The sequence below is a fragment of the Cellulomonas phragmiteti genome, assembly GCF_016862775.1.
In the GTDB taxonomy this organism is placed as follows: domain Bacteria; phylum Actinomycetota; class Actinomycetes; order Actinomycetales; family Cellulomonadaceae; genus Cellulomonas; species Cellulomonas phragmiteti.
Genome location: NZ_BONP01000014.1, coordinates 56386 through 100372 on the forward strand (window position 1 = coordinate 56386; position 43987 = coordinate 100372).

Consider the following 43987-nt stretch of genomic DNA (forward strand, 5'->3'; position numbering starts at 1 on the left):
GCCGACGGCCAGCAGCGACGTGGCGGTCACGACGCCGTCGACGTGGGCACGCCGGACCGCCTCGTTGACGCCGGGTGTCAGCCCCAGGTCGTCGGCCGTGACGACGAGCAGGCGCGTCACGCGCGCGGACGGGTGGGCAGGGTGCGCAGCTCGCGGCGCAGGGTCCACATCTCCGCGAGCATCGTGCGGATCACCCCGAGCGAGGACAGCGTCGAGACGCCGCGGGTGCGGGGGAAGTAGTCGACGCCGATCTGCAGCACGTCGAACCCGGCCTTCTGCGCCCTGACCAGCAGCTCCGCGTCGATGAACGAGCCCTCGCTGCGCAGCGTGACGTGGTCGAGCACCTCGCGCCGGACCAGCTTGAACGCGAAGTTCACGTCCCGCACGCGGGTGCCGAACATCGCGCGCACCAGCCCGTTGTAGAGGAACGAGTAGATCGCGCGCCGCGGCCCCTCGCCGGTGCGGTCCAGGCGGTACGCGCTCACGATGTCGACCTCGTACGTCTGCAGCACGCGCAGCGCGCGCACCAGCTCGCGCATCTCGAACGGCAGGTCCGCGTCCGTGTACAGCACGACGTCGCCCTTGGCGGCCTCGAACCCCGAGCGCATCGAGCCGCCCAGCTTGCGGTTGACCGGGTGCCGCACGACGCGCACGTGCGGGTCGTCGGCGGCCAGCGCGGCCGCGATCTGCGGCGTGCGGTCGGTCGACGCGTCGTCGACGACGATGACCTCGTAGTCGAGCACGTCACCCGCGTCGACCAGCTCCCGGCACGTCACCGACGCGGCCGCGACGGCCCGCTCGATGTACTCCTCCTCGTTCCACATGGGGAAGAAGACGGAGAGGCGGCCCACCGGGCCGGGACCTCGCGTGGACGTCATGAGACTGCTACCCCTCTGCCGAACAGGAACGTGAGCACGACGAGCAGGACGCCGCTGACCGCCAGGGTGACGGGTGCGACCCACCGCCGGTCGCGGGTCGCGAGGAAGTCCCCGGCGGCGGCCATCACGGGGAACGCCACCAGCACGTACCGGCCGGTCCCCATGAAGTCCTTGGTCCCGATGATGGGGATGAGGAGCACCACGGCGGCGAACGCGGCGTAGCCCCAGCCGAACAGCCGGTGCACACGGCGCATCAGCAGCACCGCGCACAGGCACGCCAGCGCCTGCAGCGTCAGCAGCAGCGCGATGCCGTAGGGCCCCTTGACCAGGGTGCCGAGGTACACGACCTTGAACCAGGTGCGCGGGCCCACCCCCTGGTCCCAGCCCGGTGCGGACTCCACCTCGACGAACGCGAGCGGGTGCCCGAACTCCAGCCACAGGTACAGGCACCACCCGGCCAGCCCCAGCCCCGACGCCAGCACCCCGAGGTGCCGCAGCCGGACCTCCCGCACCGAGCGGACCAGCTCGCGCCACCCGGGCCGGCCCGCCGCCGCGCGGTCCTCCGCCAGCATCTCCAGCGTCCGCACGACCAGGCCGACGGCCACGGCGACGCCGACGGGCCGACCCGCGGTCGCGACCGCGCCCACGAGACCCGCGGCGAGGTACCACCGGCGCTCGAGCAGCACGAACGCACCGACGGCGCTGAGCAGGAACAGCGCGTCGGCGTACATCGGGCCGTAGAGGAAGAACGCGTACGGGTACAGCAGCAGCACCGCGACCGCCAGGACGGCCGAGCGGCGCGGCAGCCGCCGGCGTGCCCACAGCGCGAACAGCACGACCGCGACCAGGCCGCACAGCACGCTGAGCAGCTGCCCGGCCACCTGGTGGTCCCCGAGGAGGTCGCCGAACCCGCGCACGCTCAGCGGGTACGCGGGGAAGAACGCGACCGACGACTGCTGGCCCGGCACGTAGGAGTAGCCCTGGCGCACGATGCCGAGGTACCAGGCCGCGTCGTACTGGTACCACCCGTCGAGCCACGACGGCCCGACGAGCTCGGGGTCCGCCCGGCGCTGGGCGCGCGTCGACAGGGCGACCACCATGGAGAGCGCGACCACGAGGCCGGTGAAGACGCCCGCCACCGCCGCCCCGTACCGCCACCCCGACCGCCGGCCGTCCACGGGCGCCGGCGGTGCCCCCTGCTCGGTCATGACCGTTCCCACGTGCCCCCCTGCGCTCCAGCCCCGTCGCGTCCGGTGGCGGGCACGGCCCGCATAGGGTAAGACGCGCCAGCGGCCCGGAAGGTTGTCGCCCGACCGGGTGACGTCCGCGCCGCGCAGGGCGACGGAGGTGGCGTGTGACGGGTCTGCTGGCCGTCGCGGGAGCCGCGCTGTGCTCGGGCGCGGCCGTGGTGCTGCAGGCCGTCGCGGCCCGACGGCTGCCGCACGACACCGGCCTGGGGACGACGCTCGTGCGCCGCCTGCTGGGCTCGCCCGCGTACCTCGCGGCCCTCGGCCTCGTGGTGCTCGGGTTCGGGCTGTCGTTCGTGGCGCTGCGCACGCTGCCGCTGTTCCTCGTGCAGGCCGGGCGCGCGTCGGGGCTCGCCGTCGCCGCGGTGCTCGCGGTCCTCGTGCTCGGCGCCCGGTTCGGGCGTCGCGACGCGTGGGGCCTGGTCGCGCTGGGTGCCGGGCTCGTCGGGCTGGCCCTGAGCGTGGCCCCTGCACCCGTCACGGCGCCGGCGCCCGGTGTGCCCCTGGGGCTGCTCGCCGCCGCGGTGGCCCTCGGTCTCGTCGCGTGGCGCGTCGCCGCCCGCCCGCCCTCGGTGCGCACCGGGCTGGTCCTCGCCGTGGCGGCCGGCTGCGGCTACGCGCTGCTGGCCCTCGCCGCGCACGTCGTCGACCTGTCCCGCCCGGTGCGGCTGCTGCTCGACCCCGCGCTGTGGGCCGGGGGCCTCGGCGGGGTGCTCGCGCTCGGCCTGACGGCGCTCGCGCTGCGCCGGGCGCCCGTGGTCCCGGTGACCGCCGCGACCGTCGCCACCGAGACGTGCCTGGGCGCGCTGCTCGGCCTGCTGCTGGTCGGGGACCGCGCGCTGCCCGGGCGCGGGCCGCTGGCCGCGGTCGCGTTCGCGCTGGTCCTGGCCGGTGCGCTCACCGTCGCCCGGTTCGGTGCCGCGGACACCCTCGCCGAGCCCGAGGCCGTCAGCGCGCACGGCTGACCTGCTCGTCGCGCGCGGCCGCGAAGGCGCTGGTCAGCACGTCGTCGAGCCCGTAGGACGCGGTCCAGCCCAGCCGGTCGCGCGCCCGGTCCACGGCGGCGACGACCGCCGCCGGGTCGCCCGCGCGCCGCGGCAGCTCCTCGACGTGCGGGTGCTGCCCCGCGAGCGCGCACAGCCGGTCGACGACCTCCCGCACCGACACCCCGTGCCCGGTGCCGATGTTGACGACCTCGGCGGCGGGCGCCGGGGCGGCCTCGAGGGCGCGCAGCGCCGCGACGTGCGCGTCGGCGACGTCCCGCACGTCCACGAGGTCGCGCACGCACGTGCCGTCGGGCGTCGGGTAGTCCGTGCCGTTGACCTGCGGGGCCTGCCCGCGCGCGAGCCGGCCGAGCACGGTCGTCACGAGGTTCGCCTCCTCGTCGTCGCGCAGCAGCGGGGAGCACGCGCCCGCGACGTTGAAGTAGCGCAGCGCGAACGACCCGACGCCCACGGCGACGGCCTGCGCCAGCAGCGCCTCGCACGCCAGCTTGGTCGCCCCGTACGGGCTGATCGGGTGCGTCGGGCAGTCCTCGTCGACGAGCGCGACGTCGGGGCAGCCGTACACGGCCGCCGACGACGAGAACACCACGTGCCGGACGCCCGCGGTCGTCACCGCGGCCAGCACGTGCGCCGTGCCGCCGACGTTCTGCTCGTGGTACCAGTCGGGCCGGGCGAGCGACTCGGCGACCTTCTTGCGGGCGGCGAGGTGCACCACGGCCGTGACGTCCCAGCGGTCCATCGCGTCGAGCAGCACCCCGACCGACGCGGGCGCCGCGAGGTCGGTGCGCACGAGCGGCACACCGGGCACCCGGTCCGCACGCCCGGTCGAGAGGTCGTCGAGGACCACCACGCCGCGGCCGGTGCGGAGCAGCGCGTCCACGACGTGCCCCCCGATGTACCCGGCCCCCCCTGTCACCAGCACGTTCACGGCCGTGAGCGTAGGGCGCGGCGGTCAGGGCGCGAGTCCACCCGGGGGTGGACAACCCTCCGCTCCGAGGAGGACCTCGCGGGCGCGCCGCAGCACGGCGTCGAGCATCGCCGGGGTGAGCCGGCCCGTGAAGGTGTTCTGCTGGCTCACGTGGTAGCAGCCCAGCAGCGTCAGCGCGTCGGGCCGGGCGGTGTGCCGCAGGGTGACCTCGGCACCGTGCGCGAACGCCGGCCGCGGCCGCGGCACCGCCCAGCCCTGCTCGGCCAGCGTCGTCAGCAGGGCCTGCCACCCGAACCCGCCGAGCACCACCGCGACCCGTGGCGCGACCAGCTCGACCTCGCGCGCCAGCCACGGCCCGCAGGTGCGGCGCTCGGCGGGCGTCGGGGCGTTGGCCGGCGGTGCGCACCGCACGGGTGCCGTGACGCGCACGTCGTGCAGCGTCAGGCCGTCGTCCGCGGCCGTCGACGTGGCCTGCGACGCCATGCCGACGCGGTGCAGGGCCGCGAACAGGAAGTCGCCCGAGCGGTCCCCGGTGAACATCCGGCCCGTGCGGTTGGCGCCGTGCGCGGCGGGCGCCAGGCCCACGATGACGACGCGCGCGTGCGGGTCGCCGAACCCCGGCACGGGCCGCGCCCAGTACGTCTGCCCCCGGTAGCGCGCGGGCGGGTCGGCCGCCGACGCCTCCCGCCACGCGACGAGGCGCGGGCAGGCCCGGCACGTCGTGCACGCCGCGGCGAGCGCGGTCAGGTCGCCGGCTGCGGCGGCCGCCGCCTCGACGTCCGCGGGGGACGAGGGGACGTCGCGACGCCGCGCGTTCACACCGGGCCCGTCAGAACCGCGACGGGTCGCCCGCGCCCTCGCGGACGACCTCCGGCGCGCCCGACGTCCAGTCGACGACCGTCGTCGGACCGGTCGCGCGGTCGCCCGCGTCGACGACCGCGTCGAGCACGTCGTCGAGCTCCTCCTTGATCTGCCAGCCCTCCGTCATCGGCCAGTCGTGCCCCGGCATGAGCAGCGACGACGACAGCAGCGGCTCGCCCAGCTCCCGCAGGATCGCGCACGCGACCGGGTCGTCCGGGATCCGCACCCCCACCGAGCGCTTCTTGGGGTGGGCCAGGCGGCGCGGCACCTCGGGCGTCGCGAGCAGGATGAACGTGTACGGCCCGGGCGTCGCGGCCTTGATCGCCCGGAACGCGCTGTTGTCCAGGTGCACCAGCTGCCCCAGCTGCGCGAAGTCCGCGCACACCAGCGTGAAGTGGTGCCGGTCGTCGAGCCGGCGGATCCGGCGGATGCGCTCGGCGCCCTCGTGGTTGTCCATGCGGGTGCCCAGCGCGTACATCGAGTCCGTCGGGTAGGCGATGACGGCGTCGTCGCGCAGCATCGCGACGACCTGCGAGATCGCGCGTGGCTGCGGGTCCGTGGGGTGGACGTCGAGGTACCGGGCCATGACGTCAGCCTAGGAGAGGGGCTGGTCGGGCGCCTCCGTCGCGCGGGCCGCTCAGCCGCCGAGCACCGCCGCGAGGAGCGGGCGGGCCAGGTCCGCCAGCAGCGTGGGCTGGGCGGCGTAGGCCAGGCCCGCGCCGAGGACGACGGCGCCGGCGACGCGGGCGGTGCGGTGCAGCGCGGCCATGGGGACCTCCGGTCGGTGGGCCGCCGGTGCGGCCCCGTGGTGCCACCCTCCCGCGGGGACCGCGCCCCCGGCATCCGGGGCGGGCCCTGGTCCGTCCCGGGGCCGGACCCTGAGGCCGGGGTGCGCCGGTTCAGGGTCCGTTCCGGGTGCGTCCAGGGTGTCGGGGCGCGGCACGCGGGGAGGAGGATCGTCGTCGTGACCACCACCGACACCACCCGGGCCGACACCCCCATCGCCACCGCGCGCGGACTCGTGCGCACCTACGGATCCGGCCCCACCGCGGTCCACGCGCTCGCCGGCGTCGACCTCGACGTCCAGCGCGGGCGCCTGACCGCCACCATGGGCCCGTCCGGGTCCGGCAAGTCGACCCTCATGCACTGCCTCGCGGGGCTGGACCGGCCCACCGCGGGCACCGTCGTCGTCGACGGCGAGGAGGTCTCGGCCATGTCGGAGCGTCGCCTGACCCGGCTGCGCCGTGACCGCATCGGCTTCGTCTTCCAGGCGTTCAACCTCGTGCCGACCCTCACGGCGCTGGAGAACATCACGCTGCCGTTCGACATCGCGCGCCGCCCCGTCGACCGCGAGCACCTCGACGCCGTCGTGCAGGCCGTGGGCCTGTCGGACCGGCTGAGCCACAAGCCCGGGGAGCTGTCGGGAGGCCAGCAGCAGCGGGTGGCGTGCGCGCGTGCGCTCGTCACCCGGCCGGCCGTGGTCTTCGCCGACGAGCCCACGGGCAACCTCGACTCGGCGTCCGCGCACGAGGTCCTGTCGTTCCTGCGCCGCAGCGTCGACGAGCTCGGGCAGTCCGTGGTGATGGTGACGCACGACCCCACGGCCGCCTCGTACGCGGACCGCGTCCTGTTCCTCGCGGACGGGCGGATCGTCGACGAGCTCGCCGACCCGACGGCCGACGCCGTGCTCGAGCGCCTCGGCGCGCTCACCCGACGCGCGTCCGGCGCCACCCCTGCGCAGGTGCGCTGATGCTGCGGGTCACGCTGCGCGGCGTGCGGGCGCACGCCGTGCGCTTCGCGCTGTCCGTGCTGGCCGTGGCGCTCGGCGTCGCGTTCGTCGCCGGCACGTTCGCCCTGCGCACCATGCTGTCCGACACGTTCCACGGCATCGTCGAGGCGCAGGCGCCGGCCGACGTGTACGTGCGCGGCGACGCGCCCGTCGCCGCCGGGCCGGGGGACGGCGGGTTCGGGGAGCAGCGCACCCCTGTGGCGCTGGGCGTCGCGGACGACCTCGCCGCCGTCGACGGCGTGCGGGTGGCGCTGGCGGACCTCGCCGGGCCGGTCGTGCTCGTGGGCGCCGACGGCACGGCCGTGCAGTCCACGCAGGCGCCGTCGATCGGGCTCGCGTTCGACGAGCGCGACCCCGGGCTGCGGCTGCGCGACGGGCGGGCGCCCGTGGCCGACGACGAGGTCGCGGTCGAGTCGGCCACGCTCGCGTCGTCGGGCCTGGCGGTCGGGGACCGCACGCGCGTCGTGGTGTCCGGCGAGGTGCGGGACGTGACGGTCGTCGGCGAGGTCGACGCGGGCGGCCCGATGGCGGGCGCGACGCTCGTCTACCTGCCGGTCGACGTGGCCGTGGCCGCGTACGCGCCGCAGGGCACCGTCGCGACCGTCGCGGTGCACGCCGCCGACGGCGTGGACGAGGCGACGCTCGTCGAGCGGGTCACCGCCGCGCTCGGCGACGGCACGGTGGCGGACGCCGCCGGCGTCGAGGCGGTGGCCGGGCAGGACCTGCGCGACGAGCTGCGCGGGTCCATCGACGAGACCCTCGGCTTCGTCACGTCGTTCCTCATGATCTTCGCGCTCGTCGCCCTGTTCGTCGGCGGCTTCCTCATCTCCAACACGTTCGCGATGTCGGTGCGGCAGCGGGTGCGCGAGTTCGCGCTGCTGCGTGCCGTCGGTGCGTCGCCCGCGCAGGTGTTCGCCGTCGTCGTCGGGCAGGCCGCGGTCGTCGGCCTCGTCGGGTCGGCGATCGGCGTCGCCGGCGGGCTGGGACTGGTGGGCGTGCTGCGCGTCGTCTTCGAGTCCATGGGCATGGACCTCGTGGGGGACGTCCCGCTGGACACGACGACGGTGGTCGCGTGCCTCGTGCTGGGCACCGTCGTGTCCGCGGTGGCCGCGGCCGTCCCGGCACGCCGTGCCGCGCTCGTCGCGCCCGTCGAGGCGATGCGCGGCGAGGTCACCGTCCCCGAGCGCTCGCTGCGGCGGCGCGGGACCGCCGGTGCGGTGGTCGTCGCCCTCGGCGCGGGCGCCGTCGCGTACGCGGCGCTGCGTCCCGACGCGACCGGGTCCGAGCCCGTCCTGGGCGCCGGGGCGGCCCTCGTCCTGGTCGGCGTCCTGGTGGCCTCGCCGTCGCTGGCGCGGTCGGTGCTGCGCGTGCTCGCCGTCCCGTTCGTGCGGGCGCTGCCGCCCCTGGGCCGCCTCGCGCAGGGCAACGTCGTGCGCAACCCGCGGCGGACCGCGTCGACCGCCGGGGCGCTGGTCATCGGCATGGCGCTCGTGGGTGCGGTGTCCGTCATCGCCGCGACCGGGCAGGCCTCGCTCGCGGGCGTCGTCGAGAGCTCCACCGACGCGGACCTGGTGCTGCGCTCGGCGACGTCCGCGATCCCCGCGGGGGCCGTCACGGACGTCGCGGCGCTGCCGGAGGTGGGGCGGGCCGACGCCATCGCGTTCACCTCCGGCGGGGTGTCGCCGGAGCCCGGGGTGGACCCGGGGCCGGACGACGGCGCGTACGTGGTGGGCCTGCGTCCCGGCGTCCTGGGCGGCTCGCTCGTCGTGGACGTCCTCGACGGCGACCCCGCGGACCTCGACGGCACCCACGCCGTGGTGAACCGCAGCACGGCCGGCGAGGGCTGGGCCGCCGGTGACGAGCTGACGGTGCGCACGGCCGCCGGCGAGCGCACGCTCGTCGTCGCGGCGGTCGTGGACACCCGCGTCATGAGCGCGTCGGTGATCCTCACGCGGGACGTGCTCGACGAGCTCGCGCCCGGGCCCGCGCAGGTCACGGACACGGTGTTCCTCGACGCGGCCGCCGGGGTCACGCCCACCGCGCTCCGGGCGGCGGTCACCGCCGCGGTCGCGCCGTACGTCGTGGTGTCCGTGCAGGACCGCGACGAGTTCGTCGACCAGATGGCCGCGCAGGTCGACCAGCTGCTGGTCATCCTCTACGCGCTGCTGGGGCTGTCCCTGGTCATCGCGGTGCTCGGGATCGTCAACACGCTCGCGCTGTCCGTCATCGAGCGGACGCGGGAGATCGGCCTGCTGCGGGCCGTGGGACTGGGACGCCTGCAGCTCGCGGGCGTGGTGACCGTGGAGTCGGTGCTGACGGCCGTGTTCGGCACGGTCGTGGGGCTCGCCGTGGGCGTCGGCATCGCGTCGGTCCTGCCGCGCGTCTACGCCGAGGAGGGCCTGGACCAGCTCGTCGTCCCGTGGGACGGGCTGGCGCTCATGGTGGGCCTCGCGCTGGTCGTCGGCGTGCTGGCCGCCGTGTGGCCGGGTGCGCGGGCCGCCCGCCTGCGCGTCCTGGACGCGATCGCCACGCCCGACTGACCGCGTCCCGGCCGGGGGCGAGGGGCTCGTGCCGCCCGCGCCCGGCCGGGGTCAGGGCTTGTGGGGGGCGACGCCCCGGTGGTCCGTCGCCGGGAAGCGCCGGTGGGAGTCCGCGAGCTTGGCGCGGGCCGCGGCACCCAGGTCGACGCCGAGGACGTCCGCGAGGCGGACCAGGTAGACCAGCACGTCGGCCATCTCCTCGGCGGCGCGGGCCTGCCGGTCGGGGGCCGCGAACCGCTCGGCGGCCTGTGCCGCCGGCACCCACTGGAACAGCTCGGCGAGCTCGCCGACCTCCCCGACGAGCGCGAGGACCAGCGACTTCGGGTCGTGGAACTGCTCCCAGTCCCGCTCGCGCGAGAACTCCCGGACCGCTGCCGCCAGCTCCTCGATCTCCGACACGCCCCCATCCTGCCGTCCGGCCGAGATCGAGGCCGAGGTCAGGCCGAGGTCAGGCCGAGGTCAGGTGGTCCGGGCAGGGGGCGTAGTGGTCGGGGACGACGGTCAGGCCCCCGCGGCCCCCCGTCAGCGAGCGCAGGTCCAGCACGTAGCGGCGCAGCTCGGCCTGCGGCACGGTCGCCTCGACGACGACCTCGCCGCCGTCGAGGGACACCGTGTCGGTGATGCGCCCGCGCCGCGCCGACAGGTCGCTCATGACGTCGCCCTGCGCGGTCGTGGGCACCGTGACGTGCACGCGGCACACGGGCTCGAGGACGACCGTGCCGGCCGCGGCGAGCGCGTCCTTGAGCCCTGCGGCCGCGGCCGTGCGGAACGCCATGTCGGACGAGTCCACCGAGTGCGCCTTGCCGTCGACCACCTCGACGCGCAGGTCCACGACCGGGTAGCCGTGCGGTCCGCCCGCCGCCATCGCCTCGCGCACCCCGCGCTCCACGGCCGGCAGGTAGGACCGGGGGATCGCACCGCCGACGACCGAGTCGACGAACTCGAACCCCGCCCCCCGGGGCAGCGGCGCCACCCGCAGGTGCACGACCGCGTACTGCCCGTGACCACCGGACTGCTTCTTGACCTTGCCCTCGGCCTCGACGGCACGCGCGACGGTCTCGCGGTACCCGACGGGCACGGGCGACGTCGTGACGTGCACCCCGAACACCCGCGCGAGCCGCTCCAGCGCGACGGCCAGGTGCGTGTCGCCCAGGCCGTGCAGCACCGTGCGGTCGCCCGTGCGCTCGACCGTGAGGGTCGGGTCCTCGGCGGCGAGCCGGCCCAGCGCGGCGGACAGCCGGTCGTCGTCGGACTGGGTGACGGGGTCCAGGACCAGGGCGTACACCCCGGGGCGCTCGCGCGGCGGGGGTGCGGTCAGGGACGTCCCCGGTGTGCCCTTCGCCGCGAGCAGCGAGCCCGACGGGGTGCCCGTGAGCTTGGCGACCGCCACCACCTCGCCGGCCACCGCACGCTCGACGGGCAGGTGCTCCTTGCCGCGCAGCCGGAACAGCCCGGGCAGCCGCTCCTCGGTGCGGGTGGTGGTGTTGACGAGCCGGTCGCCCGGGCGCACCGTGCCGGACAGCACCCGGACCAGGGTGACCTGCCCGACGAACGGGTCGGCGGTCGTGCGGAACGCGTGCAGCAGCGTCGGGCCGTCCGGGTCCGCGGCCACCGGCACCTCCACGTCGCCGGCCCGCACCGTCCGGGTCCGGGTCGCGGGGTCGGGGCACAGCTCGCACAGCAGGTCCGCTAGGCGGTCGACACCCACGCCCGTCGTGCCGGACGCGACGAGCACCGGCACGGCCTCGCCGTCGCCCACCTCGTGCGCAAGGGTCCGCTCGAGGTCCGCGACGGACGGGACGTCCCCGGCGAGGTACCGCTCGAGCTGCTCGTCGTCGTGGGCGACGATCTCCTCGGTGACCTCCTCGTGCAGGCGGTGCTCCTCGGCGACGAGGTCCGGGGGCACGGGCGTGCTGTGGTGCCGCCCGTCGGCGTCGTAGCCGTGACCCTGCTCGGACAGGACGTCGGCGACGCCGGTGAACGCGGCCTCGTCGCCGAACGGCAGCTCCAGCGGGACGATGACGTCGCCGAACTCCTCGCGCAGCTGCGCCAGGACCCGGTGGAAGTCGGCGCGCGCCCGGTCCTCCTTGGTGACGACGACGACCCGCGGCACGCCCGCCTCGCCGGCGGCCCGCCACGCCAGGTGCGTGCCCGCCTGGACGCCGTCGACCGCGCTGACGACCACGACGGCGAGGTCGGCCGCGCTCAGGGCGGCGTCGACCGCACCGGCGAAGTCGAGGAACCCCGGGGTGTCCAGGAGCGTGAGGTCGTACGTGTGCCCGTCGTCGGCCCGCCAGCGCAGGGGCGCGACCCCCAGGCCGAGCGAGATGCCCCGGGCGACCTCCTCCGGCTCGTGGTCGCTCACCGTGGTCCCGTCCTCGACGCGACCGGCGCGGGGGATCGCCCCGGCCCGGTGCAGGAGGGCCTCGGTCAGGGTGGTCTTGCCGGCACCCGACGCGCCCAGCAGCGCGACGGTGCGGACTCTGGACGGCGGTGCCTGGTCCATGCGGACCCTCCCACGCTGGAGGTGAACTTCGGCCCAGCGTAGGACGGGGTCCCGGGGTCGGGAAGGACGAGGGTCCCTGGCGCCCCGGCCCCACGCACGACGACGGGCCGGGCCGTCCCCCGTGGGGAGGGACGGCCCGGCCCGTACGTCAGGCGGTGCTCAGGTGCGCGACGTCAGCTCGCGGCGAGGATGTCGACGACGAACACGAGCGTGGCGCCGCCGGGGATCGTCTCGCCCGAGCCCTCCTCGCCGTAGCCCTTGTCGGCGGGCACGACGAGCATCACCTGGCTGCCGACCTTCTGCCCGACCAGACCCTCGTTCCACCCGGCGATGACCTGCCCGGCGCCGATGTTCTCGACCGGGAACGGCGTGCTCCGCTCCCACGAGGAGTCGAACTGCGTGCCGTCCCACAGCCAGCCGGTGTAGTGCACCAGCACGGTCTGGCCGGCGACGACCTCGGGGCCGGGCCCCTCGATGAGGGGCTGCGCGACCAGCGCGGTCGGGGCGTCGCCCGACGCCGGCTCGAGCGACGGCGCGCCGTCGTCGGCGAGCGTCACGGTCGGCAGGCCGTCGACCGGCGCGACGGCCGTGCCCTCGGCGCGGCCGGGGCGCTTGGCCACGACCTCGGCGACCGCGACGGACGCGGCGCCCTCGCCCGCCGGGACGGCGAACGCGAACCGCGTGCCGACCTTGCCGCCGACGAGGATGTCGGTGAGCACCGGGGCCAGCGCGGCCTCGCTGACGACGACCTGCTCGGGGCCGGTGGCCCACGACGACATCTGCGTGGAGCCGTCGGCGCCGTCGACCCACACCGAGTGCAGGTCGACGATGTCGCCGTCGGCGATGGTGTCGCCCGTGCCCTCGTCGAGCACGCGGGCGACGGCCGCCGAGACGGTGAACGGCGTGCTGGGCAGCGTGACGACGCCCTCGGCGCCGACGGGGCCCTCGACGGTCACGCCCTCGAGGGCGGCGATGTCCTCCGCGCTCGGCGTGGGGGCCGCCTCGGCGGCGGCCGTGTCCTCCGCGGCGGGGGTGGTCGGGTCGTCGCTCCCGCCGTCGCCGGCGCAGGCGGCGAGCGTGAGGCTGAGCGCCAGCGCTGCGGCTGCGGCGCGCAGGGCGGTGCGGGTGGTGGGACGTCGCACGACTAGGTCCTCCGGATCGTGGGGACCGCCCCGGATCGGTGGACGGCCTCGGGAACGGTACGCGACATTCCTGGGCGTCCGCTGGGCGGGCCGCCCGCGAAACGCTTCAGCGCACGGCCCGGCCGTGCCGCGACCTGGCGGTGGGCGCCGTCCGCGACCGCGCCGGGCTTGCCTCTGCCACGCTGTCAGGGTGTGCCCTGAGGACGTGGATCACGACGCCGGGCTGCTGCGGATCGGTGCCTTCTCGACGCTGTCGCGGATCAGCGTGCGCATGCTGCGCTACTACCAGGAGCACGGTGTGCTCGTCCCTGCGGCCGTGGACCCGTGCAGCGGGTACCGCTGGTACCGGGCCGAGCAGCTCACCGACGCCCACCTGGCCGTGCTGCTGCGCGACGCGGGGTTCACGGTCGAGGCGATCGCACGGCTCCTGACGTCGACCGGTGATCCTGCCGGGGTCGAGGCGGCGGTCACCGCCCAGCGCGCGGAGCTCGCGCGCCGGGGCGAGGACCTGCGCGCCCAGCAGTCGGCCCTGGACCGTGTCAGCACCGCACTGGGAGGACGCACGACCATGCACGACGTCACGCTCACCACGTTCCCGGCCACCACGGTGGCCGCCCTGCGCCGGATCCTGCCGGGCTACGCCGACGAGGGCCTGCTCTGGCAGGAGATGACCCCGCTGCTCGGTGCCTCGGGGGCCGTCCCCGCACCCGAGGCGCTCGCCGGTGCCACGTTCCACGACCCCGACCACCGCGAGAGCGACGTCGACGTCGAGGTGTGGCTGCAGGTCACGGGCCCCTTCGAGGCCGTCGCGCCGCTGACGTGCCGCACCGAGCCGCAGCGCGAGGCGGCCGTCGCGCGGCTCACGGGCGACTACACGGGCATCCCCGCCGTGATGGCGTCCCTCGGGGCGTTCGTCGCCGCGCACCGCCTCGAGACGGGCCCGATGTTCAACGTCTACCGCGTCGGACCGGGGCAGAGCCCCGACCCGGCCGACTGGGTGACGGACGTCTGCCTGCCGGTCGTGCGGTCCTGAGACCGCCGGTCGGCGTCGGGGTGCTCCCCGACGGCGACCGGGGCGGCTACAGCAGCCGACGCGACCCCGGGTGCACGACGCGCAGCCACCGGTACCCGTACCCCGGCAGCTCGATCTCCACCTTCCCGGCGCTGCTCAGGGCGTGCTCGTCGTCCTCGAGCAGGTCGAGCAGCCGGCAGTCCTCCCCGGTGTCCGGCAGGTGCAGCGGCACGCGCACGGCCTCGGGGCCGAGGTTGTGCAGCGCCACCATCGACGCGTCCTGCCACGTCGAGCGGTGCGCGAGGACCCCCGCGTGCGGCTGCTCGAGGATCTCGACCCGGCTCGTCCACCCCAGCTCGGGGCACTCGCGGTACCGCCGCGCGAGCTTCTGGACGAAGTTCAGCAGCGAGTCCGGGTCCCGCCGCTGGTCCGACACGTTGACGTGCGCCGGGCCGAACGCGCCCTCGGTGACCGGCCCGGCCAGCCGCGACGGCGCCGCGTCGGAGAACCCGCCGTTCTTGCCCGACGTCCACTGCATCGGGGTGCGCACGGCCAGGCGGCCCTCGGCGGCCAGGTTCTCGCCCATGCCGATCTCCTCGCCGTAGAACAGCACGGGCGTGCCCGGCAGGCTGAACAGCAGGGAGTAGACCATCCGCACGCGGCGGGGGTCGCCGTCGAGCATCGGGGGCAGCCGGCGGCGCAGACCGCGGTCGAACAGCTGCATGTCGGGGTCCGGGCCGAAGGCGTCGAACACCTCCTGCCGCTCGTCGTCGCTGAGCTTGTCGAGCGTCAGCTCGTCGTGGTTGCGCACGAACGTCGCCCACTGCGCGTCGGACGGGATGTCGGGCCGCGCGAGCAGGGTGTCGGCGAGCGGCCCGGCGTCCTGCCGTGCGAGCGCCAGGTACATCTGCTGCATGAGGACGAAGTCGAACTGCAGGTTCAGCTCGGCGCCCTCGTGGTCGCCGTCGGCGTCGTGGTCCCCGAAGAACAGGCGCTGCTCGTCGTACGGCAGGTTGACCTCGCCCATGAGGATCGAGTCGCCCGTGCGGCGCGACAGGAACGCCCGCAGCTGCTGCAGGAACTGGTGGGGCCGCTCGATGTCGTCGTTCTCGCCGTTGGCGGCGTCCGCGAGGAAGAACGGCACCGCGTCGACCCGGAACCCGTCGAGCCCGAGCTGGGCCCAGTAGCCCACGAGCTTCGCGATCGCGTCCCGGACCTCGGGGTTCGCGGTGTTGAGGTCGGGCTGGTGCTTGTAGAACCGATGCCGGTACCAGGCGTCCGTCGGCTCGTCGTACGTCCAGATGCCGTTCTCCTTGTCCGGGAAGATGACCTCCTCGGACGTGTCCGGCGGGGCGTCGTCGCGCCACACGTACCAGTCGCGGTACCGGCTGGTCCGGGAGCGGCGCGCGGAGCGGAACCAGGGGTGGCGGTCCGACGTGTGGTTGACGACGAGGTCCGCGATGACGCGGATGCCGCGGTCGTGTGCCGTGCGGATGAGCTCGACCAGGTCGCCGGAGTCGCCCAGGCGCGGGTCGACCCCGTAGTAGTCGGTGATGTCGTAGCCGTCGTCGAGGTCGGCCGTCGGGTAGAACGGCATGAGCCACAGGCAGGTCACGCCCAGCTCGGCCAGGTGGTCGATGCGCTGCACGAGCCCGGGCAGGTCGCCGATGCCGTCGCCGTCCCAGTCCATGTAGGTCTCGACGTCGAGGCAGTAGACGACCGCGGACTTCCACCACAGGTCACCGGTGTCGCGGATCCTCACGCACCCACCGCCTTGAGCGCCGGGATCAGGTGCTCGGCGGCCAGGTCCACGAACGCCTCCAGCGACGACGACGGACGCGTGGCGGCGTCGGTCGCGTCCGGGTGCTTCTCGTCGGACGGGACGACGTCGGTGGCGATCTGGTGCAGGTACACGGCGTCGAACCCGAGCTCGGCGAGGGCCACGAGCCGGTCCGCGAGGCGCTGCGGGTCGTGCTCGACGAGCACCGAGCCGCGCAGCAGGTCGTCGCTGACCTTGTCGGCGATCTGGTCGAACGCCTCCGGGGTGTCCAGGTCCCACGCGACCGGCGGGCCGATCGCGTTGCCCGCCCACTGCTCGCGCGCCAGGCGCAGCGCCTCGGCGTCCGTCGGGGCGTACGACACGTGGACCTGCAGGGAGATCTCGCCGCGGCCGCCCGCGTCGCGGTAGGCGTCGATGACGCGGCGCAGCTTGTCGTCCGGCTGGTTGACGGTGACGAGCCCGTCGGCCCAGCGTGCGTGGTTCGCCGCCGTCGCCACCGTGACGGCCGGGCCGATGAGCAGGGGCTTGACGTCCGGGAGCGTCCACAGCTTGGCGCGGTCGACCTTCACCAGGCCGTCGTGCGTGACCTCCTCGCCGTCGAGCAGCGCGCGGATCACCTCGACGCACTCCACCAGGCGGGCGTCGCGCACGGGCTTGGGCAGCCAACCGTCGCCGGTGATGTGCTCGTTCATGTTCTCGCCCGAGCCCAGCGCCACCCAGAACCGCCCTGGGTACATCGCCGCGAGCGTCGCCGCCGCCTGCGCGATGATCGCCGGGTGGTACCGCTGCCCGGGGGCGTTGACCACGCCGAACGGCAGCCGCGTGGTGGCCAGGGCGGACCCCAGCCACGTCCACGCGAACCCGGAGTGCCCCTGCGTCGACTGCCAGGGAGCCCAGTGGTCCGAGCACATCGCGGCGTCGAAGCCGCGCTGCTCCGCCAGCTGGGTCGCCGCGAGCAGCGCGGAGGGGTGGACCTGCTCGTGTGAGTTGTGGAATCCGACGCGCACCATGTCGCACTTTCCTACCGGTTGGACGGGCGTCCCGCGCGGCGAACGGTCGGAACGTGAGGGGTTGCCGTCGTCCGGCGACGGCAACCCCTCACGGTGACGGTGGTGGGCCGGCGCCCGGGCCGGGGTCGCGGCGGGCGTCGCGGGCCAGGACCCCCGCCTGCAGGCGGGTGCGCACGCCCAGCTTGGCCAGGACGTGGCTGACGTGGGACTTCACCGTCGTCTCCGAGACGACGAGCCGTGCGGCGATGTCCGCGTTGGACAGCCCGTCGCCGAGCGCGTCGAGGACGTCGCGCTCGCGGGCGGTCAGCGCGGCCAGACGCTCGTCGGCCGGCGCGGGCACCGGCGGCGCCGGCGGGACGTGGGACGCGACCGCGTCGAGCAGGCGGCGCGTCACCTCCGGCGCCAGGACGCCCTCGCCGGCCGCGACCCGGGCCACCGCGTCGACGAGCTCGCGCGCGCCGACGGTCTTCAGCAGGAACCCGGCCGCGCCGGCCCGCACCATCCCGAGCACGTACTCGTCGAGGTCGAACGTGGTCAGCGCGACGACCTCGGCCAGCCGCTCGCCGACGATCGCGGCCGTCGCGGCGATGCCGTCCGTCCCCGGCATCCGCACGTCCATGAGGACGACGTCGGGGCGCAGCGCCCGCGCCTGGCGCACGGCCACCTCCCCGTCGGCGGCCTCCCCGACGACCTCGACCCGGCCCGACTGCTCCAGCAGCAGCCGCAGCCCGGCCCGGATCGCCGCGTGGTCGTCGGCCAGCAGCACGCGCACCCGGGCGGTGCGCGGGGACGCCGACCCGCCGCCCGTCACCGCGGCACGCTCCCGGCCCGCAGGGGCAGCCGGGCGTGGACGCGCCACGTCCCGGCACGCGGACCGGCGTCGACCCGGCCGCCGAGCGCGGTCGCGCGCTCGCGCATCGTCTGCAGCCCCGTCGACGAGGTCAGGGCCGGGTCGACGGTCGCGGCGTCGGCCGGCAGCGCGTTCTCGACGACGAGGTCGAGGGCGTCCCCGTCGACGGTGCACCGGACCGACGCACGCCCCGTCCCGTGCTTGCGCGCGTTGGTCGCCGCCTCCTGCAGGATCCGGAAGGCCGCCTGGTCCACGGCGGCCGGCAGCCCGCCCGGCACGTCCCCGACGACGTCCACGTCGAGATCGGCCACGCGCGCCAGGCCCGCCGGTGCGGTCGCCGCGTCGACGTCGGCGCCCTGGCGCAGCACGAGGATCATCGAGCGCATCTCCGCGAGCGCGTCGAGCGACCCGGCCCGGGCCGCGGCCAGCGCCGCACGGTCCCGTGCCTCCTGCGGCGGCCCCGCCAGCGCGGCCTCGGCGTGGATGGCCACCGCCGACAGGTGGCCGGCCACCACGTCGTGCAGGTCGCGGGCCATGCGCGCGCGCTCGTCCTGCACGGCCCGCTCGCGGTCGAGGGCGGCGATGCGCGCCACGTCGTCCGCGTGGGCCCGCGCCAGGTCCGCTCGCGCGCGCTCGGCGTCGGCCCGCCGCGACTGCTCGCCGGCCAGCTCCAGGGAGCGGCGCACGTCCGCGCCCCACCACCACGGCGGCAGCAGCAGCGCCACGGCGACGAGGGTGAGCTGCACGACGTCCCGGGCGGCCGCACCAGCGGCGGCTGTCGCGACCGGCACCGCGACGACGAGCCCCACCAGGACGCCCAGCACGACGGCCCGGGCGCGCGCCGCGGCCCGCACGGCCACCGTGAACAGCGCGTCGAACAGGACGAGGTACATGCCGAGGCTGCCGCCCAGCCCGGCGTCCGCGAGCGCGAGACCCGCGACCACCACCAGCACGACGACGGGCCGCCGGCGCTTGGCCAGCAGCACGGAGGTGGCGACGAGCAGCAGCAGCGCCTGCCACGGGCGCGGCCCGGCGGGCACGTCCACCAGCGGCTGGTCGGCACCGACCGTCTGCACGTCGACGACCAGCAGGAAGAGCCCCAGCAGCAGCAGCCCCACCGCGTCCCACCGCACGGACCGCGGGTCCTCGCGCGTCGTCCAGCCGGCCACGTCGAAGCGGCTGCGCAGGGCGGAGAGCATGGTCACCATCCCAGCACGTGCCGTGCGCGGCGCTCTCCTCCGGACGGAGGAGACGCGCGGCGCGGGCCGGTCCGTCCGCCGGACGCGGGGGCCGGGCGCGCCGGGGCACGCTCGGGCCATGTCACCGCTCCAGTGGGTCCTCGACCACCCCGTCGGCGCGCTCGTGATCGCCTGCGAGATCGCGTTCTGGGTGTTCCTCGCCGCCGCGATCGTCGCCCGGTACGTGCTGCGGCGCCGACGCCTGTCGACCGTGCTGCTGCTGTGCGAGCCGGCGATCGAGGTCGTGCTCCTCGTCGCGACCGTCGGGGACCTGCTCCTCGGCTCCGAGCCGCAGTGGACGCACGGCCTGGCCGCGCTGTACCTGGGCTACACCGTCGCGTTCGGCAGGTGGACGGTGCGCCACGTGGACGCGTGGGTCGCGTGGCGCTGGTTCGGCGGGGCGCGGCCGGAGCGTGCGCCGCGGCACGGGCGGGCCCGGCTGCGGTACGAGTGGCACCTGTGGCTGCGGGTGCTGCTCGCGTGGGCGGTGGCCGTCGCGATCCTCGGCGCCCTCATGCTCGTCGCCACGGCGCCCGAGCAGCGCGAGGTGCTGCTGGGGTGGGTGGGGCGGGCGTCGCTGGTGCTGGTGCTGTGGCTGGTCACCGGGCCGGTGTGGCAGCTGTTCGCCGACGGGGCCCACGACGAGGACCCCGCGCCGACGGCGGGCGGGGGCATCGCGCCGGACCGCGCCCGCACGCCCTCACGGTGACGTGGACCGGCCCGCGACGATCTCCTCCGCGTGGGCGACGGCCCAGGACACCAGCGGCAGCAGGTGCGCGGCGAGGTCGCGGCCGAGCGGGGACAGCGCGTAGTCGACGCGCGGCGGGACCGTGCCTCCGACGGTGCGGTCGACCAGGCCGTCGGCCTCCAGCGTGCGCAGGGTCTGGGCGAGCATCTTCTCGCTGACGCCCTCCACGACGCGGCGCAGCTCGCCCCAGCGCAGGGACCGCTCGGCCAGCGCGACGAGCACGAGCACCCCCCAGCGGGACGTCACGTGGTCGAGGACCACGCGGCTCGGGCAGCTCGCGGGCGGCGGCCCGGCGGCGAGCAGCTGCGCGACCGGTGACGTGACGCCCGTCACGGGCGCCGCGGTCGATGACGCCGTGGCCTGCATGCTTACCTCCAGGTGTGTACCTGACGCCCGAGTGGGTACCCCGACCAGGGAAAGTGTAGGCGGAGGCCGGCGTTGCAGCCGGGGAGCGGGCCCCACCCGCCGTACCACCCCCCGCACGACCCCGCCGCACCCGCGGGACCACCCCAGGAGGAGCACATGTCAGTCGTCGTCACCGGAGCCACCGGGCACCTGGGTCGTCTCGTCGTCGAGGGTCTGCTCGACGCCGGCGTCGACGTCGTCGCCGGCGGGCGGCGCACCGAGCGGATGGCCGACCTCGACGCGCGCGGTGCTCGCGTCGTCGAGCTCGACTACGACCGCCCGGCGACGCTCGCCGACGCGCTCGCGGGCGCCGACACCCTCATGCTCGTCTCCGGCTCCGAGGTCGGGCGGCGCGTCGCGCAGCACGGCGCCGTGATCGACGCCGCGCGGGCCGCCGGCGTGCGGCGCGTCGTGTACACATCGGCCCCCCACGCGGACACCAGCGACCTCGTCCTGGCCCCGGAGCACAAGGCCACCGAGGAGCTGCTCGCCGCGTCCGGGCTGGTCACGACGGTGCTGCGCAACAACTGGTACACCGAGAACTACGTGCAGGCGCTGCAGCAGGCGGCCGCGACGGGCGAGATCGTGGGCTCGGTCGGGCAGGGGCGCGTCGCGTCCGCGACCCGGGCCGACCTCGCAGCCGGTGCCGTCGCGGTGCTGACGGGCGACGGGCACGACGGCCGCACGTACGAGCTGACCGGCGACCACGCGTGGACGCACGACGAGCTCGCCGCGGCCGCGACGCAGGTGCTCGGGCGCCCGGTGACGTACCGCGACGTCACGCCCGACGAGCAGCGCGCCGGTCTGCTGGCCGCAGGGCTCGACGAGGGCACCGCCGGGTTCGTCGTCGCGCTGGACCAGAACACCGCCGCCGGTGCGCTCGGCGACGCCACGGACACGCTGCGCACGCTGCTCGGCCGCCCCACGACGCCGCTCGTGGACGGCTTGGCCGCCGCCTGGTCGGCCACCGCCTGACACCCGCCGCTTGACCCCCACCACGACACCGGCCCCCGCACCCGCCGCGCGAGACCGGGCTCAGGTCGCCCACCGACACCGGTGAGCCACCTGAGCCCGGTCTCGTGCCGGGCCCGTCCCAGGACTCAGGACAGGTCGACCGCGTGACGCGTCAGACCGCGTCCGACCACGCCTCCGCCGCCGTCGTCACCGGCTCGCCGGTGCGGGCGGACTCCTCGATCGCCAGGCCCAGCAGGTGGTCCTGGCAGCCGTCGGCCAGCGGGTACGGCGCCGGGCCGTCGCCGCGCAGCCACGCCCCGGTGCCGGCGAGCAGGTGCGCGACCGCCAGGTCGTCGTCGGCCAGCCGCGCCCCGATGAACGGGTTGCGGTACAGCACGCGCCCGTCGACGGACAGGTGGTCGAGGTCGAACCCCTCGAGGTCCTGCTCCCGGCCCGACTGCCGCCGCTCGATCCGCGACGTCAGCACCGTGCGCCCGTCGACCCACCGCGTCACCGCGTCGTCGACGATCTCCCCGTGCGACCCGCGCACGACGACCCGGTTGGTGCGCAGCGGGTTGTACCACTGGTTGTCGGTGAAGTCGTAGAGGATCGTGCGGCCGTCGCCCAGGTCGAGCGTCGCCAGGACCGACCGCACCGGCGCCGGCTCCGTCGCACCCGTCCAGCCGTCACGGCCGATCGGGTCGAGCAGCGGGGCCGTGAACGCCTGCGCGCGCACCGTCACCGGCCCGCGCCCCGCCCCCAGCAGGTACCGGCCCAGACCGACCGCGTGGTACAGGTGCGTCGAGGAGATCTGCACGCTCGTCGGCTCACCGATCGTCCCGGCCTCGACGACGGCCCGTCGCGCGCGGTGCGCCGGCATCGACGGCGAGTGCTCCGCGACCTGCACCAGACCCGTCGCGCCCACGTCGGCCCACAGCGCCCGCAGCCCGTCGACGTCCGGTGCCGGCGGCGTCTCGGCCAGCACGGGGACCGCCGCGTCGACGACCTCCCGCACCACGTCCGGCGTCACCGGCCACGGCGTCGCGGTGACGACCAGCTCGGGCCGGTCCGGCGCGGCACCCGCACCCGGGACGGCGCCCGTGACCAGCTCCTCGACCGTCCGCACCGTCGGCACGCCCCACGCCGCCTCGACCTGCGCCCCGCGCTCCGCGGTGCGCGTCACGACGCCCACGCACCGGAACTCCTCGGGCAGCAGGCGCGCCACCCGCACGAAGAACTCGGCCCGCCACCCCGACCCCACGACCCCGAACCGGGTCGGCTGCTGCTGCGTCACACGGACCTCCTCGTCGTCGTCGACCCTAGCGGCGCACCGGTCGCCGGGCGGGTCGGCGCGTTCGGGTCCCCGAAACGCACCGCGCCGGGCCGGGGCACTCCCGCGCCGCCCGTTATCGCAACCCCGCCGCGCGCCCTACGGTGCCGCTGCACCCGTCCCGTCGTCCCCGGAGCCCGATGAGCACCCCCGCGCCACCCGCACCGACGGGCGCCGTCGACCGGCCGCACCCCACGAGGGCGCAGCTGCGGCGCTGGCGACGCAACCTCGCCGACGAGCGCGCCGAGGCCGCCGTGTACCGCGAGCTCGCGTCGCGGCGCACGGGCGAGGAGCGCGAGATCCTGCTCGCCCTCGCCGAGGCCGAGCGACGGCACGAGGTGCACTGGCTGGACCTGCTGGGCGACGACGCCGGGCGGCCGGTGCGCGGCGACTGGCGCACCCGGCTGCTGGCGGTGCTCGCCCGCCGGTTCGGGTCCGTGTGGGTGTACGCGCTCGCGCAGCGCGCCGAGGCGCGGTCGGGGTACGCGCAGGACGCCGAGGCGACGCCGCGCATGGTCGCCGACGAGCAGATCCACGAGGAGGTCGTGCGCGGCCTGGCGATGCGGGGCCGGCAGCAGATCTCCGGCACGTTCCGGGCCGCGGTGTTCGGCGCCAACGACGGGCTGGTGTCCAACCTCGCGCTCGTCCTGGGGATCGGCGCGAGCGGCGTCGCGACGGGCACGGTGCTGCTCACCGGCCTCGCCGGCCTGCTGGCCGGCGCGTTGTCGATGGGCGCCGGGGAGTACGTGTCCGTGCGGTCGCAGCGCGAGCTGCTCGAGGCCTCGCGCCCGGACGCGGCCGCCGCCGCGGCGCTCACCCACCTCGACGTCGACGCCAACGAGCTGGCCCTGGTCTACCGCGCCCGCGGCATGGAGCCCGCCGCGGCGCACGCTCGCGCCGCCGTCGTCCTGGCGTCGCTCGCGCAGTACGACGCGCAGCAGGCGGTGGACGCGTCGCTGCTGCGCACGTCGACGGCGCTGCCCGGGACGATGCGGCCCGGGCGGTCGGACGACGCGGACGGTGCCGTGCCGGGGGCCGAGGCCGGGGACGTCGAGCCGCGCACGGACCACCCGCCGGTCGCCGAGCGCGACGAGCACGAGTCGGTCGGCACCGCGTGGGGGGCCGCGATCGCCAGCTTCTGCTTCTTCGCGTCCGGTGCGCTCATCCCCGTCCTGCCGTACCTGCTGGGGGCGTCGGGCGCGACGGCGGTGGCCTGGTCCGCCGGGCTCGTCGGCGTCGCGCTGCTCGGCACCGGGTCGGTCGTCGGGCTGCTGTCCGGGGCGTCGCCCGTGCGCCGCGCGGTGCGGCAGCTCGCCATCGGGTACGGCGCCGCTGCGGCGACGTACCTCCTGGGGCTCGCGTTCGGCACGTCGGTCGCCTGACGGCCCCGTTCGGGATGCCGGATCGGCCGCGGCGGGTGAGGCTCGTGGGGTGACGCGATTCGGGTACACCCTCATGACCGAGCAGTCCGGCCCCCGCGAGCTCGTCGGGTACGCGCAGCACGCCGACCGGCTGGGCTTCGACTTCGCCGTGTCGTCGGACCACTTCTTCCCGTGGCTCGACGAGCAGGGCCACTCGCCGTACGCGTGGAGCGTGCTCGGGGCGGTCGCGCACGCGACGGAGCGCCTCGAGCTCATGACGTACGTGACCTGCCCGACCATCCGGTACCACCCGGCGGTCGTGGCGCAGAAGGCCGCGACGATCGCCCTGCTCTCGCAGGACCGGTTCACCCTGGGGCTGGGCGCGGGCGAGAACCTCAACGAGCACGTCGTCGGCGAGCGCTGGCCGGCCGTCGGGGAGCGGCACGACATGCTGGAGGAGGCGCTGGAGATCATCCACGCGCTGCTCACGGGCGACCGCGTGACGTACGAGGGTGCCCACTTCCGTGTCGACTCGGCGAAGCTGTGGGACGTCCCGGAGGTGCCCGTGCCGATCGGCGTCGCGGTGTCCGGCCCGCAGTCCGTGTCGCGCTTCTCCGGGCTCGCCGACCACCTGATCGCCGTCGAGCCGGACGCGGACCTGGTGCGGTCGTGGGACGAGGCGCGCGAGGGGCTGGAGCCGACGATCAAGGCCATCGGGCCGTCGCGCAAGATCGGGCAGATCCCGATCTCGTGGGGCCCGGACCGTGACGAGGCCGTCGCGCGGGCGCACGAGCAGTTCCGGTGGTTCGCCGGCGGCTGGAAGGTCAACGCCGACCTGCCGACGACGGAGGCGTTCGACTCGGCCGCGCAGTTCGTGCGGCCGGAGGACGTCGCCGAGGCCATCCCCTGCGGCCCCGACCTCGACGCGATCGTCGAGGCCGTGAGCGCCTACTGGGAGGCCGGGTTCACCGACGTCGCGGTCGTGCAGGTGGGCGACGCGCTGCAGCAGCGGTTCCTCGACGAGGCCGCCGGGCCCCTGCTGGAGCGGCTGCGCGAGGCCGCGCCGAGCGACTGACGGCTGCCCGCGGGGGCACTGCCGTCATCCGGCCTCCGCGACACCTTCACGCACCCACCCCAGGACGGGCCACGCGCACCCGGCCGTGACCTCTAGCGTCACCCACGTGACCGCTGCCGACACCCGCCGAGGGCCGCGCCACGCGCGCGTCCCCGAGACGGCCCCCCGGCACGCGCGGGTGCCGTACACGGCCGCGCGCGGACCGGCGATCGCCCTCACGGCGGTGCTGACGACCTTCGCGTCGGTGGCCGGCGCGGTGTACGTGGACCTGCGCGGCCAGATGGACGTCAGCGGCGCCCACGGTCTGGTGATCTCGACGCCCGCGCCCGTCGCGACGCCCGCGGCCCCCGACGACCCGTTCGCCGGTGCCGCGATGAACATCCTCGTCATGGGCACGGACCTGCGCGACGAGGAGAACGCGGCGCTCGCGGGGGAGGCCGACGGCATGCGCTCGGACTCCACGATGCTCGTGCACGTCGCGGGCGACCGGACGTGGGCCGAGGCCGTGTCGATCCCGCGCGACTCGCTGGTCGACGTGCCGGAGTGCCTGCTGCCCGACGGCGGGCGGTCCCGCCCGCGGCACACGATGTTCAACGAGGCGTTCTCGATCGGTGCGGGCTCCACCCGGAGCATGGACCACGCCGCGGCGTGCACGATCGGCACGGTGCAGGCGCTGACGGGCGTGACCGTCACGCACCACCTGGTGGTGCGGATGACCGGCGTGATCGACGTCGTCGACGCGCTCGGCGGGGTGCGCATGTGCCTGCCAGAGCCGGTCGACGAGGACCCGCGCTACGGCGACCTGCATCTGCCGGCCGGCGACCAGCGGCTCGACGGGTGGCAGGCCATCGGGTTCCTGCGGGTGCGGCACGGCACCGGCATGGGCCTGGAGATGGGCAGCGACCTCACCCGGATCACGCGGCAGCAGGCGCTCGTGCAGGCGGCGGTCCGCGAGCTGCTGGCCAAGGACGTGCTGGGCGACGCGGACGAGCTGTACGGCGTGGCGCGGGCGGTGCTGGGGGCGCTCACGGCGGACCCGCAGCTGGCGGACCCCGTGCGTCTCGCGGCGTTCGGGTACTCGCTGCGCGGCATGGACCGCACGCGGATCGTCTTCACCGACGTGCCGGTCGCGGCGGCCCGGAGCGACCGGAACCGGGTCGAGTGGACGTCCGCCGCCGACGAGATCTGGCAGCGCCTGGTCACCGACACCCCGCCCGCGTCGCTGCTGCCGCCCCCGCCCGAGACACCTCCCGCGTCGCCGACCGAGGGCGCCGGCACGGGCGACCAGCCGCCGCCGGACGTCCCCGTGCCACCGGACCCGCCGGCCGGCGGGGGGACCGGCGAGGTTCCGCCGCCCCCGGTCGAGGAGGTCCTGCCCGGGGTGTGCGCGACCTGACGCGGACAGGGGGTTGCGCAATCAGGTAAGCCTCACCTTATGCTGGCGCCGTGACCGAGGCCCCCGTGACCGTCGACACCGCGACCGTCGAGACGACCGCTCCGCCGGCGTCCCCCTTCCGGATGTTCCACGTGCGCGTCGCCGCGCTGCAGCGGCTGTGCCCCAGCCTGCTGCGCGTGACCTTCACGGGCCACGACCTCGACCGCTTCGCGGACAACGGGTTCGACCAGCGCATCAAGTTCTTCCTGCCGGTCACCGGCTCGCCGTACACCGACCTCATCGACCTGGAGCGCACGGGCGACTGGTACGGCTCGTGGCGCGCCCTGCCGGACGACCGCCGCCACCCCATGCGCACCTACACGGCGCGCGGGGTGCGCCCGCACCCGCGCGAGCTGGACGTCGACATCGTGCTGCACGGCGACACCGGCCCCGCGTCGCGCTGGGCGTCGACCGCGCAGGTCGGCGACGAGCTGGTCGTCATGGGCCCCAACGCCGACCACGTCGGCCCGCACGGCGGCGTCGACTTCGTCCCCCCGGCCCGCACCGACCGCCTGCTCATCGCCGGCGACGAGACCGCGCTGCCCGCCATCGCCGGCATCGTCGAGCGGCTGCCGCGCGACGCCCGCGGCGAGGTGCTGATCGAGATGCCGTGGTCCGACGACCGCCTCGACCTCGACGCGCCCGAGGGCGTGCACGTCCACTGGCTCGGCCGCGACGGCCGCGCCCACGGCGAGCTGCTCGTGCCCGCCGTGCAGGCCGCGTGCGCGCGCCTGCTGCCCGGCCAGGCGCCGGTGCCGGACGTCGACCTCGAGGACGTCGACGTCGACGCCGGGATGCTGTGGGAGGTGCCGATCGACTACGCGACCGGCGCGCCCCTGGCCGCCGAGGCGCACCTGTACGCCTGGCTCGCGGGGGAGGCCGGCGTCATCAAGACCCTGCGCCGCCACCTGGTCGGCGAGTGCGGCGTCGACCGCAAGGCCGTCGCGTTCATGGGGTACTGGCGCCAGGGGAAGTGCGAGGCGAACTGACCGTGCGCCGTCACCCGCCCCGTCGTGCCCGACGGGTGGGACGCGCTCGTCGCGAGACCGGGTCGAGGGCCGCTCTGCGGGCCTGACGGGACCGGAGCCCGGTCTCGATCCGTGCCGGTCCCGGCATCCGCACGGGGCACGGGCCGACCTCGGGCGGGCGGCAGACACCGCCCGCCGCCGCGCGTGGTGGACCTAGGTCCCCGCCCGCGCGCCCGGTGCAGGCCTACGTTTCAAACGTGGCTGAATCAATCCTCGTCGAGACGACGACGCCCCCCGGCACCGCCGAGGTCGCGCTGCTGCAGGCGGTCGCGGACCCGGTGCGGTGGGCGGTCCTCGACGTCCTCGCCCGTGGCGAGCGGTGCGTCTGCGACCTGCAGGAGCACGTGCCGGTGCCGGCGAACCTGCTCAGCTACCACCTCAAGGTGCTGCGCGACGCCGGGCTGGTCGACACCTCGCGGCGGGGTCGCTGGATCGACTACCGGCTCGCGGACGACGCCCGCAGCCGCCTGACGGACGCGTTGCCGGCAGGCCGGACCCCGGACCCGTCATGACCGCGGACCCGTCATGACGGCGCCGAGCACGTCCGCGGTCACCAGCTCGACGGCGCGCCTCGTCGCCGCGCTGGTCGCGGCGGCCGCCGTGTGGGTCGGGCTGTTCGCGCTGAACGAGATCGCGTGGGACGTCGCCCTGGGCGACTGGCTCGGCCTGGACCTGTCGCACCGGGTCGTCGACGCGGTGCACTTCTTCCTCTACGACGTCGGCAAGATCCTGCTGCTGCTCGTCGGGATGATCTTCGTCATCGGGCTGCTGCGGACCACGCTGCGTCCCGAGCGCGTGCGGGCGTTCCTCGAGGGCAAGCCGCTGTGGCTGTCCCTGGGCATGGCGGCGCTGCTCGGTGCCGTGACGCCGTTCTGCTCGTGCTCGTCCATCCCGCTGTTCATCGGGTTCGTGGCCGCAGGGGTGCCCCTGGGGGTGACGTTCGCGTTCCTCGTCGCCTCACCGCTGGTCAACGAGGTGGCCGTGGTGATGCTGGCGGACATGTTCGGCTGGCAGCTCACCGGCGCGTACGTCGGCGCCGGGCTGGGGATCGCGGTGGTGGTGGGCGCGGTCTTCTCCCGGCTGCACCTGGAGCGGTGGGTCGAGGACTTCGTGTTCGCCGCTCCCGTCGCCAGCCTCGGCGCCGACGGTCACCGCCCGACGCTCGCGGAGCGGGTCGCGGCCGCCCGGGAGGAGACCCGCGACATCGTCGGACGGGTGTGGAGGTGGGTGCTCGTCGGTGTCGCCGTCGGTGCGGGCGTGCACGGCTGGGTGCCCACCGAGTTCTTCGCCACCCACGCCGGGCCCGGCAACCCGTTCGCGGTCGTCGTCGCGACCCTCGTCGGCATCCCCCTGTACTCCAACGCCGCCGGGGTGATCCCGGTCGCCGAGGCGCTGTGGGCCAAGGGCATGGCCACGGGCACGGTGACGGCTTTCATGATGGGCACCGTCGCGCTGTCGATCCCCGAGGCCGTCCTGCTGCGGCGCGTGCTCAAGCCCCCGCTGCTCGCCCTGTTCTTCGGCACGGTCGCCGTGGCGATCATGGCCGTCGGTCTCGTCGTCAACCTCGTCCTGTGACACCGCGGGCCCACCCGGTCCGTCGCCGCCCCACCCCGACCTGGAGGTCGTCATGCACATCAAGGTCCTCGGCCCCGGCTGCCGCAACTGCGTCAACCTCGAGCGCGTCACCCGGGAGGCCGTCGACGCGCTCGGCATCGAGGCCGAGATCGAGAAGGTCACCGACTACCCGGCGATCGCCGGGTACGGCGTGATGAGCACGCCGGGGCTGGTCGTCGACGGCGAGGTCGTCCTGTACGGGCGGGTACCGACAGCCGCCCAGGTGCGCGAGATCCTCGAGCCGCGCGTCGCGGGCTGAGCGGCCGGCGGCTCAGCGCGTCAGAACAGCGTCAGGTCGTCCTCGGCGGGTGCCACCGTCACGGCCGCCGCGGCCACCGCCGGGACCGGCGTGCGGTCGCGGACGCCGGTGGCCTGCGGTGCCTCCCCGCCCGCGGGCGTCGACGTCAGCAGCCGCGCCGCCAGCATCTGCAACGAGTGCATCTCGACGCGTGCCAAGGCCTCGTGCAGCGCCCCGCCGTCGACGGGCAGCAGGCCCGGCCCCGTCCCGGCGGTCAGGTCCATCCCGAGGTCCACGTCGGTGCGCATCGTCATGAGCTCGACGTTCTGCCAGAACGCCGCCCGCCCGTCGGGGTCCGCGAGCTTCTTCACGCACGCCTTGCCGAGCACCTCGGCGACGCGCCGGCCCTCGTTCGTGTCGACGTCGGCGAACGCGGCCTCGACGGACCCGAAGGCGGCGAGCAGCGCGACGCCCGTCTTCTCCCCGATGCCGCGGATGCCCGTGAGGTTGTCCGACGCGTCCCCGCGCATCGCCGCGTACTGCCGGTACTGCGACGGGTCGATGCCGAGCATGAGGCGCAGCCGCGCCGGGGTCAGCACGGGCGAGGCCTCGACGCCGCCGTTGATGATCCGCAGGACCGACGTCGTGTCGCTGACCAGGGAGAACGCGTCGCGGTCCGACGTGCACACGACGGTGTGCCAGCCGACGGCGGTCGCCTGCGCCGCGGCGGACGCGAGGACGTCGTCGGCCTCGAGCCCGTCCGGGATGACGACGTGCAGGCCCGCGGACCAGAACACGTCGACCGCGAGCGCGAGCTGCGTGACCAGGTCGTCCGGCTTGGGGGTCCGGTGCGCCTTGTAATGCGGGTGCACGGCCTTGCGCACGTTGCTGCCCGCGTCGTCGAAGCCGATGACGACGGCGTCGGCGCCGGCGCGGTCGACGGCCCCGAGGACCTGCGCGAGCGCACCCTTGACCGCCCACGTGGGGCTCCCGTCGCGCGTCCGCAGCTGCGAGCCGAGCAGGGCGTGGAACGAGCGGTGGATGAGGGAGTTGCCGTCGACGGCCAGCAGGGTCTTCGTCATGGGTCGAGCGGGGCCGCTCGGGTCCTTTCTCGGGACGGGTGCGGGCCGGGGCCGCGGGGCCCTGCCGGGGTCGAGGGTACGCGCGTCAGTGCGGCCAACGGTCGGACGGCGGTGGCGGCGACGCGCCGCAGGGGCACGTCACGGCCGTCGCGGCAAGCGGCCGGCCGCAGCGCCCGCAGGGCAGCCGGTCGCAGCGTGCGCAGAGCACGACGCCGACGGCGTGGGTGCCGGGCACGGTGGTGCGGACGACGTCGTGGCGGGCCGGGTGCCCTGCCGCGCAGCGTGGGCCGTCGACCTCGTCGACCTCGTCGACACCGTCGATCCCGTCGACCCCGGCCGGCGGGACGGGGGACGCGGGGGCCGCCCGGACCTCGTCCCGCGCGCGGACGAGCCGGCGCAGCGCCCAGCACAGCAGGACCGCGAGCAGCATCCACTCGATCATGCCGATCAGGGGGCCAGCGCTCATGGCGTCGCTCTCCGTCCCCCGGCCGGGCCGACCGGGCTCGACGGGTCCGACTGCGCGCGCCGGCGGCACCGGCACCTCGTCCAGCGTCACACGTGATGCTCGGCACGGCGCGCCGAGCGTGCCCGCGTCGGTGCGGGAGGATGTCCCGCGTGACGCACCGCCACCGAGCCCTCCGACGCGACGCATGAGGCTGCCTGCCTGGGCGCGCTGGGTCGACCCGCTGACGGTGATGATCCTCGCCGTCCTGGCTCTCGGGCTGCTCGTGCCGGTCCCCGACGGCGTCGGGGCCGCACTGGACACGGTCCGGACCGGGGCGATCGTGCTGCTCTTCCTCCTGTACGGCGCACGGATGCCCACGCGGGAGGTCGTCGAGGGGCTACGGCACTTCCGCCTGCAGGGGTCGCTGCTCGCGGCGACGTACGTCCTGTTCCCGCTTCTCGGCCTGGCCGTCCAGCTGCTGCCGGACGCGGTGCTGGCCCCCGACCTGCGCCGCGGGCTGCTGTACCTGTCGGTGCTGCCCTCGACCGTGCAGTCGTCGGTGGTGATGACGTCGGTCGCGCGCGGCAACGTCGCCGGGGCGATCACGGGCGCGACCATCTCGAACGTCCTGGGCGTCCTGCTCACGCCCCTGCTGGTCGCGGTGCTGCTGGGCGCGACGGGCGCCGGGCTTGACGGCGGCGCGGTCGGCGGGATCCTGCTGCAGCTGCTGCTGCCGTTCGTCGTGGGGCAGTGCGTGCAGCCGTGGATCGGCGGGTGGTTGCGTCGGCACGGGCGCCTGACGCGGGTCACCGACCGCGCGACGATCCTGCTCGTCGTGTTCACCTCCGTCAGCGAGGCCCAGTCGGCCGGGGCGTGGGACGAGCTGACCGTCGCGACGCTGCTCGTCCTGCTCGTCGTGTGCGCGGTGGTGCTGGCGGTCATGCTCGGCGTGACGTGGCGCGGCGGAGCGCTGCTGGGCCTGGACCGCGCCGACCGCGTCGCGCTGCTCATGTGCGGGTCGAAGAAGTCGGCGGCGACGGGTCTGCCGATGGCGGCGGTGCTGTTCGCGCCGGCGGTCGCGGCGAGCGTCGCGCTGCCGGTGATCGCGTTCCACCAGCTGCAGATCGTCGTGACGGCGCTCCTGGCCCGTCGCCTGGCGAGGTCGGCCACCAACGACGCCTGACGGGTCGCCGGTGTCAGCCCGTCGCCCGCAGCGCGTCCCGCAGCTCCCCGCCGGCGCCGTCACGCCCGAACACGGGCACGACGTGCACGGGCGCGTCGACGTCGACCTGCGTCCCGCCCGCGTGCTGCTCGCCCGAGCGCAGGTCGGTCCAGGTGGCACCCGCCGGCAGGTGCACGGTGCGCGAGGTGGCGCCCGGGTGCACGACGGGCGCGACGAGCAGGTCGGGACCCAGGAGGTACTGGTCGGTGACCTGCCACGCGCGCGGGTCGTCGCCGAACTCGTGGAACAGCCCGCGCAGGACCGGCTGCCCGTGCTCGTGCGCCTCGCGCATGAGCGCGCGCAGCCGGGGTCGCAGGGCCTCGCGCACCCGCAGGTAGCCCGTGAGGACCCGTTCGACCTCGGGGCCGTAGCTCCAGAGCTCGTTGTCCGCGCCGGCGGCCATGCGCGGTGACCCGTCGGCGGCGGCGACCGCCCGGCTGGGCAGGCGGTCGCCGTGCATGCGCAGGACGGGGCTGAACGTCCCGAGCTGGAACCACCGGACCAGCAGCTCGCCGAACGCGGGGTCGCGGACGTCGCCGCCGTGGAACCCGCCGACGTCCGTGGTGAACCAGGGGATGCCCGCGACCCCCATGTGCACGCCGGCGACGACCTGGCGGCGCAGCGCCTGCCACGTGCTCGCGATGTCGCCCGACCACACGAGCGCGCCGTAGCGCTGGCTGCCGGCCCACGCGCACCGCACGAGGTTGACCACGTCCCGCTCCCCGGCGGCGGTCAGCCCGTCGTGGAAGACCCGGGAGAACAGCTGCGGGTACAGGTTGCTCACCTGGGCTCCCGGGCCCGCGTGGAACCGGTAGTTGTCGAGGTCGTAGCGCCCGTACTCCGGCTCGGCCTCGTCGAGCCAGAAGATCCGCACACCGTGCTCGTGGTAGTTCCGCCGGCACAGCTCCCACAGCGCCGCGCGGGCGTCGGGGTGCGTGACGTCGACGAACATGCTGGGTTCGCCGAAGGCCATCTGCACCCCGAGGCCGCGGTCGGTGCGGACCAGGTGGTTGGCGCCGGCGAGCTGCGCGAAGTTCTCCGAGTCGACGCCGACCTGCGGCCAGACGGACACCATGAGCTCGACGTCCAGCGCCCGCAGCTCGGCGGTCATGGCTGCGGGGTCGGGCCAGAACTCCTCGTCGAACCGGTAGTCACCCAGGTGCGGCCAGTGGAAGAAGTCCGCGACGACGACGTCGAGCGGCAGCCCGCGGCGCCGGTGCTCGCGCGCGACGTCCAGCAGCTCCTCCTGCGTGGTGTACCGCAGCCGGCTCTGCCACAGGCCCAGCCCGTGCTCGGGCATCATCGGCACGTGCCCGGTGGCGTCGGCGTACGCCGCGGCGATCTGCGCGGGGGTGTCGCCCGCGGTCACCCAGTAGTCGAGCTGCCGGGTGCTGTCCGCGACCCACGCGGTGCGGTTGCGCCCGAACGTCGCGCTCCCCACGGCCGGGTTGTGCCAGAGCATCCCGTAGCCCGCGCTCGAGACGACGAACGGCACGGACGCCTGGGAGTTGCGGTGCGCCAGCTCGAGCGTGCAGCCCTTGAGGTCGACGAGGTCCTGCTGGTAGAGCCCCATGCCGGCGAGGTGCTCGTCGGGGTCGGACTCGAAGCTCGCGACCAGCCGGTGGTCCCCTCCGACGTGGGCCCGGAAGTCCCGGGCCCGCAGCTTGAGAGCGCCCCCGGACTCGTGCTCGCGCAGCAGCACCCGGCCCGTGCGGTCCCGGAACGTCACGCGGCACCACGCGACGTGGTGGCCGACCTGCCAGTCCCGGTGCTGGCCCGTCGTCAGCTCGACGGTCAGCCGGCCCTGGACGAGCGTGGCGGTGTCACCGTCGACCTCGACGTGCGCGGGCGCGGTCGCGGGCGCCGGCAGCAGGGCCCAGTCGGTGTCGACGACGTCGCCGGTGGCGGACGAGCGGACGCGGACCGCGTCGGCTCCCCAGGGGTCGACGACGAGGGTCTCGCCGTCTCCCGTCCAGCGCAGGCTCCGGCCGTCGGTGTGCAGGTGCGGCACGGGCGTCTCCCCGGGGTGGTCCGGACGGTCACCGCGGTGTGACCTGGTCTGCCGACGAGGCTAGGTGCTGCGGCGGACCGCGGCGAGGGCCGCGAGCGCGTCGGGCCCGCCCCGACCCGTCGCCGTCAGCGGGCCAGCAGGTCCTCGGTCGTCGTGCCCGGCAGGGACACCGTCACCTGCGTGTCCCACGGGTCACGCAGGGTGATCGACCGGCCGTCGTCCGCGAACGCCAGGCCGCGGGCGCGCAGCCGGGAAGCCAGCGCATCGAGGTCGTCGCGGCCCGGGACGGTCACGGCGACGTCGCCCAGGCCCAGCGACGCCGCTCGCGGGCCGGCGCCCCGGCTGTTCCACGTGTTCATCGCGACGTGGTGGTGGTAGCCGCCCGCGGAGGCGAACAGAGCGCCGGGGTAGCCGCGGACGGTGGCCTCGAAGCCGAGCGCGTCGAGGTAGAACGTCGCGGCGGTGGCGACGTCCCCCACCTGCAGGTGCACGTGACCGACGCGCCCGGCGAGGGCCGGTCCCGCGTCCAGCGCCTCCTGGGTGACGTGCTCGCGCAGGTAGGCGGTGGGGTCCAGGTACTCGGTGGCCATGACGAGCTCGCCGTCGCGGTGCAGCCACTGGTCCCGGTCGCGGTCGGTGTACAGCTCGATGCCGTTGCCCTCGGGGTCGGTGAAGTAGAAGGCCTCGGAGACGAGGTGGTCGCTGGACCCGACGAACCGGCTGCGGGGGTCCTGGGCGGCGCGGTAGACGGTCGCCGCGAGGCTCGGCACGTCGTCGAAGAGGAACGCCGTGTGGAACAGGCCGGCCTGGCGCGGGTCGACCGGCGGCAGGCCGGGGGCGTGGACCAGCCGCAGCATCGGGGTGGCGCCGCGGCCGAGGACGCGGTGCACGCGGCCGCCGCGGTCGCGCTCCTCGAGCGGGGTGAGGGCGAGCGCGTCGGCGTAGTAGGCGGCCATGCCCTCGAGGTCGCCGACGTGCAGCGTCACGGCGTCCATCGTCGTGGCGGGCGCGAGCACGCGCTCGTCGGTGGTGCCGGGGGTCGGCGTGGGGCTGGGCATCGGCGTCTCCGCACCCTGGAAGTTGTCAGGACAACTAAAGGGTAGGGCCGTTTACTTCAACCGTCAACTAAGAGTCGGGGGTCGACAGGTGTCCCTGCTCGTCCGGCACCAGCTCCGGGCCCGCCTCCGGTGGCCGCGGCTCGTCCTCGGGGAACGCCCGCACGGCCAGCAGGGCCACGTCGTCCTCGTGCGAGGGGGCGAGCTCCTCGAGGATCGCGTCGCACAGCTCCTCCAGCGGCAGGTGCGCGAGACGCCCGCCCAGCGCGCGCAACCGCTCCACGCTGGTCGCCAGGCGCTCACCCCGGCGCTCGACCAGGCCGTCGGTGTACAGCAGCACGGTCGCTCCGGGCGCGATCAGCTGCGTGTGGTCGTGCCGCACGGTGCGCGCGCGCAGGCCCAGCAGCAGGTCGCTCGGCCGCCACAGCAGCTCCGCCTGCCCGTCGGGCTGCACCAGCAGCGGGGGCAGGTGGCCGGCGTTCGACCAGCGCAGCAGCCGCATGCCCTGCTCGGCCAGCTCGGTCGGCTGCTCCAGGCGCGCGAGGACCGCCGTGCTGAACGCCCCGATCGCCAGGTCGTGCGCCGCCCAGTCGAACGCCGACAGGATCGCCGCCGGCGGCTGCTCGACCGCGTGCGCCCCGCCGCGCAGCACGTTGCGGATCTGCGCCATCTTCACCGCGGCCTGCAGGTCGTGGCCCGTGACGTCGCCGATCACCAGGCACGTGCAGCCGTCGCGCAGCAGGAACGCGTCGTACCAGTCGCCGCCGATCTGCGTGCCCGTCGACGCCGGCACGTAGCGCGCCGCCAGCTGCAGGTGGTCCGGCTCCGGCAGCTCGGTGAGCAGGCTGCGCTGCAGCTCCTCGGCCAGGTCGCGGCGCGCCGCGTGCAGGTGCGCGTTGTCCAGCGCGAGCCCCATCTGGGCCGTGACGTCGCGCAGCGCCGTGACGTCGGCGTCGGTGAACCCGTCGCGCGCGGCGCCGCGCGCCAGGGTCACGACGCCCCGGGTGCGCCCGCGTCCACGCAGCGGCAGGACCATCAGGGTGTCCGGCGCCAGCTGCTCGAGCAGGTCCCGCGCGGGCCCCGCGTGCACGATGTCCTCCAGCGGCGGGGAGCCGAAGCGCAACGCCGGCCGCGACGTGGCCAGCACCTCGGCGACCAGCGACGTGCGCGCCAGGGCGGGCACCCGCAGCGCGCGGTACGCGTCCAGCACGGGCTGCATCGCCGGGTCGGCGTGCCGTGCCGCGACGTCGTGCAGACGCGGACGCCACGGGCCCGTGCCCTCGTCGAGCAGGCTCGCGATCGCGAAGTCGGCGACGTCGGGCACCAGGTGCGGCAGGACCGCCTCGAGCGCCTGCGCCGGGTCCACCGCGTCGGCCAGCACCGCGGCGACCCCCGCGAGGAGCTCGGACCGCGACCGCCCCTGCTCGGCGAGCTCGAGCGCGCGCCGACGCTGCGTGATGTCGGTGAAGTACGCGGCGACCCCGCCGCGCTCCGCGATCGCCCGGACCTCGTACCAGCCGTCCAGCGGTGCGGGGTAGTACGCGTCGAACGACTGCGGCTCTCCGGTGCGCGCGACCTCGCGGTACCGCTCCTCGAAGACCGTGCCCACCGCCGCGGGGAACAGGTCCCAGATGACGCCGCCGAGCAGCTCGGTCCGGGTCCGCGCGAGCAGGACCTCGGCCTCGGCGTTGACGTAGCCGAACCGCCAGTCCGCGTCGACCCAGTAGTAGCCCGTCGACATGTCCTCGAGGATCTGCTGGACGTACAGGTCGCGCTCGCGCAGGGCCGTCGTGTCGGTCGTCACGCCGATGAGGTGCGTGGCCCGGCCCGACGCGTCGGGCAGCGCACGTCCCCGCGCCGTCAGCCAGCGCGTCGTGCCGTCCGGACGCTGCACCCGGAACTCGGCCTCGTAGACGCCGCACGTGGCGATGGCCCGGTCGATCGCGGCCGACGTCGAGGCCAGGTCCCCGGGGTGCAGGCGCGCGTCGAACGACGCGATGGTGCCGCCGAAGGTGTCCTCGTCGTAGCCGAAGACCTCCAGCAGGGTCGCGTCCCACCGGAGCTCGCCCGTCGTCAGGTCCCACTCGAAGGTGCCGAGCCCTGCGGCCTGCGCCGCGGAGTCGAGCAGCGCGAGGCGGGCGGCTCGGGCGCCGGTCGGTGGGGCGTCGGTGGTGTCGTCCGACGATGCGTGCACGTGCTCTCCCTCATCGCCGACGCCTGTCTCGTCACCGACGTCCGTCCAGGGAGCGTGCCACGCGCGCGGACGCGCGTCGAGGCGAGGGCCCGTCAGCGGTGCGTCGGGGCGACGCGACGCCCGGTGGGGTGTCGGTGCGCGGTCCTACGCTGGACGAGCCCGCACCCCGCAGCCATGGAGGACCGATGAGCACCGTGCTGCCGACCGCCCGTGCCGACAGCCATGACCTCATCCGCGTGCACGGCGCGCGGGAGAACAACCTGCAGGACGTCAGCGTCGACCTGCCCAAGCGGCGGCTCACCGTCTTCACCGGTGTGTCCGGCTCCGGCAAGAGCTCCCTGGTGTTCGGCACGATCGCCGCCGAGTCCCAGCGCCTCATCAACGAGACCTACAGCGCGTTCGTGCAGGGGTTCATGCCGACGCTCGCGCGCCCCGACGTCGACGTCCTCGAGGGGCTGACCACCGCGATCATCGTCGACCAGGAGCGGATGGGGGCCAACTCGCGCTCCACGGTCGGCACCGTGACCGACGCCAACGCGATGCTGCGGATCCTGTTCAGCCGGCTCGGCGACCCGCACGTCGGGTCGCCGCAGGCGTACTCGTTCAACGTGCCGACGGTCCGCGCGAGTGGCGCGATCCAGGTGGAGCAGGGGCACAGGCGCAAGGAGAAGGTGAGCTTCGAGCAGATCGGCGGCATGTGCCCCCGCTGCGAGGGCATGGGCCGGGTCAACGACTTCGACCTCACGGCGCTCTACGACGACAGCAAGTCGCTCGAGGAGGGCGCGCTGACCGTCCCGGGCTACACGATGGACGGCTGGTACGGGCGCATCTTCCGCGCGAGCGGGCTCTTCCCGTCGGACCGGCCGATCCGCGAGTTCACCGAGAAGCAGCTGCACGGCCTGCTCTACCAGGAGCCGACCAAGATCAAGGTCGAGGGCATCAACGTCACGTACGAGGGCGTGATCCCGAAGATCCAGAAGTCGTTCCTGTCGAAGGACGTCGACGCGATGCAGCCCCACGTGCGCGCGTTCGTGGAGCGGGTCATCACGTTCCAGACGTGCCCCGACTGCGCGGGGACCCGCCTCAACGAGGGGGCGCGCGCCTCACGGATCGGCGGCCTCAACATCGCCGACGTGTGCGCCATGCAGATCACCGACCTCGCGGCCTGGGTGCGCGAGCTCGACGAGCCGGGCGTGGCGCCGCTGCTGACCGTGCTGGGTGACACGCTCGACTCGTTCGTCGAGATCGGCCTGGGTTACCTGTCGCTGGACCGGCCGTCCGGGACCCTGTCCGGCGGCGAGGCGCAGCGCACCAAGATGATCCGGCACCTCGGCTCGTCGCTCACCGACGTCACGTACGTGTTCGACGAGCCGACGGTCGGGCTGCACCCGCACGACATCGCACGCATGAACGACCTGCTGCTGCGGCTGCGGGACAAGGGCAACACCGTGCTCGTCGTGGAGCACAAGCCGGAGGCCATCGCGATCGCGGACCACGTCGTCGACCTGGGGCCGGGCGCGGGCACGGCCGGGGGCCACGTCGTGTTCGCCGGGAGCGTCGACGAGCTGCGCGCGAGCGGCACCCTCACGGGGCGTCACCTCGACGACCGCGCCACGCTCAAGCCGCAGGTGCGCACCCGCACGGGCGTCCTCGAGGTGCGCGGCGCCGCGACCCACAACCTGCAGGGCGTCGACGTGGACGTGCCGCTGGGTGTGCTGGTCGTCGTCACCGGCGTCGCGGGGTCCGGCAAGAGCTCGCTGATCCACGGGTCCGTGGCCGGTCGCGAGGGAGTCGTCGCGATCGACCAGGGTGCGATCCGCGGGTCGCGCCGCTCCAACCCGGCGACGTACACGGGCCTGCTCGAGCCGGTCCGCAAGGCGTTCGCCAAGGCCAACGGCGTCAAGCCGGCGCTCTTCAGCGCGAACTCCGAGGGTGCGTGCCCGGTGTGCAACGGGGCCGGGGTCATCTACACCGACCTCGGGATGATGGCCGGGGTCTCGTCGACCTGCGAGGTCTGCGAGGGCCGGCGGTTCATGGCCGAGGTGCTGGAGTACCGGCTCGGAGGGCGGGACATCAGCGAGGTGCTGGCGATGCCGGCGACCGTCGCCGAGGAGTTCTTCGCTGCCGGGGAGTCGCGCATCCCCGCCGCGCACACCATCCTCCAGCGGCTCGTCGACGTCGGTCTCGGGTACGTCACGCTCGGCCAGCCGCTGACCACACTGTCGGGTGGTGAGCGCCAGCGCCTCAAGCTCGCCACGCACCTGGGGGACAAGGGCGGCGTCTACGTGCTCGACGAGCCGACCACGGGCCTGCACCTCGCCGACGTCGAGAACCTGCTGGGGCTGCTCGACCGCCTGGTCGACGCGGGCAAGTCCGTGATCGTCATCGAGCACCACCAGGCGGTGATGGCCCACGCGGACTGGATCATCGACCTCGGGCCCGGAGCCGGGCACGACGGTGGGCGGGTCGTGTTCGAGGGCGCGCCGGCCGATCTCGTGGCCGACCGCTCGACGCTCACCGGGCACCACCTGGCGGCGTACGTGGGGGCGTGACGTCGTTGGTGGTCACCCGTCCAGGTGAGAACGGTCCGATCACCACGAACGGTGGTCGCCATCCCTGGACGGTTTGTCTAGTTTGTCCGAATGGCGACCATCGTCGACCGTCGGGGCCCGGGCCGCGCCGCGCGCGGCACGGCGCACCACGCGCGCGACAGGTCGTGGGTGCGCCCCCCGCAGCACACGCGCTCCGCCGGTGCGGCGCTCGCCGCGCGTCACGCGACCGGGCGTCGGCGGCACGTGTGGCGCGACCTCGCCCTGGCCGTCCTCACGCTGGCCGCCGCCGGGGGCGTCGTCGTGGGGCTGCTGCAGATGGACCCCGTGATGCGGGACGCGGTCGTCGACCTGCTGCGCGGCGCGTGGGACGCCGCGCGGGCCTGGGCGGAGGGTCTGTCCTGGTGGCCGGACGTGTCGTGGCCGGACGGCCTGCCGTGGTCCGGTGGTACCTGACGCCGCACCGGTGAGGTCACGTCAGCCCGGGGGTGTCGCCCCGGGCGGTCGCAGACCGAGGGCCACGTACGGGTCGGGCGGTGGGGGAGGTGTCAGGGCGGCCTTGTTGCGCACCGGGCCGTAGGTGAGGGTGCGGACGCGCATGCCCAGGCCCTGGTAGGAGTCCGGGTGGGTCGTGTACAGCGGCGCGTCGTAGAGGATCGCGGTGGCCGCGCACACGAGGTCGGTGCGGTGGAGGCCGTGCGCCACGTCGCGCATCGGGTTCGGCGAGACGCCGTTCATCAGCTGTTGGTAGATGCGCGTCACGTAGTGGTCGACGGGGACCGGCGCTGTCAGGTCCCAGTGGCCGAATCCCGTGGACTCCTGGTCGCGGCGCACGTCGATGCCGAGGGTGACGGCCTGCTCGAGGTAGAGCATGGCGCTGATGAACAGCGCGTCGCGCGGGCGGAAGAGGGCGGGATCGATGCCCTGGACCAGCACCGAGGTGTCGAACGTGACCGGGGTGTCGGCGTCCGGGTCCATCGGTGCCGGCCGCTCCGGGGGCACCAGAGGATGCAGGGTGCCCGTGCGAAGCAGCAGTGGGCCGTTCGGGTGATGCTCTGCGTCGAGGATCTCGCTCTGCGTGATGCTCCGGCGCGCGGGGCGGGAAAGAAACTGGTGCGACCGGTGAAATACCACGGAATCGGGCCGACCTCCTTCGTCCGTCAGGGTGACGGTGCGTCCTCCCGGCGTCGTTTCCGGGTCGCCCGGCGCAAGTACCGGGGCATTTGTCCGTTCCAGGGCGGAGTGGAACTCGGACCGACCCGACACGGTGGAGACCTGCGGGCGAGGTAGACCAGCGAGCAGGTATGCCCGCGGATGGGGCAGATCGTCGGGCACTCTCACGAAAGCCATGAGACAACCCTATCCGCGCCCGTCGTGCGGCCTGCTATGTTCCGGCCATTCATTGTCGCGCGTGACAGGTGGGGTGTGTCCCGATGACCCGTCGATGGGCTGTCCGTTTTTCACTGGTGATCTCCCCGGTGGTGGTCGCCTCACTCGTCGTGACCGCCCTCATCCCGACCGCCGCACACGCGCAGGCAGGCCCGGTGGCGACCGCTCCGGTGACCGCTGAAGCGTCCGGGGCAGCCCCGATGTCGGGAGCAGCTGCGCTCCCGGGGTTGTTCGCGTCCTGCGATCCCGCCGACGAGGACCGCAACTCGCGCGACCTCCGGTGCCTCAACGGGTCGCAGCTGCGGACCCGTGGCTACAACCACTGCCTCACGAACCGGGACCCCGGCTTCAACGGCATCTACTACCCCAACCAGTGCTACGGCCTCGGATCGAGCAACGAGTACATCGAGTCGATTGCGCACGCCCGCCTCGTCCAGCGGATGAACCTCCTGCAGGGCGCTGTGAACCCTGGGGTCGGCGTGCGGGGTGGCGCCGTGGACGCGGCAGCACGGCAGGCGTCGGGTGTGGTGACCTCGCGGATCCAGTGGGAGGTCAACCTGACCCGGCTGCCCGGCGGGGCCGCGGTCGGTCGTCCGGACGTCGTCGTCCAGGGCGGCGGATGGTCGAACCCGGTCACCAACAGCGTGCAGGTGATCGAGGTCAAGGGCGACTGGAACGGCGGCACGGCAGCTGCCACGACACAGGTCGGAACCTACGTCGCCACCATGAGGTCGGCTGGCTGGGCCGGTGCCGTCGCGCCCGACACCAGCTGGTACGTCGACCAGTTCCGCGTCGTCTACGAGTGCCGGAAGGGCACCGCCACGCGTCCCGTCTACGACAGGTACGCGGTCTCAGGACCTGCGGCCGGCGTCGTCCTCGTCACCAAGGTGAACTCGGAACCCTGCCGCTCCGACGAGAAGCGTCAGCGGTACGCGGACGAGAAGCGCGCGGTCAAGGACATCCCGCAGATCGACGACATCCCGGTGGAACCGCCGGTCACGCAGAACCCCTACGAGCCCGAGGAGCCGGTCGACGTCGACGTGCCCGAGCACGAGGTCGGCTGGGACCCGACGCCGATCGTCATCGGTGTCGGCGTCGGTATCGCGGACGTCGCGGTGCGCTACACCTACCAGCGCGCGCTCGAGCGTGCCGCCGTTCGCGCGGCCGAGCAGATCGCGCGCGAGGCCGCCGACGCCGGGACCCGAGCCGCACTGCGACGCGGAGTCCGCGCTGCAGCCTTCGAGTCGACCAGGGACGCGATCTGCCTGGGTCCGGTGAACACGGCGACGAGGACGCACACGTCCGTGTCCCCGGCCGCGCTCGCCTGTCGAGAGCTGACTAAGCTCGCGGACCTGATCGATCTCCTCCACACGCTCGGCGACCTCGGCTTCACGCTCGAGGACCTCCTCGCGATGGGTCTGACCGAGGAGGAAGCGGCGCTCGTGCTCGCGTCCGCCACCAGCCCCGCCCAGGTCCGCGCCGACCCCCGGTTGGTCACGCTCGACGGGTTGAACTACGACTTCCACGGCGTCGGGGAGTACCGCCTGCTGCAGCACGCTCCCAGCGGGCTCGAGATCCAGATGCGCACCGTCCCGGCCACGGCGGACATGTCGAGCGTCGGGGCGATCGCCGTCGCGACCAGCGAGCACGTCATCGAGCTCGGTGCCACAGGTGCGATCACGCTCGACGGTTCGGCGTTCACGCTGGAGAACGGTGCGTTCGCGCTGCTGAGCGAGGGTGTGGTGCTGCGGCGGGCGGCGGGGAGGATCGAGGTCCTCACGGCGTTCGACGACCGGACCACCGCGCAGGCCGTCGTGTCTTGGACCCCACAGCCCGGCGCACGTGGCGACTTCGCCATCAGCCTGCCCCGGTCCTGGGCGGGTGAGGTGACGGGGATGCTCGGCGACTTCGACGGCAACCCGCACGACGACCTCGTGTCGGCCTCGGGTGTCGACGTCACCCCGGGCCTGAGGTTCGGGGTGTCCGACGCGCTGTTCCTCCAGCGTCTGTACGGCACGTTCGGTGACTCCTGGCGCGCCACCGATGCCACGGCGCTGTTCACGTACCCGGCCGGGCGCTCCACCCAGGACTACACGGACCGGTCCTACCCCCGTGGAGTCACGACGCTCGGCGACCTGAGCCCCGAGAGGTTCGCCCTGGCCGCCGGCATCTGCCGCGCGGCGGGTGTGTCGGAAGGTCTCGGCTTCGACGACTGCATCCTGGACGTGGGGTTCTCGGGTGACGCCTCGTTCGCCACCAGCCTCGCCTCGCGTGACACCTTCGGTGTCGGCCTCGGGGACGCCTTCCTCGGGGAGGGGCCGCTGCGCGTCGGATTCGTGGGCAGCATCCCGCCGAACTTCTTCCCTGGGAAGGTGCAGCTCCTCGGCGGCGGACGCAACTACGCAGGACCGTTCACCGTCGGCAACGCCTACCCGTTCTACCTCAACGACCTTCCCGGCCACAGCGCGTTCTCGCTCGCCGTGGACGTCGTGACGACGGGGATCAACGCCCCGGCGCCTCCCGTCGAGCTCCTGCTCGACGGGCAGCGGGTCGCGGGGACCGCTGTGCCCGGATCCGCCGAGTCGGTGACGCTCGCATCGGGCGAGCTGGCCACGGTGGTCCGCATGGTCTTCACGGTCGCGCACAGCAAGCGTGACACTGTCGGCCAGCTGCGGCTGACGTCCGGCTCGGCGTGGTTCGGGGTCGAGAGACTCGAGATCGACGTGACGCGGGTGCCGTTCGAGCGGTTCGACGTCGAGCTGAGGGACGACCGGGAGTTCCGGCCCACCCACCTGCCGGCCACCAGCGGTGCAGGTGTGCTCGAGGCCGCAGGCTCCTCTGACCGCTACTGCTTCGACATCCCTGAGGGCCGGACCCTGGGGATCAGTGGGAACTACCTGCGCTCGGATCTCACGTGGCGCCTGCGGTCGACCGACGGCAGCTTCGCGACCCGGAACGGTGAGCGGGTCTACACCCAGCTCGAGGGTCTCGCGGGGCCGGCGTGCCTCGAGGTGTTCGTGGCGGGCAACAGCGTGCCCAACGCGTGGCGCTACGACATCGGGTTGTT

Annotated in this window: 39 protein-coding genes (1 of these 39 cut by a window edge); 17 read left to right on the forward strand and 22 right to left on the reverse strand. The window is 74.8% G+C overall.

Going from position 1 to position 43987, the window contains the following annotated elements; translation table 11 throughout:
* The 3 genes in view from Cph01nite_RS12360 to Cph01nite_RS12370 are tightly spaced (at most 23 nt apart) and all read right to left on the reverse strand, a layout consistent with a single transcriptional unit that may run on beyond the window.
* Positions 1-120, reverse strand: partial view of a ChbG/HpnK family deacetylase gene (locus Cph01nite_RS12360; protein ID WP_203674605.1) — the 5' end (the start) only. It extends 744 nt beyond the left edge of the window; only the first 120 of its 864 coding nucleotides appear in the window; the start codon lies at positions 118-120; its stop codon lies off the left edge, out of view.
* Positions 117-851, reverse strand: a complete 735-nt coding sequence (locus Cph01nite_RS12365) for a glycosyltransferase family 2 protein (RefSeq protein WP_239069232.1) — start codon at positions 849-851, stop codon at positions 117-119. The genes Cph01nite_RS12360 and Cph01nite_RS12365 overlap by 4 nt, the downstream gene beginning before the upstream one ends.
* Before the next feature lie 23 nt (positions 852-874).
* The gene (locus tag Cph01nite_RS12370; protein ID WP_203674609.1) at positions 875-2086 is read right to left on the reverse strand and encodes a glycosyltransferase family 39 protein; all 1212 of its coding nucleotides are present in this window, start codon (positions 2084-2086) and stop codon (positions 875-877) included.
* Positions 2087-2232: 146 nt separating this feature from the next.
* Here Cph01nite_RS12370 and Cph01nite_RS12375 point away from each other — a divergent pair, with 146 nt between their 5' ends.
* Positions 2233-3090, forward strand: a complete 858-nt coding sequence (locus tag Cph01nite_RS12375) for a hypothetical protein (protein ID WP_203674610.1) — start codon at positions 2233-2235, stop codon at positions 3088-3090.
* On the opposite strand, the gene galE is transcribed toward Cph01nite_RS12375, so the two are convergent.
* The 4 genes from galE to Cph01nite_RS19240 are packed head-to-tail and all read right to left on the reverse strand — an operon-like array spanning position 3074 to position 5687.
* Complete coding sequence (gene galE / locus Cph01nite_RS12380; protein WP_203674611.1) at positions 3074-4057, reverse strand: UDP-glucose 4-epimerase GalE; 984 nt, start codon at positions 4055-4057, stop codon at positions 3074-3076. The two genes, Cph01nite_RS12375 and galE, sit on opposite strands and share 17 nt — an antisense overlap.
* Before the next feature lie 24 nt (positions 4058-4081).
* Entirely contained in the window at positions 4082-4876 is a 795-nt protein-coding gene (locus tag Cph01nite_RS12385) for a uracil-DNA glycosylase (RefSeq protein ID WP_203674612.1), read from the reverse strand.
* Positions 4877-4886: 10 nt separating this feature from the next.
* Positions 4887-5504 (reverse strand): L-threonylcarbamoyladenylate synthase, encoded by a 618-nt coding sequence (locus Cph01nite_RS12390; protein WP_203674613.1) that lies wholly within the window; start codon positions 5502-5504, stop codon positions 4887-4889.
* Between the two features lie 51 nt (positions 5505-5555).
* Positions 5556-5687 (reverse strand): hypothetical protein, encoded by a 132-nt coding sequence (locus Cph01nite_RS19240; RefSeq protein ID WP_275407400.1) that lies wholly within the window; start codon positions 5685-5687, stop codon positions 5556-5558.
* A 195-nt stretch (positions 5688-5882) separates the two neighbouring features.
* On the opposite strand from Cph01nite_RS19240, the gene Cph01nite_RS12395 reads away from it, so the two are divergent.
* Together Cph01nite_RS12395 and Cph01nite_RS12400 are read left to right on the forward strand one after the other, a co-directional pair.
* A complete protein-coding gene (locus tag Cph01nite_RS12395; RefSeq protein WP_203674614.1) occupies positions 5883-6668 on the forward strand; it encodes an ABC transporter ATP-binding protein in 786 nt (261 codons plus the stop codon).
* Complete coding sequence (locus tag Cph01nite_RS12400) at positions 6668-9247, forward strand: ABC transporter permease (RefSeq protein ID WP_203674616.1); 2580 nt, start codon at positions 6668-6670, stop codon at positions 9245-9247. The genes Cph01nite_RS12395 and Cph01nite_RS12400 overlap by 1 nt, the downstream gene beginning before the upstream one ends.
* A gap of 51 nt (positions 9248-9298) precedes the next feature.
* Here Cph01nite_RS12400 and Cph01nite_RS12405 read toward each other — a convergent pair whose 3' ends face one another.
* The 3 genes from Cph01nite_RS12405 to Cph01nite_RS12415 form a co-directional block, all read right to left on the reverse strand.
* Positions 9299-9646, reverse strand: coding sequence for a nucleotide pyrophosphohydrolase (locus Cph01nite_RS12405; RefSeq protein WP_203674618.1), 348 nt, complete (start codon positions 9644-9646; stop codon positions 9299-9301).
* Positions 9647-9695: 49 nt separating this feature from the next.
* Positions 9696-11753 carry an elongation factor G gene (locus Cph01nite_RS12410; RefSeq protein ID WP_203674620.1) on the reverse strand — a complete coding sequence of 686 codons (2058 nt, stop codon included), beginning with the start codon at positions 11751-11753 and terminating at the stop codon, positions 9696-9698.
* 173 nt (positions 11754-11926) lie between these two features.
* On the reverse strand, positions 11927-12895 hold the full coding sequence (locus Cph01nite_RS12415; RefSeq protein WP_203674622.1) for an FKBP-type peptidyl-prolyl cis-trans isomerase: 969 nt from the start codon (positions 12893-12895) through the stop codon (positions 11927-11929).
* A gap of 205 nt (positions 12896-13100) precedes the next feature.
* Here Cph01nite_RS12415 and Cph01nite_RS12420 point away from each other — a divergent pair, with 205 nt between their 5' ends.
* On the forward strand, positions 13101-13928 hold the full coding sequence (locus Cph01nite_RS12420) for a MerR family transcriptional regulator (RefSeq protein WP_203674624.1): 828 nt from the start codon (positions 13101-13103) through the stop codon (positions 13926-13928).
* 46 nt (positions 13929-13974) lie between these two features.
* On the opposite strand, the gene Cph01nite_RS12425 is transcribed toward Cph01nite_RS12420, so the two are convergent.
* The 4 genes from Cph01nite_RS12425 to Cph01nite_RS12440 all read right to left on the reverse strand — a co-directional run bounded on the left by Cph01nite_RS12425 (position 13975) and on the right by Cph01nite_RS12440 (position 18755).
* On the reverse strand, positions 13975-15669 hold the full coding sequence (locus tag Cph01nite_RS12425; RefSeq protein ID WP_203674626.1) for an alpha-amylase family protein: 1695 nt from the start codon (positions 15667-15669) through the stop codon (positions 13975-13977).
* Entirely contained in the window at positions 15666-16697 is a 1032-nt protein-coding gene (locus Cph01nite_RS12430; protein ID WP_203674628.1) for a TIGR03885 family FMN-dependent LLM class oxidoreductase, read from the reverse strand. The genes Cph01nite_RS12425 and Cph01nite_RS12430 overlap by 4 nt, the downstream gene beginning before the upstream one ends.
* 88 nt (positions 16698-16785) lie before the next feature.
* Complete coding sequence (locus tag Cph01nite_RS12435) at positions 16786-17508, reverse strand: response regulator (protein WP_239069233.1); 723 nt, start codon at positions 17506-17508, stop codon at positions 16786-16788.
* Entirely contained in the window at positions 17505-18755 is a 1251-nt protein-coding gene (locus tag Cph01nite_RS12440; protein ID WP_203674630.1) for a sensor histidine kinase, read from the reverse strand. The genes Cph01nite_RS12435 and Cph01nite_RS12440 overlap by 4 nt, the downstream gene beginning before the upstream one ends.
* Positions 18756-18864: 109 nt before the next feature.
* On the opposite strand from Cph01nite_RS12440, the gene Cph01nite_RS12445 reads away from it, so the two are divergent.
* Positions 18865-19494, forward strand: a complete 630-nt coding sequence (locus Cph01nite_RS12445; protein WP_203674632.1) for a hypothetical protein — start codon at positions 18865-18867, stop codon at positions 19492-19494.
* Here the strand turns inward: Cph01nite_RS12445 and Cph01nite_RS12450 are convergent.
* Positions 19486-19899 (reverse strand): winged helix-turn-helix transcriptional regulator, encoded by a 414-nt coding sequence (locus Cph01nite_RS12450; RefSeq protein ID WP_203674634.1) that lies wholly within the window; start codon positions 19897-19899, stop codon positions 19486-19488. The genes Cph01nite_RS12445 and Cph01nite_RS12450 overlap by 9 nt on opposite strands.
* Positions 19900-20055: 156 nt before the next feature.
* Between Cph01nite_RS12450 and Cph01nite_RS12455 the strand changes: the two genes are divergently transcribed.
* Positions 20056-20913: an SDR family oxidoreductase gene (locus Cph01nite_RS12455; protein WP_203674636.1), complete on the forward strand. Its 858-nt coding sequence runs from the start codon at positions 20056-20058 to the stop codon at positions 20911-20913.
* Positions 20914-21064: 151 nt separating this feature from the next.
* Here the strand turns inward: Cph01nite_RS12455 and Cph01nite_RS12460 are convergent, their stop codons facing one another.
* Entirely contained in the window at positions 21065-22186 is a 1122-nt protein-coding gene (locus tag Cph01nite_RS12460; protein ID WP_203674638.1) for a Gfo/Idh/MocA family protein, read from the reverse strand.
* Between the two features lie 176 nt (positions 22187-22362).
* On the opposite strand from Cph01nite_RS12460, the gene Cph01nite_RS12465 reads away from it, so the two are divergent.
* From Cph01nite_RS12465 to Cph01nite_RS12495, 7 genes are all read left to right on the forward strand, one after another.
* Positions 22363-23604: a VIT1/CCC1 transporter family protein gene (locus Cph01nite_RS12465; RefSeq protein ID WP_203674640.1), complete on the forward strand. Its 1242-nt coding sequence runs from the start codon at positions 22363-22365 to the stop codon at positions 23602-23604.
* 49 nt (positions 23605-23653) lie between these two features.
* Positions 23654-24658 carry an LLM class F420-dependent oxidoreductase gene (locus Cph01nite_RS12470; RefSeq protein WP_203674642.1) on the forward strand — a complete coding sequence of 335 codons (1005 nt, stop codon included), beginning with the start codon at positions 23654-23656 and terminating at the stop codon, positions 24656-24658.
* Between the two features lie 106 nt (positions 24659-24764).
* Positions 24765-26054, forward strand: a complete 1290-nt coding sequence (locus Cph01nite_RS12475) for an LCP family protein (RefSeq protein WP_203674644.1) — start codon at positions 24765-24767, stop codon at positions 26052-26054.
* Between the two features lie 122 nt (positions 26055-26176).
* Complete coding sequence (locus Cph01nite_RS12480) at positions 26177-27082, forward strand: siderophore-interacting protein (protein ID WP_203674677.1); 906 nt, start codon at positions 26177-26179, stop codon at positions 27080-27082.
* A gap of 236 nt (positions 27083-27318) precedes the next feature.
* Positions 27319-27633: an ArsR/SmtB family transcription factor gene (locus tag Cph01nite_RS12485; RefSeq protein WP_203674646.1), complete on the forward strand. Its 315-nt coding sequence runs from the start codon at positions 27319-27321 to the stop codon at positions 27631-27633.
* 13 nt (positions 27634-27646) lie between these two features.
* Positions 27647-28696 (forward strand): permease, encoded by a 1050-nt coding sequence (locus tag Cph01nite_RS12490; protein WP_203674648.1) that lies wholly within the window; start codon positions 27647-27649, stop codon positions 28694-28696.
* 52 nt (positions 28697-28748) lie between these two features.
* A complete protein-coding gene (locus Cph01nite_RS12495; protein ID WP_203674650.1) occupies positions 28749-28994 on the forward strand; it encodes a thioredoxin family protein in 246 nt (81 codons plus the stop codon).
* Between the two features lie 20 nt (positions 28995-29014).
* On the opposite strand, the gene Cph01nite_RS12500 is transcribed toward Cph01nite_RS12495, so the two are convergent.
* Both Cph01nite_RS12500 and Cph01nite_RS12505 read right to left on the reverse strand, forming a co-directional pair.
* Positions 29015-30055: a 5'-3' exonuclease gene (locus Cph01nite_RS12500; RefSeq protein ID WP_203674652.1), complete on the reverse strand. Its 1041-nt coding sequence runs from the start codon at positions 30053-30055 to the stop codon at positions 29015-29017.
* A gap of 85 nt (positions 30056-30140) precedes the next feature.
* On the reverse strand, positions 30141-30521 hold the full coding sequence (locus tag Cph01nite_RS12505; protein ID WP_203674654.1) for a hypothetical protein: 381 nt from the start codon (positions 30519-30521) through the stop codon (positions 30141-30143).
* A 184-nt stretch (positions 30522-30705) separates the two neighbouring features.
* Between Cph01nite_RS12505 and Cph01nite_RS12510 the strand changes: the two genes are divergently transcribed.
* A complete protein-coding gene (locus tag Cph01nite_RS12510; protein WP_203674656.1) occupies positions 30706-31683 on the forward strand; it encodes a bile acid:sodium symporter family protein in 978 nt (325 codons plus the stop codon).
* Between the two features lie 13 nt (positions 31684-31696).
* Here Cph01nite_RS12510 and Cph01nite_RS12515 read toward each other — a convergent pair whose 3' ends face one another.
* The 3 genes from Cph01nite_RS12515 to Cph01nite_RS12525 form a co-directional block, all read right to left on the reverse strand.
* Positions 31697-33733 (reverse strand): glycoside hydrolase family 31 protein, encoded by a 2037-nt coding sequence (locus Cph01nite_RS12515; protein WP_203674658.1) that lies wholly within the window; start codon positions 33731-33733, stop codon positions 31697-31699.
* Between the two features lie 125 nt (positions 33734-33858).
* Positions 33859-34791, reverse strand: a complete 933-nt coding sequence (locus tag Cph01nite_RS12520; RefSeq protein ID WP_203674660.1) for a VOC family protein — start codon at positions 34789-34791, stop codon at positions 33859-33861.
* A 67-nt stretch (positions 34792-34858) separates the two neighbouring features.
* Positions 34859-36982, reverse strand: coding sequence for a SpoIIE family protein phosphatase (locus Cph01nite_RS12525; RefSeq protein ID WP_203674662.1), 2124 nt, complete (start codon positions 36980-36982; stop codon positions 34859-34861).
* A gap of 185 nt (positions 36983-37167) precedes the next feature.
* Between Cph01nite_RS12525 and Cph01nite_RS12530 the strand changes: the two genes are divergently transcribed.
* Together Cph01nite_RS12530 and Cph01nite_RS12535 are read left to right on the forward strand one after the other, a co-directional pair.
* Positions 37168-39534 carry an ATP-binding cassette domain-containing protein gene (locus tag Cph01nite_RS12530; RefSeq protein ID WP_203674664.1) on the forward strand — a complete coding sequence of 789 codons (2367 nt, stop codon included), beginning with the start codon at positions 37168-37170 and terminating at the stop codon, positions 39532-39534.
* Positions 39535-39624: 90 nt separating this feature from the next.
* A complete protein-coding gene (locus tag Cph01nite_RS12535) occupies positions 39625-39987 on the forward strand; it encodes a hypothetical protein (protein ID WP_203674666.1) in 363 nt (120 codons plus the stop codon).
* A gap of 21 nt (positions 39988-40008) precedes the next feature.
* Here the strand turns inward: Cph01nite_RS12535 and Cph01nite_RS12540 are convergent, their stop codons facing one another.
* Complete coding sequence (locus Cph01nite_RS12540) at positions 40009-40533, reverse strand: PIN domain-containing protein (protein WP_203674668.1); 525 nt, start codon at positions 40531-40533, stop codon at positions 40009-40011.
* A gap of 587 nt (positions 40534-41120) precedes the next feature.
* On the opposite strand from Cph01nite_RS12540, the gene Cph01nite_RS12545 reads away from it, so the two are divergent.
* On the forward strand, positions 41121-43987 hold a 2867-nt coding region (locus Cph01nite_RS12545), incomplete at its 3' end, for a VWD domain-containing protein (RefSeq protein WP_203674670.1).

Coding starts and splice junctions, on each gene's coding strand:
- Cph01nite_RS19240 (WP_275407400.1), bottom strand. CDS start 5,687: ATGGCCGCGCTGCACCGCACCGCCCGCGTCGCCGGCGCCGTCGTCCTC.
- Cph01nite_RS12400 (WP_203674616.1), top strand. CDS start 6,668: ATGCTGCGGGTCACGCTGCGCGGCGTGCGGGCGCACGCCGTGCGCTTC.
- Cph01nite_RS12430 (WP_203674628.1), bottom strand. CDS start 16,697: ATGGTGCGCGTCGGATTCCACAACTCACACGAGCAGGTCCACCCCTCC.
- Cph01nite_RS12510 (WP_203674656.1), top strand. CDS start 30,706: ATGAGGCTGCCTGCCTGGGCGCGCTGGGTCGACCCGCTGACGGTGATG.
- Cph01nite_RS12505 (WP_203674654.1), bottom strand. CDS start 30,521: ATGAGCGCTGGCCCCCTGATCGGCATGATCGAGTGGATGCTGCTCGCG.
- Cph01nite_RS12480 (WP_203674677.1), top strand. CDS start 26,177: ATGTTCCACGTGCGCGTCGCCGCGCTGCAGCGGCTGTGCCCCAGCCTG.
- Cph01nite_RS12390 (WP_203674613.1), bottom strand. CDS start 5,504: ATGGCCCGGTACCTCGACGTCCACCCCACGGACCCGCAGCCACGCGCG.
- Cph01nite_RS12445 (WP_203674632.1), top strand. CDS start 18,865: ATGTCACCGCTCCAGTGGGTCCTCGACCACCCCGTCGGCGCGCTCGTG.
- Cph01nite_RS12440 (WP_203674630.1), bottom strand. CDS start 18,755: ATGGTGACCATGCTCTCCGCCCTGCGCAGCCGCTTCGACGTGGCCGGC.
- Cph01nite_RS12450 (WP_203674634.1), bottom strand. CDS start 19,899: ATGCAGGCCACGGCGTCATCGACCGCGGCGCCCGTGACGGGCGTCACG.
- Cph01nite_RS12370 (WP_203674609.1), bottom strand. CDS start 2,086: ATGACCGAGCAGGGGGCACCGCCGGCGCCCGTGGACGGCCGGCGGTCG.
- Cph01nite_RS12535 (WP_203674666.1), top strand. CDS start 39,625: ATGGCGACCATCGTCGACCGTCGGGGCCCGGGCCGCGCCGCGCGCGGC.
- Cph01nite_RS12465 (WP_203674640.1), top strand. CDS start 22,363: ATGAGCACCCCCGCGCCACCCGCACCGACGGGCGCCGTCGACCGGCCG.
- Cph01nite_RS12490 (WP_203674648.1), top strand. CDS start 27,647: ATGACGGCGCCGAGCACGTCCGCGGTCACCAGCTCGACGGCGCGCCTC.
- Cph01nite_RS12530 (WP_203674664.1), top strand. CDS start 37,168: ATGAGCACCGTGCTGCCGACCGCCCGTGCCGACAGCCATGACCTCATC.
- Cph01nite_RS12520 (WP_203674660.1), bottom strand. CDS start 34,791: ATGCCCAGCCCCACGCCGACCCCCGGCACCACCGACGAGCGCGTGCTC.
- Cph01nite_RS12410 (WP_203674620.1), bottom strand. CDS start 11,753: ATGGACCAGGCACCGCCGTCCAGAGTCCGCACCGTCGCGCTGCTGGGC.
- Cph01nite_RS12500 (WP_203674652.1), bottom strand. CDS start 30,055: ATGACGAAGACCCTGCTGGCCGTCGACGGCAACTCCCTCATCCACCGC.
- Cph01nite_RS12495 (WP_203674650.1), top strand. CDS start 28,749: ATGCACATCAAGGTCCTCGGCCCCGGCTGCCGCAACTGCGTCAACCTC.
- Cph01nite_RS12455 (WP_203674636.1), top strand. CDS start 20,056: ATGTCAGTCGTCGTCACCGGAGCCACCGGGCACCTGGGTCGTCTCGTC.